General features: G+C 68.1%; 48 protein-coding genes and 2 pseudogenes. 23 read left to right on the top strand and 27 right to left on the bottom strand.

All coding sequences use genetic code 11. The features are described 5' to 3' along the window. Together BEP24_RS05345 and BEP24_RS18125 are read right to left on the bottom strand one after the other, a co-directional pair. Positions 1 to 229, bottom strand: a 229-nt coding sequence (locus tag BEP24_RS05345; RefSeq protein WP_065961096.1) for an IS3 family transposase, incomplete at its 3' end; no start/stop codon positions are given. A 140-nt stretch (positions 230 to 369) separates the two neighbouring features. Continuing rightward, positions 370 to 504, bottom strand: coding sequence for a hypothetical protein (locus tag BEP24_RS18125; protein WP_290439173.1), 135 nt, complete (start codon positions 502 to 504; stop codon positions 370 to 372). A 649-nt stretch (positions 505 to 1,153) separates the two neighbouring features. On the opposite strand from BEP24_RS18125, the gene BEP24_RS16445 reads away from it, so the two are divergent. Beyond that, positions 1,154 to 2,878 carry an ATP-dependent endonuclease gene (locus BEP24_RS16445; RefSeq protein WP_171898730.1) on the top strand — a complete coding sequence of 575 codons (1,725 nt, stop codon included), beginning with the start codon at positions 1,154 to 1,156 and terminating at the stop codon, positions 2,876 to 2,878. Positions 2,879 to 3,001: 123 nt separating this feature from the next. Here the strand turns inward: BEP24_RS16445 and BEP24_RS05350 are convergent, their stop codons facing one another. After that, positions 3,002 to 3,349 carry an Lsr2 family protein gene (locus BEP24_RS05350; protein WP_065961100.1) on the bottom strand — a complete coding sequence of 116 codons (348 nt, stop codon included), beginning with the start codon at positions 3,347 to 3,349 and terminating at the stop codon, positions 3,002 to 3,004. Positions 3,350 to 3,465: 116 nt separating this feature from the next. On the opposite strand from BEP24_RS05350, the gene BEP24_RS05355 reads away from it, so the two are divergent. From BEP24_RS05355 to BEP24_RS05370, 3 genes are all read left to right on the top strand, one after another. Further along, positions 3,466 to 4,506 carry a PDDEXK nuclease domain-containing protein gene (locus BEP24_RS05355; protein WP_065961181.1) on the top strand — a complete coding sequence of 347 codons (1,041 nt, stop codon included), beginning with the start codon at positions 3,466 to 3,468 and terminating at the stop codon, positions 4,504 to 4,506. A gap of 1,219 nt (positions 4,507 to 5,725) precedes the next feature. Then, entirely contained in the window at positions 5,726 to 7,042 is a 1,317-nt protein-coding gene (locus BEP24_RS05365) for a cation:dicarboxylase symporter family transporter (protein WP_083230107.1), read from the top strand. A gap of 603 nt (positions 7,043 to 7,645) precedes the next feature. After that, positions 7,646 to 8,698: a BLUF domain-containing protein gene (locus BEP24_RS05370; RefSeq protein WP_065961105.1), complete on the top strand. Its 1,053-nt coding sequence runs from the start codon at positions 7,646 to 7,648 to the stop codon at positions 8,696 to 8,698. A gap of 482 nt (positions 8,699 to 9,180) precedes the next feature. Here BEP24_RS05370 and BEP24_RS05375 read toward each other — a convergent pair whose 3' ends face one another. Further along, a complete protein-coding gene (locus tag BEP24_RS05375; RefSeq protein WP_065961109.1) occupies positions 9,181 to 9,483 on the bottom strand; it encodes a hypothetical protein in 303 nt (100 codons plus the stop codon). Positions 9,484 to 9,850: 367 nt separating this feature from the next. Here BEP24_RS05375 and BEP24_RS05380 point away from each other — a divergent pair, with 367 nt between their 5' ends. From BEP24_RS05380 to BEP24_RS05395, 4 genes are all read left to right on the top strand, one after another. Further along, positions 9,851 to 10,252 (top strand): GNAT family N-acetyltransferase, encoded by a 402-nt coding sequence (locus BEP24_RS05380; protein ID WP_065961110.1) that lies wholly within the window; start codon positions 9,851 to 9,853, stop codon positions 10,250 to 10,252. 194 nt (positions 10,253 to 10,446) lie between these two features. After that, the gene (locus tag BEP24_RS05385; protein ID WP_065961112.1) at positions 10,447 to 10,755 is read left to right on the top strand and encodes a hypothetical protein; all 309 of its coding nucleotides are present in this window, start codon (positions 10,447 to 10,449) and stop codon (positions 10,753 to 10,755) included. A 71-nt stretch (positions 10,756 to 10,826) separates the two neighbouring features. Then, complete coding sequence (locus BEP24_RS17425; RefSeq protein ID WP_171898729.1) at positions 10,827 to 10,997, top strand: hypothetical protein; 171 nt, start codon at positions 10,827 to 10,829, stop codon at positions 10,995 to 10,997. A 407-nt stretch (positions 10,998 to 11,404) separates the two neighbouring features. Then, complete coding sequence (locus BEP24_RS05395; protein WP_083230108.1) at positions 11,405 to 12,367, top strand: AraC family transcriptional regulator; 963 nt, start codon at positions 11,405 to 11,407, stop codon at positions 12,365 to 12,367. A gap of 261 nt (positions 12,368 to 12,628) precedes the next feature. Here the strand turns inward: BEP24_RS05395 and BEP24_RS05400 are convergent, their stop codons facing one another. The 6 genes from BEP24_RS05400 to BEP24_RS05425 all read right to left on the bottom strand — a co-directional run bounded on the left by BEP24_RS05400 (position 12,629) and on the right by BEP24_RS05425 (position 18,046). After that, complete coding sequence (locus BEP24_RS05400) at positions 12,629 to 13,336, bottom strand: hypothetical protein (protein ID WP_216093107.1); 708 nt, start codon at positions 13,334 to 13,336, stop codon at positions 12,629 to 12,631. Between the two features lie 1,028 nt (positions 13,337 to 14,364). Continuing rightward, on the bottom strand, positions 14,365 to 15,783 hold the full coding sequence (locus BEP24_RS05405; RefSeq protein ID WP_083230109.1) for an MFS transporter: 1,419 nt from the start codon (positions 15,781 to 15,783) through the stop codon (positions 14,365 to 14,367). 221 nt (positions 15,784 to 16,004) lie between these two features. Next, a complete protein-coding gene (locus tag BEP24_RS05410; RefSeq protein ID WP_065961120.1) occupies positions 16,005 to 16,502 on the bottom strand; it encodes an RES family NAD+ phosphorylase in 498 nt (165 codons plus the stop codon). A 4-nt stretch (positions 16,503 to 16,506) separates the two neighbouring features. Then, on the bottom strand, positions 16,507 to 16,917 hold the full coding sequence (locus tag BEP24_RS18170) for an SH3 domain-containing protein (RefSeq protein ID WP_083230110.1): 411 nt from the start codon (positions 16,915 to 16,917) through the stop codon (positions 16,507 to 16,509). Further along, on the bottom strand, positions 16,892 to 17,755 hold the full coding sequence (locus BEP24_RS05420) for a DUF3592 domain-containing protein (RefSeq protein ID WP_065961127.1): 864 nt from the start codon (positions 17,753 to 17,755) through the stop codon (positions 16,892 to 16,894). Before BEP24_RS05420 ends, BEP24_RS18170 begins: the two co-directional genes overlap by 26 nt. 6 nt (positions 17,756 to 17,761) lie before the next feature. Beyond that, entirely contained in the window at positions 17,762 to 18,046 is a 285-nt protein-coding gene (locus BEP24_RS05425; protein ID WP_216093108.1) for a DUF4190 domain-containing protein, read from the bottom strand. Between the two features lie 140 nt (positions 18,047 to 18,186). Between BEP24_RS05425 and BEP24_RS05430 the strand changes: the two genes are divergently transcribed. Further along, a complete protein-coding gene (locus BEP24_RS05430; RefSeq protein ID WP_065961130.1) occupies positions 18,187 to 18,735 on the top strand; it encodes a hypothetical protein in 549 nt (182 codons plus the stop codon). Positions 18,736 to 19,234: 499 nt separating this feature from the next. Here BEP24_RS05430 and BEP24_RS16920 read toward each other — a convergent pair. The 4 genes and pseudogenes from BEP24_RS16920 to BEP24_RS05455 all read right to left on the bottom strand — a co-directional run bounded on the left by BEP24_RS16920 (position 19,235) and on the right by BEP24_RS05455 (position 22,761). After that, positions 19,235 to 20,384, bottom strand: a pseudogene (locus BEP24_RS16920) (IS3 family transposase). Between the two features lie 111 nt (positions 20,385 to 20,495). Continuing rightward, positions 20,496 to 21,533, bottom strand: a complete 1,038-nt coding sequence (locus tag BEP24_RS05450) for a sporulation-delaying protein SdpB family protein (RefSeq protein WP_083230115.1) — start codon at positions 21,531 to 21,533, stop codon at positions 20,496 to 20,498. After that, a complete protein-coding gene (locus BEP24_RS16925) occupies positions 21,530 to 22,138 on the bottom strand; it encodes an SdpA family antimicrobial peptide system protein (RefSeq protein WP_139197416.1) in 609 nt (202 codons plus the stop codon). Before BEP24_RS16925 ends, BEP24_RS05450 begins: the two co-directional genes overlap by 4 nt. A gap of 8 nt (positions 22,139 to 22,146) precedes the next feature. Next, positions 22,147 to 22,761, bottom strand: a complete 615-nt coding sequence (locus BEP24_RS05455) for a hypothetical protein (protein WP_065961135.1) — start codon at positions 22,759 to 22,761, stop codon at positions 22,147 to 22,149. Positions 22,762 to 22,880: 119 nt separating this feature from the next. Here BEP24_RS05455 and BEP24_RS18175 point away from each other — a divergent pair, with 119 nt between their 5' ends. Next, positions 22,881 to 23,249, top strand: coding sequence for an SdpI family protein (locus BEP24_RS18175; protein WP_083230116.1), 369 nt, complete (start codon positions 22,881 to 22,883; stop codon positions 23,247 to 23,249). A gap of 409 nt (positions 23,250 to 23,658) precedes the next feature. Next, a complete protein-coding gene (locus BEP24_RS05460) occupies positions 23,659 to 24,576 on the top strand; it encodes a CPBP family intramembrane glutamic endopeptidase (RefSeq protein WP_253181590.1) in 918 nt (305 codons plus the stop codon). A gap of 1,639 nt (positions 24,577 to 26,215) precedes the next feature. Here BEP24_RS05460 and BEP24_RS05465 read toward each other — a convergent pair. Beyond that, positions 26,216 to 27,112, bottom strand: coding sequence for an NAD(P)-dependent oxidoreductase (locus tag BEP24_RS05465; RefSeq protein ID WP_065961140.1), 897 nt, complete (start codon positions 27,110 to 27,112; stop codon positions 26,216 to 26,218). A 3-nt stretch (positions 27,113 to 27,115) separates the two neighbouring features. On the opposite strand from BEP24_RS05465, the gene BEP24_RS05470 reads away from it, so the two are divergent. Next, positions 27,116 to 27,763: a ScbR family autoregulator-binding transcription factor gene (locus tag BEP24_RS05470; protein WP_065961144.1), complete on the top strand. Its 648-nt coding sequence runs from the start codon at positions 27,116 to 27,118 to the stop codon at positions 27,761 to 27,763. Here the strand turns inward: BEP24_RS05470 and BEP24_RS05475 are convergent. Together BEP24_RS05475 and BEP24_RS05480 are read right to left on the bottom strand one after the other, a co-directional pair. Then, positions 27,750 to 28,655: a ScbA/BarX family gamma-butyrolactone biosynthesis protein gene (locus tag BEP24_RS05475; RefSeq protein WP_083230117.1), complete on the bottom strand. Its 906-nt coding sequence runs from the start codon at positions 28,653 to 28,655 to the stop codon at positions 27,750 to 27,752. The two genes, BEP24_RS05470 and BEP24_RS05475, sit on opposite strands and share 14 nt — an antisense overlap. Before the next feature lie 113 nt (positions 28,656 to 28,768). Further along, complete coding sequence (locus BEP24_RS05480; protein ID WP_065961147.1) at positions 28,769 to 29,950, bottom strand: MFS transporter; 1,182 nt, start codon at positions 29,948 to 29,950, stop codon at positions 28,769 to 28,771. Positions 29,951 to 30,193: 243 nt separating this feature from the next. Between BEP24_RS05480 and BEP24_RS05485 the strand changes: the two genes are divergently transcribed. The 9 genes and pseudogenes from BEP24_RS05485 to BEP24_RS05525 all read left to right on the top strand — a co-directional run bounded on the left by BEP24_RS05485 (position 30,194) and on the right by BEP24_RS05525 (position 41,447). After that, positions 30,194 to 31,150, top strand: coding sequence for a hypothetical protein (locus BEP24_RS05485; RefSeq protein WP_065961148.1), 957 nt, complete (start codon positions 30,194 to 30,196; stop codon positions 31,148 to 31,150). Continuing rightward, the gene (locus BEP24_RS17430) at positions 31,105 to 32,427 is read left to right on the top strand and encodes a hypothetical protein (protein ID WP_171898731.1); all 1,323 of its coding nucleotides are present in this window, start codon (positions 31,105 to 31,107) and stop codon (positions 32,425 to 32,427) included. The genes BEP24_RS05485 and BEP24_RS17430 overlap by 46 nt, the downstream gene beginning before the upstream one ends. Before the next feature lie 14 nt (positions 32,428 to 32,441). Beyond that, positions 32,442 to 33,548, top strand: a pseudogene (locus tag BEP24_RS18020) (inositol monophosphatase family protein). A 401-nt stretch (positions 33,549 to 33,949) separates the two neighbouring features. Beyond that, the gene (locus tag BEP24_RS05500) at positions 33,950 to 34,132 is read left to right on the top strand and encodes a hypothetical protein (RefSeq protein ID WP_065961152.1); all 183 of its coding nucleotides are present in this window, start codon (positions 33,950 to 33,952) and stop codon (positions 34,130 to 34,132) included. 108 nt (positions 34,133 to 34,240) lie between these two features. After that, complete coding sequence (locus tag BEP24_RS05505) at positions 34,241 to 35,440, top strand: hypothetical protein (protein ID WP_065961153.1); 1,200 nt, start codon at positions 34,241 to 34,243, stop codon at positions 35,438 to 35,440. Further along, positions 35,437 to 36,861, top strand: coding sequence for a hypothetical protein (locus tag BEP24_RS05510; RefSeq protein WP_065961155.1), 1,425 nt, complete (start codon positions 35,437 to 35,439; stop codon positions 36,859 to 36,861). The genes BEP24_RS05505 and BEP24_RS05510 overlap by 4 nt, the downstream gene beginning before the upstream one ends. Before the next feature lie 7 nt (positions 36,862 to 36,868). Then, positions 36,869 to 38,500 carry an ABC transporter ATP-binding protein gene (locus tag BEP24_RS05515; RefSeq protein WP_083230120.1) on the top strand — a complete coding sequence of 544 codons (1,632 nt, stop codon included), beginning with the start codon at positions 36,869 to 36,871 and terminating at the stop codon, positions 38,498 to 38,500. An 86-nt stretch (positions 38,501 to 38,586) separates the two neighbouring features. Further along, positions 38,587 to 40,233: an ABC transporter ATP-binding protein gene (locus BEP24_RS05520; RefSeq protein WP_083230121.1), complete on the top strand. Its 1,647-nt coding sequence runs from the start codon at positions 38,587 to 38,589 to the stop codon at positions 40,231 to 40,233. Next, the gene (locus tag BEP24_RS05525; protein WP_065961161.1) at positions 40,230 to 41,447 is read left to right on the top strand and encodes an arginase family protein; all 1,218 of its coding nucleotides are present in this window, start codon (positions 40,230 to 40,232) and stop codon (positions 41,445 to 41,447) included. Before BEP24_RS05520 ends, BEP24_RS05525 begins: the two co-directional genes overlap by 4 nt. Here the strand turns inward: BEP24_RS05525 and BEP24_RS05530 are convergent. The 4 genes from BEP24_RS05530 to BEP24_RS05545 form a co-directional block, all read right to left on the bottom strand. Continuing rightward, on the bottom strand, positions 41,422 to 41,973 hold the full coding sequence (locus BEP24_RS05530) for a GNAT family N-acetyltransferase (RefSeq protein ID WP_065961162.1): 552 nt from the start codon (positions 41,971 to 41,973) through the stop codon (positions 41,422 to 41,424). The genes BEP24_RS05525 and BEP24_RS05530 overlap by 26 nt on opposite strands. Before the next feature lie 417 nt (positions 41,974 to 42,390). After that, positions 42,391 to 42,747, bottom strand: coding sequence for a hypothetical protein (locus BEP24_RS05535; RefSeq protein ID WP_065961163.1), 357 nt, complete (start codon positions 42,745 to 42,747; stop codon positions 42,391 to 42,393). A gap of 3 nt (positions 42,748 to 42,750) precedes the next feature. Then, positions 42,751 to 44,322 carry an FAD-dependent monooxygenase gene (locus tag BEP24_RS05540; protein WP_065961166.1) on the bottom strand — a complete coding sequence of 524 codons (1,572 nt, stop codon included), beginning with the start codon at positions 44,320 to 44,322 and terminating at the stop codon, positions 42,751 to 42,753. Positions 44,323 to 44,356: 34 nt separating this feature from the next. After that, entirely contained in the window at positions 44,357 to 45,010 is a 654-nt protein-coding gene (locus tag BEP24_RS05545) for a TetR family transcriptional regulator (RefSeq protein WP_139197414.1), read from the bottom strand. A 273-nt stretch (positions 45,011 to 45,283) separates the two neighbouring features. Here BEP24_RS05545 and BEP24_RS05550 point away from each other — a divergent pair, with 273 nt between their 5' ends. Beyond that, complete coding sequence (locus tag BEP24_RS05550; RefSeq protein WP_065961169.1) at positions 45,284 to 47,497, top strand: Ig-like domain repeat protein; 2,214 nt, start codon at positions 45,284 to 45,286, stop codon at positions 47,495 to 47,497. A gap of 197 nt (positions 47,498 to 47,694) precedes the next feature. On the opposite strand, the gene BEP24_RS05555 is transcribed toward BEP24_RS05550, so the two are convergent. Further along, entirely contained in the window at positions 47,695 to 48,246 is a 552-nt protein-coding gene (locus BEP24_RS05555; protein ID WP_065961171.1) for a GNAT family protein, read from the bottom strand. Positions 48,247 to 48,394: 148 nt separating this feature from the next. After that, a complete protein-coding gene (locus tag BEP24_RS05560; RefSeq protein WP_065961173.1) occupies positions 48,395 to 48,991 on the bottom strand; it encodes a TetR family transcriptional regulator in 597 nt (198 codons plus the stop codon). Between the two features lie 90 nt (positions 48,992 to 49,081). On the opposite strand from BEP24_RS05560, the gene BEP24_RS05565 reads away from it, so the two are divergent. After that, positions 49,082 to 49,840, top strand: a complete 759-nt coding sequence (locus BEP24_RS05565) for an SDR family NAD(P)-dependent oxidoreductase (protein ID WP_065961174.1) — start codon at positions 49,082 to 49,084, stop codon at positions 49,838 to 49,840. 51 nt (positions 49,841 to 49,891) lie between these two features. Here BEP24_RS05565 and BEP24_RS05570 read toward each other — a convergent pair whose 3' ends face one another. The 4 genes from BEP24_RS05570 to BEP24_RS05585 form a co-directional block, all read right to left on the bottom strand. Then, positions 49,892 to 50,953 (bottom strand): glycosyltransferase family 4 protein, encoded by a 1,062-nt coding sequence (locus BEP24_RS05570; RefSeq protein ID WP_065961175.1) that lies wholly within the window; start codon positions 50,951 to 50,953, stop codon positions 49,892 to 49,894. Between the two features lie 222 nt (positions 50,954 to 51,175). Further along, positions 51,176 to 51,970: a hypothetical protein gene (locus BEP24_RS05575; RefSeq protein WP_065961177.1), complete on the bottom strand. Its 795-nt coding sequence runs from the start codon at positions 51,968 to 51,970 to the stop codon at positions 51,176 to 51,178. Positions 51,971 to 51,981: 11 nt separating this feature from the next. After that, the gene (locus BEP24_RS05580) at positions 51,982 to 52,719 is read right to left on the bottom strand and encodes an alpha/beta hydrolase (protein ID WP_065961179.1); all 738 of its coding nucleotides are present in this window, start codon (positions 52,717 to 52,719) and stop codon (positions 51,982 to 51,984) included. Next, complete coding sequence (locus BEP24_RS05585) at positions 52,716 to 53,687, bottom strand: alpha/beta hydrolase (RefSeq protein WP_065961180.1); 972 nt, start codon at positions 53,685 to 53,687, stop codon at positions 52,716 to 52,718. The genes BEP24_RS05580 and BEP24_RS05585 overlap by 4 nt, the downstream gene beginning before the upstream one ends. Positions 53,688 to 53,734 lie beyond the last annotated feature (47 nt).

Raw genomic sequence — 53,734 nt, forward strand, 5'->3', positions numbered from 1 at the left:
GCAGCCGGATCCGTTTCTGCGCCTCCCGCAGCTCGGCTTGCTCCACCGCTTTCAGCGACGGCGGCTCTGCGACCCCGATGCCGTCGTCACGGTCCGCGAGGCGCAACCAGCGGGCCAGGCAGGACTCGGAGACGCCGAAGTCCTTCGCGACCTGCCGCACTGACGTCTCGCCCTTCCGGGCGACCGCGATCACGTCACGGCGGAACTCTTCCGGATACGCCTTCACCATGGCGCACATCCTTCCAGCAGGAGCCAATGCCCCTACCTCTCAGGAGTCAACCGAACCTGCAGCAGTCCCTCCCGAGTCGACGTGCCGCAGCAGCGGACGGCTCAGTCGCGGAAGCCGTCGGCGCAATCGCGCGACAGCCGTCACGATTCGACGCGCTGACGCTGCAAGAGACCTACATCGAGCTCGGTGCCGCGGACGCTGCCGTCGACGCCGCGCTCGCTAGGCTCACCGCCATCTGGACCGACGCTCAAGCGCTCGACTTTGATCTCGATCACGGAGCTACGCCTCGCAAGCGGGGGTAGCACCAGATATCCCGGGCTAGCTAGCTAGCTAGCTAGCTGGCCGGTCGTCCGCTCTATGGCGTACTCCGACTGGCATCCTCACCCAGTCCCTTTCGCCGTCATTGCCGGGGTCGGATTGACACTCTTCCAAGAGGCCACCCCCCGACCGGGACTGGCATCAGGGCTGTTCACCAACGTGCCACGTGTGGGAGGCAGTTGCCTCGGGTGGGCTCATCGCACTCACGACGGTCATCGGCGGCTACCGGAACATCTTCCTGATCTGCGCCGCCCTGACACTAATCGCACTGAGCATCATCCTCGCCGTCAGAATCACATCACGTCGACAGGCAGCAACTCGTCTGTAACGGCGGCGCCTCGGCGCCCCGGCGCCCCGGCGCGCGGCGCAGCTGCTGCCGCGGACCGCTGCCGGCCTGCGGTTGGTGCACGGCCCCTAAGTTCAAGAGTAGATGTGTTGAGGAACCCATCCGTGGAACCTAGAACCACAGCGAGTATTTACGCGGCAGCGGCAGCGGCAGCGGCAGCGGCGGCGGTGGCAACGCCCCAGAGCGGCATGACCTTCGGTAGCATATTGAGCAACAATCGGATGCGACCACCGGTTGATCGCGTCGAGGAGAGCAGATTCATGAAGCTGAAGAACGTGACTCTCACAAATGGCACACAAGTGTCAATCTCGGAATCGATTACCGCAGTCGTAGGCCCGAATAATGCTGGAAAAAGTACCTTTCTGCGCGAGATTCAGCAGGCGTTCGCTAGGGAACCGTATCAAGGCCCAATATCTGATCATCGCCTCATTCAAACCTATGACCTTATAGGGGATGAAACCCCGGACGCCTTTGTGCAATTTCGGCGAAGGCTTGATGCTAATGCTACGCACCGGAAGGCTGGGTCCTACAATGGCGGGTACTGGGATCAAGACCACTGGATGCTTTCAAATGGGCAGGTGGTGACGGAATCGCAGATTTCCCAATATTGGAACTCTCGTCTTGGCTTTGGGCCATTGGCCTCTTACGTGAGTATTTTCATGGATGCAAGCAATCGCTTGCATCTGGCTAATTCTGCATCTGCTTACGACGCGCTCCATGAGTCGCCGTCGACGGTAGTACAGCGGCTTTATGCCGATCGAGCCCTTGAAGCTACTTTGAGTGAACTGACTCTCAAGGCGTTTGGTGTCCCGCTAACTGTGAACAGGTATGCCGGGAGCCAAATTCACCTTCATGTTGGAGCACCTCGATCGGCCGAGCGCGAAGCCCCGCAGTCTAGCGAGTACCTTGAGGAGCTTGGTCGTCTTCCATTAATAGGCGAGCAAGGGGATGGTTTCAAAGCGTTTATTGGGATGGCGCTTTCGGTTATTGCGGGATCACATCCCATCGTTCTGATTGATGAACCCGAAGCTTTCCTGCATCCCCCGCAAGCCCGATTGCTGGGTCAGTTCTTGGCTGAACAGCAAGCCACCGGCACGCAGGTGATCGTCTCCACGCACAGCGAGGATGTAGTTGCGGGCATGACGAGTGGCGATGGCCAGAGGGTTGCTGTTGTCCGCCTCACGCGCGAAGCGAATATTGCGTCGGTCGCACAACTTGAGCCGGAGGACGTAAAAAATCTTTACGACGATCCTCTCATAAAATACTACGACATGTTGAATGGCCTATTTGTGCGAGGTGTCGTTATTTGCGAGTCCGATTCGGACTGCACCTACTACCGCGCAGTTCTCGATGCCGTCGATCGAAAGAAGGGTATAGATTCAGGCCTGCACTTTACGCACGCAGGCGGTAAGTCCCGGGTTCACGTCGCCCTTGAAGCTTTCCGACGTACAGAGGTTCCGGCCGCCGCGATTCTCGACATCGATCTTCTCCAGGACGACCAGGAATTCTGGCGAATCGTTCAGGCGGCAGGGGCTCAAAAAGTCGATCTTGAACGTGACCGTAATATTATTACGGCATACATCAAAGACAGGAATCAAAAGAAGTCGGTAACTGCCGCGGCGGCAGAAATCAGGGAGCTACTCGCCGTCGCATCGGGTGACGTCACATCGGGTTTGATCGGCAAGATAAACAAGTCGCTTGCTAGTCACTCGGGCTGGAAAGATTTCAAGCTTCAGGGTAGCCCGATGCTACATGGTGATGCGCTCAACGCGTTTTCGAGACTCGACACCACGTTGCGGTCTCATGGGGTTTTTCTAGTTCCAGTCGGGGAACTAGAAGGCTTTCATCCCGAGTATTCGTCTGCGAACAAGGCTCGATGGCTCCGCTCTGTTCTTGAGGTGAAGGCTTTCGCGCGCGAAGGTGAAGCGAGCGACTTCATACGCTCGGTGAGTGCGTACGCCTCTCGTCGGCAGATCAGGAATTGACATAAGAGCCCGCTATCGGCGGCACAACGAGAGCGGCCGGACCGTCAGTGTCGTGACGGTCCGGCCGGAGCTCGGGGCGAGCGGTGCTCGAGTCGAGCCTAGCCCGGGGATGTGTGCTCTGAGCTAGTGCGCGGCGTCGTATGCGTCGCGGACTGCCTGGCTGATGCGGCCGCGGCTCGAGACTTCGTGCCCGTTCGCGTTCGCCCATGCGCGGATCTTCGCGAGCTCGTCGGAGTTGCCGCGCTTCGCCGTGCTGCCGCCGGCGCTGCGTGCCTGACGGCCGCCGCTGACCTTCCGGGCAGCGGCGACGTAGTCGGAGAACGCTTCGCGGAGCGCGTCAGCGTTGTCGTCGGAGAGGTCGATCTCGTAGTGGCTGCCATCGAACGAGAAGGACACGGTGCGACCCTTGCCCTCGTCGATGGTGTCGCCGGTCAGGTCATCGACCAGGTGCGTGGTGACTTTCTGCGCCATAGGAACGCCGCCTTTCATTCAAGGGATTGCGCTCCTACTGTGGCACAAAAAGCTTCCCGAGCTCTGCACCATGACGACGGCAGCCGAATGTGGTTCCGCACGGCAGAATGGATGCGATGACCGAGTCCACGCCAATACCGTCCGGGTACGCCGCCACCCTCGCTGAACTCAAGCAGCAGGTGAGGAATGCGCGGTTCACCGCGCAACGGCGCGTCAACACCGAACTCGTGCGCTTGTACTGGGGAATCGGCGCCACCATCCTGCAGCGCCAGGAGACAGAAGGGTGGGGAAGCAACGTCATCGGCCGGCTTGCAACCGACCTGCGGGCAGAGTTCCCCGACATGAAGGGTTTCTCCCGAGCGAACCTGTTCTACATGCGGAGGCTCGCAGGAGAGTGGTCAGCGGACGCGATTGTCCAACAGGCTGTTGGACAACTGCCCTGGGGTCACATCACCGTGCTCCTGGACCGGCTCGATGACCACCACCTCCGCGACTGGTATGCCCACGAAGCGGCGGCACATGGCTGGTCGCGGAACGTGCTCGAGCACCAGATCAAGACCAGCGCCCACACCCGGCTGCAGGCGGCACCGTCGAACTTCCCGGCGACCCTGCCGGCGGGGGACTCTGACCTTGCGCAGCAGCTGACCAAGGATCCGTACGTGCTGGACTTCCTCGCCCTCGACGGCGACGCGAAGGAACGCCACCTCGAGCAGGCCCTGGTCGACCGGATCATCGACACGCTCCGCGAGCTCGGTGAAGGGTTCGCGTTTGTGGGCAGGCAGGTGCACTTCGACGTCGACGGCGACGACTTCTACGTCGACCTGCTCTTCTTCCACGTCGAGCAGCTCCGCTACGTCGTCATCGAGCTCAAGACCGGGAAGTTCAAGCCTGAGTACCTCGGGCAGCTCGGCTTCTACGTCGCCCTCGTCGACGATCGGCTCCGCCGCACCCAGCATGCCGACACGGTCGGGCTGCTCCTGGTCGCGGACAAGAACGACGCGGTCGTGCGGTACTCCCTCGCCGGGCAGCAGACCCCGATCGGCGTCGCCAGCTACGACCTCCTGCCCCCGTCGGTGCGGGCAGCACTGCCGTCCGAGGCGGACCTCACCAACCTGCTTCACGACGCCCGAAACGACAACAGCGGCACCGGTAACTGACCCGGCATGTAGGAACTAGGCGCGGCAGCCCACAGCGGACACCTTCTCTCGGGACAAGCGCTAGCCTTCCGCGCGACCTGTGCAGATGGGACCGCTCGCTCTGCACGGGCGCCGGTGTGGGGCTGTGGACGACAAGTCCGAACCGACGGGTGGCGAAGCTCCATAGAGTGATGCCGCAACCCTGGTGACTGGGCCGGTAGTGAGAACGACGGTTCTCCCCACGTTGGGGGCGTATCCGGACCGCGGGGTACATGGTTGAATCGTGAGTGGCGCCTGGCCCGGTCGAAACGATCGCGCAGCCGGAAGTCGCACCGATGTGGGTGTCTGGCCGCATTCGGGTTGTGGCCAGGCCCCTCATCGGGGTCCCGCACGAACGAGCGCGGTGGATCGCCGGGAAGGTGCGAGCGGGCCTGTGGCACGCCCGACCGGGGAGCAGCTCCTGCCGAAGCCGCTGTGGCGCTATGGCGCTATGGCGCTATGGCGGGGATCCGTGGGGACCGCGACGAGTGGTCCGATCCCTGTTCGGTATGGACCGCTTCCGCGGCGGGCTTCACTGGGACAGTGGCGTGGTGTCCCGGCTAGTGGGAGGGGCCCGGTGCCAGGACTCTTCCGGATGACCAGCTGGGAAGACCCACCATGCAGCGCTGACTGCCAGTTGGTGTCCCCTTTTTGGCCGTCTTGCGACGCCTGAGGAAGTGCAACAGGGTTGGTGACGCTTGACCAGTTCGGGTCTGATCAAGCACCTCGGGATGCCGGCTTCTAGTGCAGAGCCGGCATCCCGTGCTTACCCAAGCCAATGAGGCTCACACAACGCGAGACCCTTGCCGTTCACTCGGTGTCCCTGGGGCCGGGCCGAGGCGGAGGGGCTTTCCAATGGCCGGCGCCGCGGTTTCCGGAGAGGCGGTCGTGGAAAGCTTCGCTGGTGTTCTTCATGCCGCGGATCTCGAGCCACTTGCTGTGCTGGTAAAACGTCGTCTCGAGCGCGGCGCCTGTGGAGGCCTCCCAGGCGTGCGACTTCGTCATGTCGATGGCGACGAGCTCCGGGCCGTCGACTTCGTCGAACCGGGGTGTGAGGCCGTTCGGGGAGGCGAAGAGCAGCGCGCCTCGACCGTGTAGAGCACATCGCGGACCACGGTGTCGCGTTCCCCAGCACTCGCGCGGAACACCGCTGGTACGTCGCTGTCACTCAGCGGAAACATGCTGTCGGTGTGCTGGAGGCATGGAACTCGCTGCGTCGAACCGGATCCCCACACGCTGGTACCGCTCACTGTTCGTGCAGATCGCAGTCGCCGTCGTGGCGGGGATCGCCGTCGGTGTCTGCGCGCCTGCCGCTGCGCCAGCCTTGAACGTGGTGGGGCAGGGCTTCATCCGCCTGATCGAGATGGTGATCGCACCACTGGTCTTCATCGTGGTCATCACCGGCATTGTGCACGTCGGCAACCTTCGTGCAGTCGGTGCGGTCGCCGGTAAAGCGATGCTGTACTTCGTCCTCGCGTCCTCCGCAGCGCTGGTGTTCGGCCTCGTCGTCGGCAATCTCGTCGCCCCGGGCAGCGGGCTACGAATCGACCCGTCCACACTCGACGAATCCGCCGTCACGGCGAAGACGGGAAACGCTGCTGCACCGAGCCCGGGGGAGTTCGTTCTGGGTCTCATTCCCTCGAGCGTGATCAACGCGTTCGCGACCAACGACATCCTGCAGGTGCTGGTCGCGGCAGTGTTCGTCGGCGCGGCGATCGCTGCGATCGGCCCGGAACGCACCGCTCCGCTCATTCGCGGGCTCGACCTCTGCCTCGAGGTCGTCTACCGAATCCTCGGTTGGGTGATGCGTCTCGCGCCGCTGGGTGCGTTCGGCGCGATGGCGTACGTAGTGGGACAGTACGGGCTCGCGACGCTCAGCTCCTACGGGTGGCTCATCGCCGCCTGCTACGGCGCCGCGGCCGTGTTCATCCTCCTGCTGCTGGTCGTCGGACAGGTCCTGTCCGGCGTGCCTATCTGGCGGTTCGTCTGGCACACTCGCGCGGAGTTCGGACTCGCACTCGGGACAGCGTCAACCGAGGCGGTCCTGCCACGGATGATCACCCGGCTGACCGAGGTCGGCGTATCCCGCAGTGTCGCGGGGCTAGTGGTGCCAACGGGCTACTCCTTCAACCTCGACGGCGCCGCGATCTACCTCTCCATCTCGCTGCTGTTCCTCACGCAGGCGTTCGGGATCCCGCTGACGCTGGAACAGCAGGTCGCAGCCCTCGGGGTGCTGCTGCTGACGTCGAAGGGGATGGCCGGTGTGCCCGGCTCGTCGTTCCTGGCGCTGTCAGCGACGGCGACGACACTCGGCCTCTTCCCGGTCGCGGGCGTTGCGCTGCTGTTGGGGGCTGACCGAATCATGGACTCGATGCGGGTAAGCGTGAACCTGCTCGGCAACTGCGTCGCCGCACTCGTCGTCGCGCGGTGGCAAGGAGAACTTGACCACGTCGCGGCATCCGAAGCGCTCCACCCAGCCCAGCGTCCCCTCGCCGCAGCAGGCGCGCGGCAGCAGTAGGCAACAGGAGCAGAGGCAGGACCAGGAGCGGCGGTGTGCCGGTCTGAGTTCCGTGGGCCCCCGCATCTGCGGTGTGGCTGGGGAGCTCGAGATAGAGGAGGGGTGTCGGCCCTGATCGTTCCGGCACCCCCCGCCAGGACAAGACCCGAACAAGTCCCGACAAGTCGAGTTTCACTCCTCTTTTGGCGTTCGGCATCCCACAAGCCAGGATCCGTTGTGAGCTTGCATACTGTGCGTAGCCGCGGATGGTTACCGGGGCAGAACGCCATCGGGATCCTGATCAACGATGCTGCTCGGGTGACGTCCGGGCGCCTGAAGGGCCGGACGCCATTCTTCGTCGACTGCAGCCGTTCGCCTCCGCGAAGGGCTGCGCGCCACATGAGCGGTCAGCGCTTCAGCCGAGTCAGCGCACCGAACGTCACGACGATGCCGGACGCGACGCCAACGATGCTTCAGCGCCACGAACGAAGGAACACGGTCGGCGTGGCGGTCGGTCTAGAGCGGGCGGTGGTACTCCTGGCTCAGCTGCGTGGGGAGTTGTCGGTCAGCAGCTGAGACGATTCACCTGCAGGACATCACGCCACGGCAGGGAGAGCAACGCTGATGCGTTCGATCGTTTACACCAGCACCCAGACCCGTCCGATCACGGACATTGAGCTCGCGCAGATCCTCGCGGTCGGTCGGGAACGGAACACCAGCCTCGGCGTCACGGGAATACTGGCGCACAAGGGCGATAACTGTCTGGGGATCCTCGAGGGAGATGACGCTGTCGTCGGAGCACGGTTCGAGCAGGTCCGCGCCGACCCCCGGCACACCAATGTCCGCGTTCTGATGGATGAGCAGATCGTGGCGCGCTCGTTCCCGGATTGGTCGATGGCGTTCCAACCCATCGACCCGCTGATGGAACAGGTTTCGGGCTTCACCGACCTCTTTGTGCCCGGACGGCCGATTGAAGCAACAGCAGCCCGCAGTCGCGTGCGCGGGCTGCTGGAGTGGTTCCGGAAACACCCGCTGGCCCCGCTGACCAGCCGCACAGCAGACGAGGACGAAACGCCACGGACACGCGTGATCAACGGCGCGATCCTGGCGCTGCACGATGACGGCGTCTCGCGGTTCAGCATTGATGTCGCCGCCGCGCACGCGGCAATGTCGCCAGCGCAGGTCCGGGAGCTGTTTCCCACGGAGCAGGCCCTGCTCGCAGCGACGGTTGAACGGTGGTCGCAGGCGATCGCGGCGCCGCTTGTGCCGCTGATGGCTGAGAAGGGCACAGTCGCGTTCCTGCATGCGCTTCTGGCCGCGCAGGCTGAGGAGACCGGCCTCGTCGCGCTCCTGGCGCATAGCCTCGTGTCCGCGGCAGACCCGACAGTCGATGGGGCGGACTACTACCGTTCGATCTACCGGCGCTTCCGAGAGTCGATCCGTGATGGCCTGACAGCGGATGTTCTCGCTGGCCGGGAGCCCGAGACGATGGACCCGGTCCGTGGCGCACAGCAGCTCCTCGCGCTCTACGACGGCTTACGGTTGCAGGCGATGCTGACAGCGGACACGGACCTCGTTGACGCGTTCGATCGCGCAGCAAGCCGGATGCGACGCGGCTGGTCCGAGCAGTACGAGCAGCCGACCTACTGGGACATTCCCGTCGCTGAACCCCGCTAGCGGAAAAGGGCCACCCGTACCGCAGACCGGAGTCAGAGGAACCGTCGGTGCGTCACTGGGGCGTCGGGCGGCACGAGCGGACCTGCATCTGCTCCCCGACTGTTAGCAGATAGTCCACTTTGTGACGCATCCTCGACGTCGGGTGTGCGAATCAGTAGCGTGACCAGCGGACGGTTCTGGACCACGCCATGCGCGGTGCCAGCTCGTCCGGGAGCAAGGGTGTGCCGGCTGTACTGCGTCTGCATGGAGTGGTGTCAGGGGACGGGAAGCACTTGCGCTGAGGGACGCGGAGTGACCCGAACACTTCTCGTCCCTCAGCAAACACCGGGCCGAACCTCATGACGCCGCGCGTCCGTCTGCCCCTCCCGCGGGAAATACCAGCAGGGTAGGAAGAATCGGCACGCGGAACGTCGGCACGGAGTGTGCAGCAGCAGAGCAGCGTCGTCCATGCCGCCGGCCGCGTCGATGAGGTGGAATCGCCCTCAGTGCCGGCCGGTCAGTGCTCCCCACGCGCGGGCGAAGGGGTTCTTCCGACGCTGCCAGCCGTGGTCGGCGAGGACCTGCTTCATCGGGTCGGCAACCCATGAGGACTTGAAGGTGAAGTACCCGCCGTCGTCGGGCCAGTTCCTCGAGCTCATCGACGCCTTGTACAGACCCCCGTCGAGGAGTGTGACGTGCCAGCTCCAGGTGGCGTTGCCGAGGAGGGTGATGCCACCGTCGCCGGCGGGCTGCCCCGACAGGTTCGTCGACCAGGTGCCCGTGATGCGGTCGCCATCTGCGGTCATGGCAATCGGGTGCGCTCCCTGCCCGGTGAGGTCGAGGAGCGCTGCGATGACGTCGGTTTTCGGTGTGGGCTGCACGAAACTCAGTCTGCCCGCAGCGTGACGGAGCTGTCCCACCGTGATCGGCTACGCAACCGATCGACATCGAAGTGTCGTCACAGTCTCCGGGATCCGGGCTGGTATGCAGATACATCGCTCGACGCCCGTCCAACAGGGGGTGGCTATCGAGACGGTGATGGAAGCCGTTGGCTTGGGACCGTAGCTGGGCGACTCCCCGGTCTTCCGCGGACTCGATCAAGAGGGTCACATCACCAACAGCTTCTTCATCACAACGAGTCGCCATCAAGACCGCTAGCAGTACCGTCACAGGATGGAGTACTCGTTCTCGCCGCCGACCGCCTTGGAGTTCAAGACGCTCTACGACGAAACCGGGTGGGCGGACTGGGATCTCGGGCTGTTCGAGCGAGCGCTGGCGGGCAGCTGGGTGGTCTGCGCGGTGCGTGACGACGCCGGATCGCTCGTCGGTATCGGCCGGCTCATCAGCGACGGAGCACTGCACGCGTTCGTCACCGAGATGATCGTCACCGAGCGGGCCCGCGGGACAGGGGTCGGCGGAGCGATCCTCGCGCACCTCGTCGACGAGGCACGGCGCCGCGGTGTCGACGACGTCCAACTCTTCGCCGCCCGCGGTCGGGCGCGCTTCTATGAGCGCCACGGCTTCGAACGTCGCCCAGAGTCCGGGCCGGGCATGGACCTCTCCGACGCCCGGTAGTCGATCCCACGCGAGGCCGGACGTGGTCGGTTTCCTCCTGCTGCGATGCGGCTTGGTGACCTCCCCGCGCCCTGACAGGCGTCACACGGATGGTGCTCGGTCTGCGCTCGGCTCAGGCGCCGCCGCCTACAGTGCAGTAGAGAGTCAGCCACACCGGAACCTCCGGAGCAGCCACTGGCTGGTCAGGAGCACTCATGCGGCACCTCATCTACGGGTATACCTCCGTTTTAGTCAGTGATCCCGTCGCAGACGCAATCCTGGAGTACGCGGCTGCGCTCAGCCAGAGTCGGCTCAGCGACGTCGTGACTGTCCCCACATCGGACTACAGCGGCTTGTCCTCATCGGTCCGGATCCTGCTGGCTTCTGGCATCGCGCTCATGAGCGAACCGGCGCCCGACGATCTGCTGGAAACCGAGGATCGAGCATTCGTCGCTGAGCTACGTACCCGGATCGTCGCCGTCCTCGCAGAGGCTGTCGTCCCGCGCTCTCGGCCGCCGATGTGACGCTCCGGGATGACGATGACGATGACGATGACGATGACGAAACGATGACGGATGGGGAGCGTCGGCATCGCGTGGAGGACGAGCTGACCTTTCTGGAGGTTGCGCTGCGAGTGCAAGGGGCGGGTGTTGCAGCGGATGCCTTCACACGGGCGCGCCGAGTACTTGACGGGACACTGACGCCGGATGAGGCTCGTGCGCAGATCGCCGCGAAGTACGACCGCGACCTCCCCGACGACGACTAGCGCGGAGTCCGCCCTTCGGCGCGGTCCGCGCGAACCAAGGGGGAGCCGTAACGCTGTGCGGCTAGTGGGCCCGCCGACGGTTGAGGTGCGTCAGATCCCAACGTACTTTGGATAGGCCGGGTCGGGTTGGGATCCCGTCGTCACGATGGCCTCCGCGGTATGCGGAGCGCTGGCGCAACGGGACGGCTCGGTAGCGAGGAGGCGTTTAAAGCCTCACGGAAGGCCGGTCTTCAGGTGGCCGCCACAAGACTCTTTTACCCCTCCGTGCGCGAACTCGAGGGGACACCCCGCACCCCGTTTGCGCTGCGGTTCGGCGGCTGCCGCGCTCATGATGCCCTGCCCTCCGGCCAGGAGCAGATGTGACGCTCGAGCAGTCGGAGAGTGCACCACGTCCGACGGGAGCAGCCATGACGAACGAACGCCCGGCTGCTGGGCTGCGTCCGTTGGTGGCGGTCGCGGGTTCGGATACCGGCCGCGCGATCGATGACCTCGCCGGAATGTACGCCGGTCGCACCTGGCACGCAGCTCCCGTCGATTCGAACTACTGGTACAAGTACGTCGCGGTGGGCGATGACCAGATGAGCATCCGCCGCTCCCAAATGCACGGCACCCTCCGCGGCGATGTCGCGGTCGAGGGTGAAGTGGTCGTGCAGTGGATCGACTCGGGAAGCGCCCGCGTGGACGTTGGCCGGGACGAGATGCGCATGCAACCCGGGGTTCCCGTCCTGTTCCCCATCGAGCAGCGATTCGAGATGGAGTACGAGGACTGGGACCAGCGGATCGTGCACCTGAACCGCAACCTCGTCCTCGACGTCGCCGCCGAACGGTACCTTGTCGATGGAACGTTCGCGTTCGACCGGAAAACAGCGCCAACCGACGCCGCTGTGGCGCTGTGGCGGGAATCCGTGGCGACCGCGATGGGGGTCCTTCGCACTGAGGGGGCGCAGTCACTTGCCTGGCATGAGGCGCAACGGAGCGTGGTGCGATCCCTATTCGGCATGTACCGCTTCCACGGCGAGTACGTACCGGCCGGATACGGAGAGGCACGAAGCGCTCGGCTCCGAGCCGCAGTCGACGTGATCCATGCGGATGCCGGCAAGCCGCTCTCGGTCGGTGACATCGCCGAAGCTGCCGGCCTCAGTGCACGCGGACTCCAAGAAACCTTCCAACGAAACCTCGGTCGCACGCCCATGGCGTACCTCCGCGAAGTCCGGCTTCGCCGCGTCCAGGAAGAGCTTCTCCGATCCGAACCGGCTGCAACATCGGTCGCGGTAGTCGCGAGCCGATGGGGTTTCGCACACATGGGACGTTTCTCCGGCGAGTACCTGCGTCGCTTCGGGGAGTACCCCCGCGACACGCTCCGGCGCTAGTCCGGCCAGGCACCCGCTGGAATCGCGACACGTCGGCTCCGCCGGCGGGCTATTCATGCGCGATAGAGACGCAGTCAGGGACGAGACGTTACCCGACTGGCCGGACTCTCGCAGCAAGACTGTCTCGCGAGTGCTCACCGGTCGGACAGCGCACGACGGGGCAAAGCCGATGCTCTCGACCCACTTGCCCAATTTGGGATCGCTGCATGAGGAAACGGTCCCGGCCGTGAGGGCCGGGACCGTTCACTCAGCGATGCGTGATCATCCGTAGACGGATGCGCTGCTCCCGCTGACGCGCAGTCCGAATGCGCCGGAGGCGACGTTGCCGATCGGGCCGATGCCGGCCTTGAAGGTCAGCTCCGCCCATGCCGGGCCCGCCGATGATGCAGTTGCCCGGCGCAGCTTGGCCGAGCACGAGGCGTCGCCGACCGAGTTGTTGCAGTACGCGCCGCGGACGTCGCGGATCTTGTTGGTCGTGTAGTCGAGGTAGAAGCCGGCATTGCTGACGAAGTCGGAGATCCCGATCTTGCAGTTGTTGTACCAGCCGCCGGAGGACTTGCACCCCGTCTTCGACGGGTTGAGCCCCAGCGTTGTGACACCGCCCGGCCTTCCTGTCGACGCGGGTGCCACTGCGTCGGACTCAACCCATCGTTGCGATCCGTCGGCGAACACCTCGACCGACCGGGTGCCTCCCTCGCGGAGGCTCTCGCTCTTCGTGCTGACAGGCGTCGCATCGGTTTGCGAGTCCAGTGGCTGGCCGGCGTTGAGCTTTGCGATGAGGCGGTCCTGCACGTCAGCGCTGACGTTCGCACCGTTCATCGTCGCCCTGACGGTCGCCTCCTGTGACGCCGTCAGGAGCTTCGTCTCGGAGGCACTCGCGGGTGCGACGCCCATGAGCACGGAGCCCAGCAGTGCGCCCCCGGCTACCGCCGCGCAGACCAGACTCTTGAATTGAGCAATTTGTGGCATGAAACCCCTCCTGAGGAATAATCCGTTTCAGCCATGGACGTGTTATTCGTTCACGTGCGAATCAAGCGAGCGACGTCGACGAGCGACAAGCGCTTGCACCCCCCACGAGATGAGCGCCACGACCACGACGAGGACAACGACCGTTACAACGATGTTCAAGTTCCCAAACATGCTGCGAGCGTAGACGAACATCCACGATTTGTCGCGTCCCCTGATGACATCGAATCCGGCGATGTGGCCCCAGTCGCCGCGACTCGATGCCCCACTATTGCACGGTAGGAATGCTGTACCGCCTCCGACTATTGGCTGACTGCGTACCGTCACCTGGCCATAAAAACGCAGCCGGACGACCGCTTCTTGGCGGGCACGCTCGATTCCTGCCCAGCACCAGCGGCGCGTTTCCCCCGATGAGGAGCCCTTGCGGCCTCGTCCTGGGAGGCAGCGGGGAGACCTTGTCCTCCTTTTTGCCGTCTTGTGCAACATCGCCGGATGCGGGACAGTACTCTCCGCCTAATCAATCGGATCTGATGAACTATGTCCGGATGTGGGCTTCCCAGTACAAAGTCGGCGTCCCGCATATTTCTTTGGAGCGCAGATGGTGGGTGTTGCTGCTGCAGTGGACGTCAAGTGCTGCGTATGGGGTTGATAGCAATGCGTGTGGCTTCGCCCGCGCATGGAGGAATACCAGGGGTAGCGACTTGTCGTCGGTGAATCTGCTGACTACGTGCTGGGCCTGGATACTAGTCGCTGTCGCACTGTCATCCAGAAGGCCGGTCGGCGATGAAGATCCTCGCCAGGAGGACTGTCCACAGGTGGCCGAAGGCTGTCAGGGATCGGTGCGGTGCCGACTGATCGGACGTCGAAGACCGCAAGGCCGCAGGTAGTGATCACGACAATGACCGGGACCCAGTGGGGTCAGCTCGACGTGGGTGGGTCGAGCCGCTCCTGACGACCATCTCCGCGAGCGATGCCCAGCGCCTCCGCCGATCGAGCGTGGTGACGCCCTGGGGCGTCACGGCCGTGCACTGTCATGGGGTAGCGCGAGGCACGATACGTGGAGCGCACAACCACGCGAGCACGCAAAGTGCTCCTGCCAGGGCGAAAACCGCCGCGAACGCGCTCGTCGATGCAGCACCACCGAACGCTGCGAAGACGATAGCCATGACTGCAAGCACGATCGACGATGCGGTTGCTTCCGCGATGGTCAGCGCGGAGCTGTTGAAGCCCTGATTCGTCTTGCTTGAATACCCGAGCGTGAGCACGCCGAGCCGCGGGTAGATGAGCCCTATCCCGGCTCCGGCGAACGCCCAACCGACCACGACAACGATGGGCGTCGCGCTGGTGAGCGCCGTCACGAACAGGCATGCAACCGCGGTTCCAAGGCTTGCGGTGCCGATCCTGGCTGCGAGGACATGGCCGATCGTCGGAAACCGCCCCTGCACCCAAGATGCTGCTGACCAGCTCAGGGCAGCCGCCGTGAGCGCCACGCCCGCGAGGGCAGCTGACGTGCCGTAGTGGGAAACCAGCAGGAGCGGCACGTAGACCTCCGCTGCGAAGAAGGTGGCGGCTACTAGGGCGCGCTTGAGTACGACGCTCGGTAAGCCGCGACGGGCACGGAGTGTTCCAGCCGGTAGTAGTGGGCGAAGGGCGATCATCGCGACTACGGCTGCGAGGGACGGCACGAGCCACTGCGTCGGCCCGCGCGATTCCGCGGCAAGGGTGATCACGAGCGCGGACGACGCCGTGAGCATGGCCAGGCCGAGCCGCACGACTTCCGAGCGGCCGATAGAGGCCCGCTCGTCAGGTCCTTGCACAACGCGTGACGCGGCGACGACCAACGGCATCGCCAGCAGGACAAGCGCCACGACTCCGAAAAAGACCCACCGCCACCCAACCGTCTCGGTGAGCACGCCAGCGATGACCGGACCGACGAGCGAAGGGATAACCCAGGCGGTGGCGAAGGCAGCGAACACTTTCGCGTGCAGGGCCTGCGGGTAGATGCGGGCCACGATCACGTACAGGGCCACGGTTATCGCACCGCCAGCCAAACCGTGCACCAACCGGCCGCTGACAAAGACGACCATGCTGGGCGCCAGCGCCACCACTGTGAGTCCTGCCGCGAAGACGACCACGGAGACGATGAGCGCACTAAGCGGATTGCCCCTGTCGGACCAGATGCCAGCGAGCACCATCCCGACCACGCTCACCGCGACAGGACCGGCGAACGCGAACGCGTACAGCCCGGCACCGTCCAGCTCAGCACTGATGATTGGCATGATCGTCGAAACAGCCAGGGCGACGAAAGCGTCGAGCAGCACCAACAGGAACATGCCGATCGTGACCCATCGGAACTGCGGGTCGAACACCCCGATCTCCCGCTGGGCGCCTTCGGGACTCGGTGCGGAGAGCGCTGACGCGGTGTTTTCGTCGCCGGAGGGGGTGGTCATGCCGTCACCGTATGATCTCAACAACGGTTGAGATCAAGAACGCGTGCGACGGCATCTCGGAAGACGATGTGGTTGCCGGGGATCTCGGCGTGGGTGCGGTGTTCGCGACCTTGGGAGCACCCCGAACCGGTGGTGGATCGTCGGTTGGCCCTGATCCGAGTGTGTGCTGGAACGGCGGTTGGTCGCGTCCTCTGCGCAGGAGGCTGACCGCAGGTGGGGGGTCAGCGGTGGCGTTCTCGGAGGCGCACGGTGGGGGCGTTCGGTTCGTTCCAGCGGAAGAGAACGAGATGCCAGAGGTCCGGTCGTTTCCTCGAGGGATCGATCAGACCGGTCGCTCCGACCTCGATGAGACGATCGCGCACCGACCAGGACGCCGGCGTGCCGCCGGCGTCGGCGAGGTGTTGCCAGGGCGCCATCGCGTCGGCGAGGTCGATTCCGATCCGTTCGAGGGCGTTGGGGTCCCGCAGGTCGACGATGCCGGCTGCTTCGACGTCGAGCTCGATGATCTCGAGTGCGCTCGCCCTGGCGTCCCTGTGGGCGATCAGCGCCGCGTCGACGCCTTCGACCGAGGAACTCAGGTACAGAGTGGGTTCATCTGCTCGTGAGTAGCGGCCTGCCGTGCGTGACCCGGCGATCGCGAACTGAGTGAAGCGCGGGTCGATGGCCCGGTAGAACGTCCCACGGACGACAGGAGCGAAGATCGCATCGGCGCTGTTCATCGCATCAGCCTCGGTTCAGCTCGAGGGTCCGGTGAGGGAGCCACCCCTCGTGTCCGTCGGCCTTGCGACACCACACCCAACCGCTCTCGGGATCGTCCCGGACCAGTTGCACGACTTCCCCTTCGGAGGCCGAGATCTCCTGCGTGTCGTATGCAGTGCGCATTCTGGGCGGTGAGCTCGTCATGTCGACGTGACGGGCGGGCACCCACCCACTTCCGTGCCGAGCGGTGACGAACACGAACGCCGGCCACTCGGTGTCGCGCCTGCCGACCGCGACGGTGTCCCCCGCCTCAAACCGGTGCGGAGCTCGATCGGGGACGGTGTGATCAGCGCGCACCCTGCGGTGGGAGGGCGTCGAGAGCGGCGCATGAGGGCAGTCCTGCACGTGGTCACATCCCGGGCCGGAGGTAGTCATCAGGGCTGTCACCGCCGGTCACGGCAGCGAAGATCGACCGCTTGTCCGCCGGGTGCATCGGGTCGTAGAGGACGGTGATGGTTGCACCGATCGTTGGGGCCGAGCCGTGGGGGAATCCGTTGGTGCGCTCGACCCATCGAGCCTTACCCGTGGCGTCGGTGAAGGTGAAGGTCCAGCGGAGGAGCGTGAGCGCCGCATCCGGGGTCGTTGTGCCGCTCACCGCGGTGACGGTCCCGGGAGTCCGGTGTCCAGCCGACAGGAGCGCTGCGACGCGACCGCGCCGGTCACGACGTCCGCGGCGGCCGATGGTGCCCAGCAGGAGAGCTGCGAGTGCCAGTGCGGTGAACAGGGCGGGGAGCCACCAGGCGGATGCGTACCAGACCCACGCGCCGATTCCCCACGCCGTGTCATGGCCGAACTCCGGGTCGACGGCGGTACCGATGCGATCGGGGGCTGCCCAGAGGACGGTGGTGGTCCACCACAGTCCCGCGGCGGCGCCGATCAGCCACAGGCTTCCGGGGCCCGTGCCGGCGAAGTCTGCTGACCTGCCGGTGAAGCGGTGGTTCCATCGCGAGTACACCGCCACGGCGACCACGGATCCGAGAACGGCCGTCGGTGCTGCCCACCATGGATGCTCCGGGTCGGGGGAGTGCGAGAAGACGCTGTTGAGCTGCATCTCCCGGAGCACGCCGGCGAACGATCCGATCGCGTAGCCGGACACCGTGCCCGCACCGACGACGAGGACCGCGCCGACCAGTGTCATCGTCAGTGCGATGGCACTGCCACGCTGACGGGCCTCGCGGTTCCGCCTCGCGGCCGCCGGATCAGTTGTGCTCATGGGCGATCAGTACTGAGCCGGCGTCGAGGAACCGATCACGGCGACTGCGATGAACAGGACCACGTACAGCGCGGTGATGGCCCCACCGACGATCACTGCTCCCAGTGCAAGTCCCCGGCCGTTCTCCGAACGGGACTTCACCTGCGAGAGCGCGACGAAGCCCAAGATGAAGCCGATGAGCGGAGCAAAGAAGGCCAGCACGAGGGACAGGATCGCGAGCGTGTTGGTTCGCGGCGTAGGGGAGTGCTTGGCGGTTGACGAGTGCTGTGTGATGGGCTGCTGAGAAGTCACGGCCGGGACCGTATCGCACCGCTGTTTTTTTCGTGAACTGTCTCGAAAATTATCTTCGGGTGGCGAGAGCGCCGATTTTGTAAGCGCTTCCATCCATAATCTGGGAGCCGCTACCCTCGTCGCGACGGAGCGCGAGGAGTGTGCTCCCCGACGAGGCGAGGACAGGTTCCATGGGGCTGATGGACAAGTACAAGGCGCTCTTCACCGGGCCGGCGATCGACGTCGCGTCGGAAATCGGCAAGTTGCTCCCCGACGGTGACCGAGTACTGGTCCACTGCCAGGTGATCCCGAGCGGCTTCAAGCGCGGTGGTGGTGGTGTCGGCGTCGACGGTCGGCTGATGAACCTCGTGACGTCGGCGGTCGAGACGGCGGTGTCGCGGTCGCAACACATCGGGGGCGAGGAAGGCTCGACCGCACGGAGCTTGCCGAACGAGGCCGGTCCCTACCTCATGGTGATCAGCGAGCAGAACCTGTCGATGTGGGACCTCGGGATGACGGGGAACCAGCTGCCGGCCGAGCACCTCGTGACTGTCCCGCGGTCCCAGGTGGCCTCGATCGTTGACACGGGCAAGACGGCTCAGGGTGGTGTGCCGGTTGCGCGACTCACCTTCGCTGACGGGTCCTTCGCCGACCAGCGGCTGATCAGCAAGCCCGGACCAGATTTCTGGGCGGTCGCTTCGACGGTTTGAGGCCCAGGGGGTGTCGCCGGTCGGCCGATCAATACGACAGCACTGTCTCCCCGCCGTCCGGATGAGGATCGGCTATCGAGACGCCGAGGTTTGCTCGTACGGTGGGCGAATGAGTCCGAAATCACCAGCACCCAGCACCTACTCAAGCTTCGACGCCATCGAGATCGGTTCGAAGGTTCATCTCCGCCTCATTGGAGATGACGAGACGGTCGAACCCCGTTACATCGACGCCGAGCTCATTTCCACACCCACGCCGAATGGCCCGAATCACGAGTTCAGCGCCACGTTCCGCGTCCCCGGCAACCATGTGACGGTGTCCGAGGTCCAGTACAAGGCCTGGACTCGGTACGGCAAGAGATGGTCCTAGGCGCTCTGCGGCTGCGCCCCGTCTGCGATCGGCTATCGAGACACGTCAGATGGCCGCCCCAAACAGATGGGGCACCTGCCCTCTGATGAATCGGTCGATGGGGTCTGCTGTCGATTCAGTTGACTCGTTGATTTAGGCCGCGGGTGCGACCTGTGGGTTGATGATTGCTTCGTACTCGATGGGCGTCAACTTCCCGAGCCCGCGTTGCCGACGCTTGCGGTGGTAGGTGCCCTCGATCCAGTGCACGATCGCGAGGCGCAGCTGCTCCCGCGACGCCCACCGGCGCCGGTTGAGGACGTTCTTCTGCAGGAGCGCGAAGAAGGACTCCATCGCCGCGTTGTCCGCTCACGCGCCGACCCTGCCCATCGACCCCAGGAGCCCGGCGTCAGAGAGCGCCCGAACGAACTTCTTGGAGCGAAACTGGCTGCCTCGGTCGGAATGAATGACTGTTCCGGACGGGTTCCGGCGCGAGATCGCCATCTGCAGSGCYGCRACSGCGAGMGAGGACCGCATCCGRKCRYCGATCGAGTAGCCCACGATSCGGCGGGAGCAGGCGTCCTTGAYMGCGCAGAGRTAGAGCTTGCCCTCSSCSGTSSKGTGCTCGGTGATGTCGGTCAACCACAGCCGGTCCAGGTCCGGGGCGGTGAACGCCCGCCGGACCCGGTCATCGTGCACCGGCGGGCCCGCTTTCCGGGTCAGTCCCCGTTTCTTGGCATGCAATGACCAGAGCCGCTGCTGCGAGCACAACCGCCACACGCGTCGCTCCGAGACTCGGTGGCCGGCGGCGCCGAGGTCGTCGGCGATGAACCGGTACCCGAACGTCGGGTCGTCGCGGTGCGCATCGACGGCGGCGTTGGTCAGGTGCGCGTTCTCCCAATCACGACGGCTCACCGGGCTCTTTCGCCAGGCGTAGAACGCCTGCTTCGAAAAACCCAGGACCCGGCAGGTCACCGCGACCGGGATCTGGTCGGCGGCGAGTTCCGGACCAGCGGGTACATCATTTTGGGAGGTGCGCTTGGGAGAGATACGCGGCGGCACGGCGAAGGATCTCGTTCTCCTGCTCTAGCAGTCGGTTCCGTTTCCGAAGCTCTCGCAGCTCGACGTTCTCGGTCGTCGTGGTCCCGGACCTGACCCCGTCGTCGATGTCGGCTCGACGCAGCCAGTTCGTCACGGTCCCCTCGGAGATCCCGAAGTCCTTCGCGACCTGCGTCAACGGGATCTCACCCCTTCGCGCGACCGCGATCACGTCGCGTCGGAACTCGTCCGGATAGGGCTTGGCCATGATCGACATCCTTCCAGCGAGGACCGCGTCCCCACAGGTCAGGAGTCAACCGAACCGACAGCAGACCCTCGAGACGCCCTCGACACCGTAGTCACCGAACAGTTCTGCAGCTCAGACTCGTCCAGCCTTCGCATCGGGAACGAGGTGTTCTGTCTTGTCGGCATCAGCGGAATCCTCCGCGGTCATGGGCTCGGTCTTATCTTCGATCTCCTTGGGGAGGGGGAGATCGGATCCCGTCCCCGAGTCGCCTGCCTCAGCTTCGTGCGCCGTCTGCTCTCCAGCAGGTCGGACGAGCAGGGCTAAGGTGAGCGCTCCGGCCATCACCATCCCGAATGTCGCTAGTCCGATGACCACTGCGATCACGAGGTGAAAGAACACCCCGGCAGCCCAGCCAGCCCGACGGAATCGTCGGTCAGACGAGAAGATCGTCGCCATGACGAAGAGCTCGAGGGCAATCGTTCCCCAGGTGATGACCGCTGCACCTGCCGGCGCCGCGAGGAGATCGAGCGCAGGATCGTAGAGCCATTGCGGCGCGCCGAAGGCGGGGTGCTGCATCCAGTACCAGAGAGCCGTCCCCTCGACCCACGGTGTCGAGGAGAACTTCGCTATCGCCGAGTTGGCGTAGACGATCACGAGTTGCGCTGCGATGAGCAGCAGCGCTGTGTTTCCTACAATGTTGACAACCCTGTTCCCCGGGGACGGCGCACCACGCCAAACGAACAGGCGGGTGTCACTGACGCACACTGGGATGAGGAACAGGGTGACGATCGCGGCGAGCTGGTCTCCGCCCTCCATCGGCGTGATGGTCCAGAAGACACTCACAGACACATACCAGTGCAGAACCGCGCTGACGGGCGGGAACAGGCCGAGGATCACGGTGCAGAGAAGGCCCACGCCAATCCAACGCGCGACGTCGGGGTCGTCCGCAAGGCAGAAGAGACCGATGCTGGGGACACCTGAGCACTCCGGCGCTGCCGATGTTGCAGGGTCGGACGAGTGGAACAGAGTCGTTCCCGGGTCCAGTGCGAGGGTCAGCAGCGTCGCCAAGGCGATCAAACTCCTCGCCGGGTGCAGCCACCTGGTCACCGGACTACTAGCAGGGATAAGCCGTTCCAGGAACGTTGATGTTGAAGCTGGGTGTTCCGTCATGACTCGCACTTCACGTTCACAATCCTGATGGACTGACGGTGCTCCCGCGTGAGCTTTCCGTAGGACCACGGAATCGGCTTGACCTTGGCAACGAGGATGTCGCCGCACGTTTCCGGAATCAACGGATTCAGAACCTGCTGACCGTTCACCTCAACCTTGTTTTCTATGACGCAGCTGTCGATGGAGGTACCTGGAGCGCATGAGGTCCATGCTGCTTTCACGGACCCGCTGTCAGGCTTCGCTACCGCAATCCGAGCGATATCACCGTCGACAAGTCGCGCGCCACGATTCAGTCCGAACGCGAACCGCGGAGAACCGCCAGAAATCGGGCTCACCGCCGTCCATCCTTGAGGGCTCTTGCGGTATGCGGTGTAGGTATCTTCCCGAGCGTCACGAGTGAAAAAACCCCACCCTTGTGGCACAAAGGTTCGCACAGTCTGCAGCACCGGATTCGATCCGGCGCTGGACTCGAAGACGCTGGGCTGCATGGTGGCCACGAAGGCCATCACGCCGATTAAGACGCCGCAGCCGAGCGCGATTCGTCGAACGTTCCGTTCGGTGTTGTGCCTTGCAGATGACGACCGGTCGATGTCCTCAGTGGTCATCGCTGCTGCTACTTGACCGCGGACGCGATCTTGGCGACGTACTCGGTGTATCCGAGGTCCTCCGTGCTGTCCGGGTTGATCGACTTCGCGTTCCAGACCTTCGCCTTGGTCCAGAGGACAAAGTGCCCTGCGACGGCGGTCTCGGCGACAACCGCAACGGCGATGCCTCCCACGACGGCGATCTCGACACCCGCGACGCAGACGCAGATAACGCCGCACTGCGGTTGAACCGTGCTTGCCCTCGAAACCTGCGGATAGTCCGACTCGATCGCCTTCGCGAAGGCAGACGTGAGCTGCTTCACGCCGTCGTCGACCTTGTAGGGGTCGCCGCTGCGAATCTGGTCAGCGGCCGCGGCGAGTTCGGAAGAGTGCTCGGCCTCCACGGTGGTCAGCAGCTTGTCCTGCACGTTGGCGATGTCTGCCCGGGAGGCCGCAGAGGCCTTCGACAGTGGCTCGATGTCGGCCGCGTCGGCGAACGCACCCTCGCCGTACAGCACGCCTTCTGCAATCTCCGTGTCGGTGAATTGAGGCGACGCTGCCTCCGCGTGTGCGGCGCTCACCGCGGGGACCGCGGCCAGCGCGAGAGAAGCGATTGCGATCTGCGCAACAAGACTGATCTTCATTGTAATTCCCCCTTGGAACTTTCACAGCAGTCTGCACGAGGTGCGCCGACGGAGTCAAGGGGGCCTCAGGTTGACGGCCTGACCGGCACCTGCGTTAGGTTGTTGAGGGGGAGGCAGATATGAGCAATCCGGGTTGGTTCGCGGCAATCGCCTGCGCTGTCCTCATTTTGGCGGTCAACGCTGCCATCTGGGGAGTGGTCTCAGTGGCAGCCGACGGCTTAGGCCGCAACCATGTTGCGGGCGTGCGCCTTCCTTCTGTCATGCGAAGTGACGAGACGTGGGTCGCCGGTCATCAGGCGGCCCGTAAGGCTGTGCGACCGTTCTTGATAGCGGCAATCATCGTCATTGTCATATCAATTCCGGCCCAGCTGGCGCCCGTCCTCTACGTGGTCCTAATCGGGCTCTCGCTCGCGTGCACCTTGGGCGGTCTCGTTGCGGCCGCAGTGTCCGCCTCACGTGCTGCTCGGCGCGTAACCTCGGCTCCGTAATCCGCGCTGTCGCGACGTGACGGTCGTCAACTGGATGCTCGCGCCGATGTTGTGGTTGTAGCGGTGTGGCGGCCGGTGTTGGGTCGCCCGAATCTCATGCCCTGACGTCGCAACGCTTATCTCCTCGTCGTCATCCAGCTGCAGGGCTTCATGAGTCCGCGCGCGATGATGTCTGCTCCGTCCGCCGCCGGGCGTCCGCAGCTGCCGCCTTGCATCAGAGCAGAACCACCTGTCTACTGTTCAGCGGCACGCTCGCCAGGGGTGAGCGGATGAAGCGGGCGGCCCGAGCAGCCCCGCAGCGCGAGCTGGAGTGCTGGAACGCCAGACCTGAAGGTGAAGGGGAGACATGTCGACCGAGCGGTCAGTAGAGCATCAGCGGGGGCGCCGAGCGGTCCCCTGGCTCTCGTTGGTGGTGTTCCTCGCGATGAGCCTCGGTGGTGCGTGGGTCGTGGTCTCACCCCTTTGGGCGAGTGGCGTCGGTCTTTCGTCGCCATGGGCTGCGGCTCTTCTGCCGGCGATGATGTTCACACCAGCAGTCGCCGTCCTCGTAGTGGGCTTGATCGAACGCAAGCGTCCCGCGGCGGCCGTCCGTGAGCTCGGCATGTGGCCGCTCCGACCCGCCAAGCGGGTTGTGGGGCTGACCCTGATCGGTCTCCTCGGTGTCCCTCTGGTCATCGCAGCTGGCATCGCTATCGCTGCCGTTCTCGGCTGGGTGGATCTCGATCTTCGACACCTGTCGGGCTTCCGGGCGGAGCTACGAGCGTCCGCCGGCGATGCTGCCGACACGATCCCGGTACGGTTCGTCGTCATCATCCAGTTGGTCTCGATCCCCTTCGCGGCGCTCTTCAACGGGGTGCTCGCCTTCGGCGAGGAAGTGGGATGGCGCGGATGGCTCCTTCCGCGACTTCGAGTGCACATGGGAACCTGGCCATCGATCCTCGTTACCGGCGCCATTTGGGGTGCTTGGCACAGTCCGCTGATCCTTCTCGGGTACAACTTCGCGCAGCCAAACATCGCTGGCGTCTCGCTCATGGTGGTCGCGTGCGCAGCGATCGGGACACTGTTCGGCTGGCTTCGCCTACGCAGCGGCTCTCTGTGGCCCTCCGTCTTCGCGCACGGAGCTTTGAACGCCAGCGCTGGCTTGGTCGTACTCTTCTCGGCTGCGGGCCGCGAGCTAAACCCCATCCTTGCCGGACCACTCGGAGTGGCCACGTGGCTCGCAGTAGCCGCCATCGTCGCCGTGCTCGGTGTGTTCCACCAGTTCAAAGCCTCCCGGCTCGGCTCGGTCACGAACCCATCCGCGGAGGTGAAGGAGTGGTTGCGCTGAGATGACCGGTCGGCGGACGGTCGGGGAGTCCCGCAGCGTCACGGATAAGGCGTCTACTGACATAATCTATATTATCGGTTGATCGACGCCGCTGTGGGGAGATGGTGCCGAGCTGTCTGTCCAGGGCCACCGGCGGAGCGGTCCGTGGTTTCTTCGCAACGGAGCGGTCCGTCCATACAGTGGTCCTGCTCATTGCCAGCGAGTAATGGCGGAGCGTCGCGCAGCGAGCTCATGTGGCGTCCGATACATGCAGTGAGGGTGGGGAGCCTGACCGTCCGCGAGAGTAGTAGCGATACGCTCGCGTCGCTCTACGCTGGGCCGGTGCACGCTCGCGCTCGGCTTGTTCTCGTGTCGGTGACCCGGGAGTCTCGGTCGATCGCTCAATTTCGTGCGTTCGTGTCACTCAGCCGCAGGCGTTGCGGTAACCGAGCAGTAACGGAGGGCCGGTGGTGAGGCCTGCGAAGGTGGGAGCAACTGTGCTCATATTCCCCGTGAGTGCGCGGTTGCTTCGGCTCCGCCTAGGTTTTGGCGAGTGGGAACATGGGTTCAAATCCCACCGGTACCGCCACAGGGTTGATTGCACGTCTGGTCTCCAGCGTTTGCAGATGTGACCCGACAGAAGAGCCCCCGGCTTCGGCCGGGGGCTCTTCTGGTTCTCTGGAGCTGTTCGGTGCTCGATTCCACGGGTCGCTCACGTATTCGTGGCTGCTCGAGCGCTCGGTGCGCCGTCCGCAGCTCGCTTCCGGGCACGCTGAAGCACCCCGGATGCTCCTCGCCCGTTCTCGGGCATGACGGAGCGTCGGGCTGCTTCCGCGGCCGGGGTGAGCGGCCCGCGCCGGCTCGTCGTTCCGATTCGTGGCCGTCGTGTTCGAACTGGATGATGCGTCGCATGTTCGAGGCGACAGCGAAGAGCGCGAGGGCGAACTGTTGTGCGGCGAGCCCGTGCATGGGTCGGCCCGATACGTGTCGAACCACTCCTTGCTGCCGTAGCGCAGCTTCTGCCGCAGCGACCTTCTTGCGATCCGATACCGCTTGTACCTCGACGTAGTCGACGGAGACGGCTCCGAGAGCGAGCGCGGAGACGTACCGAGGTGCGACCACCTGCGACGCAAGCCATTGATCGTTGCAGTGACTTCGAAATCGTTCACGTACAAGGCCATCCCGTGTCTCCCCGCGTTCGATTCACCCTGGCGATGTGTCCGCTCACGGGCCAACGCGAGCGCGTGTCGCCGCGTGGCGCGTTCTTGTTCGAGCAGCGGCAGCGTGCTGCGTGCCCGTGAGGTACGCCGGCTGTACCTCACCCTCGCGGGTGCTGCTCTCCGCCAGGCGCGGGTGTCCGCGCACAGGGGTCCTGACGAGAGGAAACGAACTCATGACCACGCAGCTCCAGGGGACGCATCGAAGGACCCACTGACGTTCTGCACCTGCGCGCAGGACGTCTGCTCCGGCGTGGACGACGTAGCTGACGGCACGGCCGGATCGTGTTGTTCGTGCCCCTTCCTCGACGGCGAAGCGCCCTGTCCTGCCCGCGAGGAGATCCCTCGCTTCGTGTCGGAGGATGCGCCGGCTCGGCTGGATCCGTATGGCGATCGCGCTCGAGATACCGCTCACCGCGACCCTCCCGCAGATGGTGAGCGACCTAGTTCGTGCTGACGGACAGGTAGTCGGCGTACCACTCCAGATCGGCGACGGACGGCGAGAAGGGAAGTCCAGGGCGGACTCCGGCGAGCTCCCAGAACTGGGCGCTGTCGAACCAGTTGTCGATCTCCAGCATCGACTGCTGGTGGGGCGTGAGCGTCGTGGCGGTGAGCGGTCGGACTCGTGGAAGGAGTCGGTCGGAGATCCACTGACCGATCTCGGCTACGAGGAAGGGGCCGGGAGCGTCGGCGTGCAGCACCCTCTGAGTGCCGAGCGCCTCTGAGGAAGTGGACGCGAGTCTGCTTATGCCGCTCGCGAGATCCCGCACGTTGACCGCTGACACGCGTGCCCGCCATGACCGGGCCGTGCCCTGGCCGACAAATGAGCTCGCGAGGGTTGGTACGACCCAGCGGTCGCCTGCACCCCAGACGAGGTTCGGCCTGATGATGATCGCTCCTGCCCCGAGCAGTACCTCCTCGCCCTCCGCACGGCTGGCGCTGACGGCTGATGCGGGGTTCGTCGGAGGGGTGGCCGCACCGCGATGCGGCCCCCTCCCGGTGACCGACGCGGTCGAGACGGCGATCAGGCGTTCGACTCCGGCGGCCTGCGCTGCTCTCGCGACAGTTGCGGCGACCTCGACATTCGAACGACGGAGATCCTCCGGCGTCCCGGAGACCGCGGAGACGCAGTGGACGACGGCGGACGCGCCAGCCATCGCCCTGGTCGTCGATGCTGGGTCTCTGAGCTCCGAGCGCCCCACTGTGCGGACGGTCGCCCCGCTGGCTTCGAGCGCGGCGACCACATGGCTGCCGATGTAGCCGGAGCCGCCGGTCACGGTGATGAAGGTTCCGGTCGGCGAGATCGGGTGAGCGCAACGGCTGTCGACTACGCTGGTCATCCGATGTCCCCCAGGTCCGAGCCGGTGCAAGAGCGTGCACTCCAGACACGCGCCGCTGTCGTTCGCGGCGCCGCCGTGGTGTTCGAGCGGCGTGGGTATGCCGGGGCGTCGCTCGATCTCATCGCGGACGAGGCCGGCGTCACGCGCGGCGCGATGTACTTCCACTTCCGTTCGAAGGACGAGATCGCGAACGCCGTGATCACCGAGCAGCACCGGATCGCCCGCGTCGACGCGGAGACCGCGATGGCCAAGGCGTCGTCCGCGGTCGAGGCGATGCTGCTCATGTCCGCCGGTCTCGCCCGCCAGCTCGTCAGCGACGGTGTGGTCAGCGCAGGGATCCGGCTGACGACCGACGGGTCCGCCGCGTCGGTGTCCAACGTGACGCCGTACCGCGACTGGATGGCCACCTTCGAGAACCTCGCCGGGCTCGCCGTCGAGCAGGGCGACTTCCGGCCGGACCTCGACGCTGCCCGGTTCGCCCGGTTCGTCATCCCGGCGTACACCGGGGTGCAGCTGGTCTCGGACACGCTGCACGATCGGCAGGACCTGTTCGAACGGGTGCGGGAGATGTGGGACATCCTGCTCCCGGGCGTCGTCGTGCCCGAGCGGCTCGACGCCTGCCTCGCACTGTTGGCGGTCATCCGGCCGTGACGTGGGTCGGCGTGACCCGCCGTGACGGTTCGGACCGCCCACGGAGCACCGCGCTCGTGCTCACCGCGCCGGACTGCTCGAAGGACACCCGCCACGTGTCGCCGTCGTCCGTCACCGTCACGGTGCACGGCTCGTCGAGCTCGACGACGGCGTCGTAGACGAGCTCCATCGTCGAGAGGTCTCCGGGGCCGCCCGCCGCCGACACCGCCTGTTGCGCGGCGCTGAGGAGCAGCATGCCCGGCACGTGGTCCAGCGGGTGGTCGAACCAGGCGGGCTCCCCGGTGTCAACGACGAGGAGGGAGACGCCTGCCCGGTCGGTCGGGGCGAGGAGGTCGAGCCCGCCACGACGGGACGGGCCGTCGACGCGTGGCGTGACGGGCGTCCGACCGTTCCGGGTCCGCTGGTAGGTGCGTCGATCGATGATCCGCGCGGCGGCGACGGCCCGACCGACCGCGCCGTCCCCGTCCTCGAACGTCGCTTCCAGGGTGAAGGCACTGACGCCGCGCGCGGACCGTCGGACGTCGACGACGCGCGCGTCGATCGAGATCGCCTCGCCGGTCTGCACCGTGCGGGCAGCGGTGCTCAGGCGCATCGACGGCATCAGGAACGCAGCATCGAGCGGCACGCCGAACGCGGTGTGGGCCAGGTAGATCGCGAGCTGCCGGACGGTCTCTGCGACGAGCGCCGGATCGACCTGCCGGGTGCGCCCGAGCAGGCGGTGGTTCCGCGGCCACTGCGCGCCGGCGAGGAAGGTCTCCCGGCCGGTGGAGTAGGCCTCGGTCACGAGCACGTCGGACAGCCACCGCCGGTGTACGAGGTGACCAGGGACGAGCTGCGCGTGGGTCAGGGCGGGAGCAGGAGCAAGGGCAGGAGCTACGAGGGTGGCGGACACGTCGGGTCTCCTCCGGTCGGGTTCAGTTCGGTGAGCGGGACGAGCAACGGCGCTGCTCCGGGATGACCGGGGCAGCGCCGTTGCTGGGTGTGGTCAGCGCAGGAGCGCGGGGCTCACTGCACGACGGGCACGGGGGCGGTCGTCGCCGGCGCGGTGCTCCGGCGTCGGAGCGAGCCGCCGACGAGGACGAGCGCACCCACGCCCGCGAGCGCGGCGCCTGCCCAGAGCGGCGACGTGAAGCCGAGGCCGGCCGCGATGGTGACGCCGCCGAGCCACGCACCGATCGCGTTGCCCACGTTGAACGCCGCGATGTTCGCACCGGAGGCGACCGTCGGGGCGTCGCCCGCGTGTGCCATGGTGCGCAGCTGCAGGCCCGGTGCCGTCGAGAGCCCGACCGTGCCGAGCAGGAGCAGCAGCACGACCGTGGCGATCGGGTTCGCGGCGGTGAGCGCGAACACCACGAGGACGACCGCGAGGACGAGGAGGATCGAGATGAGTGCCGGGTTCAACGCGCGGTCGGCGAGCTTGCCGCCCACGAAGTTGCCGACGAAGGTCCCGGCGCCGAACAGGACGAGCAGCCAGGGCACGGCTCCGGTGCTGAAGCCCGTCACCTCGGTGAGGGTGAAGGCGATGTAGGTGAAGGCACCGACGACGGCGCCGAACGCGAAGACGCTGGCGATCGCTGACACCCAGACCTGGGGACGCCGGAACACCGAGAACTCGGCTCGGAGCGTCGAACCACTCGGCCCCGGGGTCACCGGGACGAGCAGCCGGATGCCGATGAGCGCGACGACGCCGATGACCGTGATCGCCCAGAAGGTCGAGCGCCAGCCCAGCTGCTGCCCGAGGAACGTCCCGAGCGGGACACCGAGCACGTTCGCGGCCGTCAGTCCGGCGAACATGAGGGAGATCGCCCCGGCCTTCTTGTCCTCGGCGACCATGTCGGCCGCGACCACCGCCCCGATGCCGAAGAAGGCCCCATGGCACAGCGCCGCGACGACACGTCCGATGAGCAGGACCGAGTAGTCGGGTGCGATGGCGGAGAGCAGGTTGCCGAGGACGAACAGGACCATGAGTCCGAGCAGGACCTTCCGGCGTTCGAGTCGGTAGACGAGGGCGGTGAGGGCGATGGCCCCCAGCGCCACGCCGAGCGCGTAGCCCGACACGAGGTAGCCGGCCACGGGCTCGGTGACGCCGGTGTCGGCAGCCACCTCGGGCAGGAGCCCGACGATGCCGAACTCCGTGAGGCCGATGCCGAACCCGCCGAGCGCGAGTGCGATCAGTCCTAGGGGCATGTTGAGGGTCCTTCCAATCAGGGTCGGATGTATTTAACAAGCCTTGCAGCCGGTTTTGTCAAGCGGACGTGTCGAGGGAAATCGCATTGCTGTCAGCCTGTTCAGGCGCAGGAAGTGCCGTGTTTCCAGCCCGTAACGAGCGAGTGAACGATGACGACCGAGTTGACAAACAATCCGATCAGCCTGTTTTGTTCAACTGCACGTGAGGCACGCTCGCCTCGCGTCGACCAGGGGAGGCAGCACATGGGCATCGAGACGACATCGGAGACCGTCACCACCACCGCCGGAGCCGGCCCGCGCGCGGAGCACACCGCTCGCATCGTGGGGTTCTTCCCGGGCCTGGGGAGCCGGTCGGCGTTCCGCGAGCACGACCCCTTCACCATGACCAGCCCCGCGGTCCGGGACGTGCTCGACGAGGCCGGGTCCGCGTTGCACGATCCACGACCGGGCGACGGTGTGCGCTCGTCAGCCGAGCCACCGCGGGACCGTCTCCGTCGACAGGGATGGGTGGGTGCGGCGTTCCTCGCGCAGTCGATCGCCCTCCACCGGCAGCTCCAGGAGTCCGCGGCCGCGCAGGACACGGACCTGGAGTTCGCCGCCGTCACAGGGGAGAGCTTCGGGATCCTCGTCGCCGCGGTGGCAGCCGGCTCGCTCGGACTGCGCGACGGGGTGCGCATCGCCGAGGCGTTCACGCCGCTCATGCTCCTGGCGTCCGAGGTCGATGCCCCGCCCGCCGAGGCCGACGACGCGTTCCTGTCCGGCCTCCGCCGACACCTCCCCCGGTTCGCGCCCGGGACCCGCCCGGTCCGGGAGCCGGCGCACGTCATCGCCCTGACCGGGGACGCCGACCAGCTCGCGGACCTGCTCGACCACCTGGCCGCAGCGGTCCCGACCACCGACGTCGAGGTGCACAAGCGCTACTCCTGGCGCCAGGTCAACGTGTACGTCCGGGAGGGTTACACCGACCGCTTCCATCGGCTGCTCGAGGAGCACCCCTTCATCGAGGCGGAGCAGCGCAAGGAACCGACGACGTTCCTCGCCCACGCGAGCCGCATGCACGTCGTCCGGGACGCGCTGTCCTCCTGGATGACGGAGCAGGACATCCGCTTCCACGCCCCCCCCGGGTCCCCGTGGTCGCGAACCACCGGGACGGGATGCTCCGCACCGCCGAGGACGTCCGCGACGCCGTGCTCGCGATGACCGACCGGGTGATGGACTCGGAGGCCACGGTCGCCCGGATCCGGACGCTCGACGCCGACATGGTGCTCGAGATCGGTCCCGGCGGGAAGTCCCTCGACCTCCTCGCGCAGAACGCCGCCGAGACCCCCGCCGCGGCCTGGACCGGTGGCCCCGCCGAGGAACTCCTGGCCGCGATCACCCTGTCCGGACAGCTGCGCGCCACGGTCCGGCGTCTCTCCGAAGCAGGTGGGCGACCCGGCGCCGCGGAGTTCGACCTCCTTCGAACCCTCTTCCGCACCGCCGCCGGCTCAGACTTGCACGACCGCTGGATCCGCCGGGTCATCGGCTCCACGATGGACAGCGTCGCCGACCGTCCGCGGAACGACGGGCTGGCGGGCCTCCGGCGCTTCCTCGAGGTCTTCCGCGCCACCCACGCGCACCGCAACGACATCGACGTCGCCGCCGGTGAACTCGTGCTCCGCGCCCGGGTCAAGAAGCGCCTGACGGGGAACGCGGATCGGCTCGGGCACGCCCGGACCGAACTCGAGGTGCTCGACGCCGCCGGTGGGTCCTCGGTCCGCCACCTCGACGGCCCGTCGCACGCGGAGTCACTCGTGTTCCACTTCGAACGCCCGCTCGACACCGGGCCCGAGGACCTCACGCGTACCCTCCGGCGGCTCGTGCGCGCGCAACCGCTCGCGGAACGCGTCCACGCCGACCTGGTACGCGCGGTGGCGACGTCCGCTACGGAGGTGGGCCGTGCCTCCCGGCCGTCCACCGGCCCCTGGAACACAGCAGCCCTCGCGCTCGTCGCGCACCGCGTCGCGCTCTTCGAACTGGTCCGCACCTTCCGTCCCGCGCTCCTCGCTCAGACCGACCACCACCTCGCGGGCAGCGACCGGCCGGGCTGGTTGATCGCGCTCGCCGTTTCGGGCGCTGTCCCGGCGGCCGACGTCGTCCCGCTCGTCGCACGCTCCCTCCGGGACCCGGAGGGCCGCGACCAGGACGCGCTCGCGGCGGACCTGGCCGTCCTCGCCGACCGACTCGTCGGCGCGACCACCCCGGTGCTCTCACCGGACGGCATCCCGCTGACGACACGGCGCGAACTCCTCGACGCGACCCGGGCCGTGATCGTCGACGGCGCGCTCGACGCACCCGAGCGTCGCATCCAGCTGAACGGCGTGTGCCTCGTCGTCTCGCTGGGGTCGACCCTCCCGTCCTGGCGGGTCCGCACCGTGCCGCACCGCGCCGACGTCGTCTCCGTGCGGAGTGCCGGTGCGGTTCCCGAGCGGCCGTGACCGCGGTCCGCTCGGTGCTGCCCGACGCCGACGTCTGGCTCGCCTGGGCGTCACTCGCCGGACCCGCGGCCGACGACCTCGACGACCTCGCGCCGTCGACGCTGAACCTGGACCTGGCGTTCCTCACCCCGGACGTCGTGACGGCGGCCCACGCACTCGGGCTCCGGGTGGCCGTGTGGACGGTCGACGAGGCGGCGCCGGCGGCCTGGGCAGCTGCCCTCGGCGTCGACTCGATCACCACGAACGACCTGCCGGCGGTGCGCGCGGCGTGCTCGGTGGGCCAGACCGCCGTCCCACCGGCCGTCGAGGACGCGGTCGAGGACGCCCGGGTCCTCGAGGGGGCCCGAGCGCTGGCCCGCTCGATCGCCGACGAGGTGGTCGTCCTCACCCGGACGCACCCCGTCGGCGAGGTCGCCGCGAAGGCGCACCCGGCAGACCTCGTCACCGACGTGGACCGACGGGTCGAGCAGTTCGTGCGCGGACGCGTCCGTTCCGCCTTCCCCCTGCACGGCTTCACGGGCGAGGAGTTCGGGACCAGCCCCGGCGATCGCCACCACTGGTACCTCGACCCCGTCGACGGCACGACGAACCTGGCGAACGGTCTGCCGTGGACGGCGCTGTCGCTGTGCCTGGTGCGCGCCGGTCAGCCGGTCGTCGGCGTGGTCGCGGACCCCTGGCGTGGGGAGGTGCTCGAAGCCCAGCGCGGCCGGGGTGCGGTGCGCGGCGACCGGCGGCTCCGGCTCGACCGGGAGCCGCGCAAGCTGGTCGGCACGGTCGTCGGGACCGAACTCGACGGGCACCGGCCGTAGCCCGGCATGGACGCCTTCCTGCACGCCCTCGCGGACCGGTCCTGCACGCTGCGGATCCAGGGGTCGGGCACGCTGACCATCGCGCAGGTGGCCGCTGGGCGCGGCGTGGGCGGATGCGTCGGGGCGTTCTCACCGGTCGACCACGGTGCCGCGGTGCTGCTCGTGCACGAGGGCGGGGGAATGGTGGTCACCCGGTCCGGCACGGTCGCGGACGGCTTCCCGCCCGTCGGCGAACCGTTCCTCGTCGCGCACCCCGGCGTCGTGGACGAACTCAGCGAGCTGTGGCGCGCGGCCCTCGACACCGCCGGGTGACGACTGCTGTCGGAGTCGCCGCGCGGGTCCTGCTGCCGGCGCGCACTCCTCAGCTCGGTGGCCGGGGGCGATGCCCGCTCCTCGTGGGTGGACCGCGTGTCGGCGACCGGGCGCGGCGTCCGCACCGTCGCGGGCCGACACCGCGCGGTACCGCGAGCACCTCACGACCTGATCGGGTACCGACCGCGCTGCCGCCGCGGCCCCCGCCGAGCGGCGACGGACCCGCGGTCCTCCTTCTTGGGGACCGTTAGCTGGCAGTTTCCAGGCAAGGGCAACGCGAGCCTTCCAGGGCTCTCAGCACCGGCACTACGTTCGCCGTAACCCGGTCCGAGGTGGACCAGGTCGGACGGCGGGGGGCCGCTCACAGGGGTTCCTCCGCGCTTACGAGAAGGAGAATCGCCATGTCACCGACCGCCGTGAACGAGCTCGAATCCGCACTGTCCGCCCTCGAGGACTTCGGCGCATGGGACGTCGTCGTCCCGGACACCGCGGAAGCAGCGATGACCGTCGAGCGTCAGGACGTCATCGAGATCACGAGTGAGTTCTCGACGCTGGGCGGTAGCCGCCCGCGCCAGATCTCCTGAGGATCGGACGTGGCGTGCCGACCATTCGGTGCGCCACGTCCTGCTCAGCCGCGTTCACTCCTTCTCACACGAAAGCCTGCCGTGGACCTCCTCACACGAAAGCCTGCCGTGGACCTCGAACCGATCGTGTCCCCACCGAGCCGGTCGATCTTCGACCTGATGCGTGCGCTCCCGACGCCCGCCCTCGTGTACGACATCGACAACCTCAAGCGCTCGCTCGCTCGGATGCTCGAGGACGTGGCGCTCCTGACCAACGCTCGGTTGAACGTCGCCCTGAAGTCTTGTCACACCCCTGCTGTGCTCCGCCACCTGGCCGAGGCAGGCCTCGGGGCTGATTGCGCCTCGCCGCGCGAAGTCGAACTCGCCGTCGAGGTCGGGTTCCCCGAGATCTCGGCAACCGGACCGAGTTTCACCGATGCGGGCGCACTCCAGGTCCTCGCCGACAACGGAGCCGTCCTCGACGCGACGTCCGTCGACCAGCTGGCGTTCGTCGGCGCCTGCCGACCGGGGTCCGACGTGGGACTGCGCCTCCGTCTGCCGATCCCGGACTCCTTGGACACACCGAACTCGTTCGGCTCGAACAGCCGTTTCGGGGTGATGGCGACGGACCCTGCCGTCCACGGCGTCCTCCGCGCGCACCGTCTCACCGTGACCCGCCTGCACCTGCACACCGGACAGCTGTCTCCGCGCCTGTTCCTCTGGGAACTCCGCTACACGCTGACCGTCGCCGATTCGATCCCGACCGTCGCGCTCATCGACTTCGGCGGCGGCTTCTACGACTTCTACGCTGACCGTGCGGCTGCTCGGCGCGCGCTCCAGGTCGCTGAGGCGATGCTCGAGGACTGGCGGGCGAGGACCGGGCGCCCGATGGCGATCCGTTTCGAGCCCGGTGCTGCGGTGCTCGGACCGCACGGCTACCTCCTGGCCACCGTGCAGTCCATCGAGACCGACCACCCCGAGTACGCCGCTGATGTGCTCCAGATCGACACGTCCGCCTGGAACTACGCGCCCTGGCACCTGCCGGTCGTCGTTCCACTCGAGGAGCCCGACCGCCGGCCCCGGAAGCGTCAGCTCGTCGCAGGCAACACGCTGTACGAGAACGACTTCTTCGGCATGACCGGGAGGAACGAGCCGCCGTTGCTCGACGTCGCCGCGATGGAGGTCGGTGAACGTCTCGTCCTGACGAACGCCGGTGCCTACACGATGACGAACCGGCGCGACTTCAACCTGCTCGGCACCTTGCAGGAACACCTCGTCGACGACGGGACGGTCGCGACGGTCGCCGGACCGGTCGGCCCCGCGCGATGACGGGCACGACGGCAGCGCTGGAACTCGAGCACGGGTTGCTCCAACGCGTGCTCGACGAGAACCTGGAGATCGAACCGTCTCGACTGCGACGGATCTCGGACGTCCTCGGCGCGGGTGCAGACCACGGCGACGATCGTGATCGAGAGCGCTTCCTGCACGAGCGGTTCCTCGAAGTCCGTCGTGTCCTCCGAGAGCAGGCGGACCAGGCTGTGGTAGACCGGTTCGCGAGCCCGCCGTCCGGCGCTGGCGCAGCCACGGACGTCCCCTACGGCTACGAGCGGAGCGCACCGAGCACGTCGCTGGATGCGAAGCTCCTCGACGGCGAGACCGCGTTCGTCGGCTGGACCGTATCCGGCGTCGTGTGCAGTAGCGGGATGGCTGCACTCGGGCTCGCGCTCCACGTGGCCACGTACGACTTCCGCGCGGAGTCCGGGAGGCTCCCGAGTGTGGCGGTCCTCGGCGACTACTTCGAGACGGCGATGCTCGTGGAGCTCCTCTCGACGTCGTTCGCCTCGTGGACGCACTGCACGTCCCTCGACGAGCTCGTCGAGGCGAAGGCGGACGTGGTGGTGATCGAGCCGGTGCGCTACAACTGGGGCCTCGATGCCGTGGACTTCGAAGCGCTGACGAGGGAATGGACCGCCGGCCGTGGTCCGCGGACCATCGTCGTGGACTCGAGTCTGACGCCGAGCGCGTGGCCGAAGCGGCAGTTCCTCGCCGCGATGGCCGAGTCGGCCGCGGCAACCGTGATCGAGGCTCGTTCGGCGCTCAAACTCGACCAGTTGGGCCTGGAACTGGCGAATGCCGGAGCGGTCGTCGTCCACCGCAACGACGCGGTCCGCCTGGCGCCGACCGACCCGCAGATGTTGGTGAACGCCCGGGCCGTCCTGGGTGCAGCACTTCCCGCACGATCTGCGATCGCCCTCGAGAACTCGTTCTTCCTCGACTCGGCATGGCGTCGGACCCACGTCGCCCTCGTCACCGAGAACAACGCGTCGTTCGCTCGGGAACTCGCGCGCGGACCCGGACTGTTCAGCGCTGTTGCCCATCCATCGACAGCGTCGACATCGGCCGGACGGAGGACCGGGGCGGTCAAGGTTGCGCCGTTCACGGTCCTCCGGCTCGAAGAAGACGACGTCGAGGACTACCGCCTGCTGCTCGGGGTCATCCGGACGGAGATCACCAGGCGTGGCATCGACCTCCAGTTCGGAGCGAGCTTCGGTTTCCGGGGCCACCGGCACGAGACGATCATCCCGGCGAAGCGCGATCTCCGCTGCCTGCTGAAGGTGGCGATGGGCGCACGCCGCGGCCCGGCGATGAACGACGTGATCGCACTGTTCCGGGAGCTGCACGAGCTCCGGACCATGGACGTCGTCCGGAGGGCCTTCCCCGGGGCTCGGCCCGTGGAGCTGGCGTTGTGAGCAGAACATGAGAACCAAGGCAACCCTCCGTGTGATCAGCAGTCTGCTGCGAGGCCACCGACGCGCTCTCGTCGTCCTCATCGTGCTGGCGCTCGCCGGCACCCTTGCGGAGGCCTGCCTCCCGATCGGACTGGGCCAGGTCGTCAACGGGATCGAACGCGGACGCTTCGACATCGTGCTCGTCGCATCCGGTGTCCTCGCACTGGTCGTGGTCGCCCGCGTCGCGTCTTCGGTGGTCGCGCACGCGGTCGGACGCAACGCCGAGATCGACGTCGCGATCACGCACAAACAGCAGGTCGGCGCGCACCTGGTGCGACACCGGTCCGTCATCGGCGAGGAGATCCAGCTCGGTGACGCGGTCGAGACGGCCGAGACCGACACGGACACCATCGCCGGCGTCGTCGGGGTCACGCGATCGTTGGTCGTCTCGACCCTCACCTTCGTGGCGATCAGTGTGTACCTGATCACGAACTCGTGGATCATCGGCGGCGCCATCGTCGTGGGCGCGTCGTGCATCGCGCTCTTCCTCCCGGCACTCGTCGGCGTGCTCGAACAGCCCCTCGAGGAGCACCGGGCCAGATCAGGTGCCGTCGCCGGGCTGGCGGCTGATGCTGCGAGCGGACTGCGCGACCTGCGGGGGATCGGTGCTGAGGACGTATTCCTGCAGCGCTTCCACGATGCCTCAGCCGCGATGCGAGCCGCCGGGCTGCGCGTCGCTCGCCGACGTGCGCTCATCTCGGGCGTGCAGGTCGCAATCCCGAGCGCATTCGTCCTCGTGATCCTCGGCATCGCTCTCTGGCAGTTCCGGACCGGGGAGCAATCGGCGGGCGATCTCGTCACCTACTACGGGCTCGGAGTGTTCCTCGTCGGGCCGGTCGGCTCCTTCGTCGCGGCCTGGAACGAGATCCCCGCCGTTGCGGTGGCAGTCCGGCGCGAGCGAGCCCTGCTGGATGCGGGAACGGCTCCCCGGTCAGGCCGAGACGGCACCCCCGAGGGCATGCTCCTCGACGAGGCCTCCGGGCTCGTCGTCCACCCGGGCGAGTTCGTCGTCGTCACCGGCGGACGACCGGCGGCGCTGCGCTCGCTCGCGGCTCGCCTCGTCGGGGACGAAGACGTGCCGTCCGTCTCGGTGGGCAAGACGACCTGGGCTGTGTGGGACGAGCGCGCGGCGAGGCGGCACGCCGTCTTGCTCGACTCCGACGCGCGACTCGTCTCGGGGAGCGTGCGGGAGATCATCGGCGCCCAGGACGACGACCACGCGCGTGCTGTGCTCCGGGCAGCGGCCGCGGACGAATTCGTGGGGTCCGATCTCGAACGGGAGATCAGCGAGGGCGGTCGAGACCTCTCCGGAGGACAGGTGCGCCGCCTCCTCCTCGCACAGGCGCTCGCCGTCGATAGCGAGATCCTCGTGTTGGTCGAGCCCACACGATCACTCGACCTCGTGACGGAGCACCGTGTGGTGGATCGTCTCGCCCGACACCGAGCCGGCCGAACGACGGTCGTGTGTACGCAGACGCCCGTTGCCTTCGGAGTCGCCGACCGTGTCGTCACGGTCAGCACGCCGTCCTCGGACAGCGACGGCTCGTGGCGCGTGGAACAGGGATCCGTGGCACTGATCGAGCAGGAGCACCGATCGTGAACAGCCCCCTGTTGGTCGCCAGCCCCTCGGACACGTGGCGGTCGGTACGCCGTGTCATCGGCAGTCACCGAGGACGCCTCGCCCGCATGATCGGCTGGCACACGCTCGCGGTGGGTGCTTCGGTCCTGGCGCCCGTGCTGTTCGGCCGGCTCATCGACGACGTCACGTCGGCGGGCTCCTGGTCGAACATCACGACGTTGTTCCTCGTGCTCTGCGGTGTCCTCGTGATCAGGACCGCGCTCGGCGTCGCCTCCCAGGGTGCCTCGTGGAGGTTCGGCGAGGACGTGTTCGCGCAACTCCGGGACGAGGTGGTCGAGGGCGTCGTCCGGCTCCCGCTCCGCGTGACGGAACGCGCAGAACGAGGAGAAGTCCTCGCGAGGACCTCGAACGACGTGGACGCAGTGTCCGAGGGCGTCCGCATCGGCCTCCCCGAGGTGCTGGTGGGACTCTTCACCGTCCTGTTCACCACGACGGCGTCGTTCTTGCTCGACTGGCGGGTCGCACTTGCTTCGCTCGTCGGGCTGCCCGTGCTCGTGCTCTCCACACGGTGGTACGTCCGCAGATCACAGTCGGCGTACGAGACCGAGTTGCGCAGTCACGCCCGGTTCAACGGGAGCGTCCTGGAGACCGCGACTGCGTCGCGGACGCTTCGGCAACTCGGCACCGGGGACCGCCTCCTCCGTCGTGTCGAAGCCCGAGCGAGCTCCGTCAGAGCAGCCGAGCGAGCCACCCTCGGCCTGCAGTCCCGGTGGTTCCCCGTCGTCCAGCTCGGCTACTACCTCCCGTTCGCTGTCGTTGCGGCATGGGGCGGATGGCTCGCGCTCGAAGGGCAGGTGACCATCGGCACCGTGGTGGCGATCGCCCTCAACGTCCAATTGATCGTGGACCCGCTGGACGACCTGTTGTACTGGTCCGACCAGCTGCAGCTCGCCTGGGCCGCCTTCCGCCGTATGGCGGGAGTCTCCCGTCCGACAGCACCTCGCCGGACCTCCCCGCCCGCTGAGCGCCCCGCGGCGCGCCGTGGATGCACGATCCGCTGCGACCGCGTCCGGTTCTCCTACGGCGACGGGGACGACCCCGCGGTTTCGGACGTCGACCTCGTGATCGGTCCCGGCGAGCACCTGACCGTCTTCGGGCACTCTGGGGCAGGAAAGACGACGTTGGGCCTGCTGCTCGCCGGAGCACTCGAACCGGACGCAGGGCATATAGAGGTGGTCGGTGACGGCGAGCGCCACCCGGTGCGGATGTTGGTGAGTCAGGATCCCCACGTCTTCACGGGCACGGTCCGCGACAACCTCCTCCTCGCAGCAGGGTCAGCGACGGACGTCATGCTGCTCTCCGCCCTCGCAGTCGCAGGAGCGTCCCTGGATGCGTCGGCCCTCGACGACGAGATCGACGCCGAATCCGTCGACCTCGTTCACCTGCAACGCATCGCCATGGCGCGCGTCGTGCTCAGGGACCCCGACCTGGTCGTCCTCGACGAATCGACGTCGCACCTCTCGGACGGTGATGCCCGGCAGCTGGAGCAGGACATGGCCGGGGTGTTGCAGGGACGGACGGTTGTGACCATCGCCCACCGGATGAGCGCTGCGCTCGACGCGGACCGAGTCATCACGGTCGAGCACGGACGGATCGTCGAGGTCGGGCCACCCGCGGAACTCCTCGCCGCGGGAGGTCAATTCGCCGAGCTGCACCAGCAGTGGACGGAACGAGTGGAGAACGAGCGCCGATGAACACCGACACCGATGACGTCCTCGCCGTCGACCAGAGCTTCGTCGCGAGGCCGGCAGAAGGCGGTGGAACGGTGACGCTCTGGTCACCCGAGGCAGGCACCGAGCTGCGACTGGGTCGGAGTGCGCAGGCGCTCCTGGCGCGGTTCGCCGTACCGACGTCGGCGAAGGCGGTGCTCAGCACGGTCCCGGACACGGCACGCGACGCTGCCGAGCGCGCGATCGAGTCCCTGGTCGCCGGAGGAATCCTCCGCTCTCACGCTGTCACGGCAGATCCGGTGGGCACGCAGCGAGGGCTCTTCGGGGCTCCGGTGACGTCACTCGCGAAGGCTCTGACCGATCCCGCACTCGACATCGTCGCGGTCGGGATCGAGTACGACGCCGGTGCATCCGCGCGGAGTGGGTCGAAGACGGGACCAGATGCCATCCGCCGGGTCGCTGCGAGCATCTACGCGCCGAACTCGGATCGCGGGATGTGGGACCCGGCCGTCGGCCGTCGGATCCTGGACGGCGTCCGCATGGCTGACATCGGGAACCTCGGGGATGTCGTCCAGATGCGCAACGGCCCGGTGCTCGATCGACTCGCGGGGGCCGTGGAAGCGATCGCGAGTGCACGGAAGGTCCCCGTCGTCCTCGGAGGGGACCACTCGATCACACACGCAGTCGTGCGCGGGCTCCTGTCCGCGGTCGACGGCGGACTCGGCCTCCTGCACTTCGATGCGCACACCGACTACTTCCGACCGGCGCACGGAGACTGGCGTTCGTCACTGCACCACGGCAACGTCATGAGTTGGGTCGCTGGAGAAGCACGCGTGGAGCGGATCGCACAGTTCGGGATCCGTCAACGAATCGACGACGACCCCCAGGCCGACTCGTCGAAGACCGTCGTCTGGGGCGGGCGTTCGGCGCTCGCCGCCGATCTCGACGAGCTCCTGGACAGCGTTCCTGCTCACCTCGCCTGGCACGTGACCATCGACGTCGACGTCCTGGATCCCGCCTTCATGCCGAGCACGGGTACCCCGGTTCCCGGGGGGTTCTCGCATCTCGAACTCACCGACCTCATCAGCGCCCTCGTGTCGCGGCGACGGATCGTCGGCGTCGACGTCGTCGAGCTGATCGGTGAGGGCGAAGGCGCCCACCGATCGGCGCTCGCGGCAGCGGACCTCCTGGTCCGGACGCTCGACGCAGCGTTCAGCTCGCGGGCGTCTCCTCGTTGAGGAAGGGCGTCACCCGCCCGGTCCGGTGGTCGTCGCGCAGGATGGCGTACGCGACCGAGTCCCGAGCCTCGCCCTCGTCCACGGGCCAGGTCCGCCGGTAGTGCGCTTCCTTCACCCACCCGTTGCGCACGAGGATGCGACGCATCGCGACGTTGTCGTCCCGGGTCTGCGCTTCGATCCGGTCGACCTCCGGGAACGACGCGAAGACGTACGTCGCCAGGGCGCTCAGGAGCGGCGCGCCGTGACCCCGCCCCCGAGCCCGTTCGGCAAGACGTACGTCGATCAGCGGTGCGTCATCGTCGAGGTCGTCGAGTACGACCACACCCTCGGCGACACCGTCGATCCCGACGCTGAGCAGCGCGTGGTCCGGGCCGGCATACGCGCCGTCGGAGATGCGCTGTTCGACCGACTCGCGGCTCGGAGCACTGGAGACGTGGAACGGGAACCGGTTCGAGGTCAGGAACGTGATCAACGACTCCCGGTCCCTCGCCTGCGTCGGGTCCAGCGGGCGGAACGTCATCTCCATGCACCGACCGTACTGCCACGTCGAACGGCACCCGTGGGTATCGACCCGTGTCGCGGGGCGGGAGGTGTGTCGCTGGGCCGAGCTCGTACGCGATCTGGCCGCTAGCGCACCCGTACGGGGCTCGCGCGCGTACGCGAATTCGTTGGCGAACCGGCGGTCGACTTCCGCGGTTGTCTGAGGATCAGATGCGGACCGCCCGACGGCTGTACGAGCAGCGCACCACCTGGCCGAGGGGTGCTGCAGGAGGTTCGAGTCGGCAGCAACATGCCCGCGGGCGCAGCGCTCGGGGGCGCCCTCGTGTCCGTGCCGGGGTCGTGGCGATGGGTTCGAATCCACCGGTACCGCCACAGAGGACCCCCGCGCCGGGGGGGGTCTTCTTCTGCCTGCGGACGGCCCTGGTCTGGCTGTGGTGCTCCGTCAGACGAGGAGTCCGACCGTGAGGACGACCAGGCCGATGAGCACGAGCCCGGCGGGCAGCGTGTTGCGCATGCGGCGCTGCGCGCCGGAGGTCGCTGCCGATGCTGCGGCGACGATCGAGGATGCTCCTCCGGCGTAGATCAGGACGAACGCTTCCGGGAAGTAGCCCAGCACGTGCGTCACGAGGCCGGCGATCACGATGACGGATCCCGTGATGGTGTGCACGCGTGCGGCGACGGCCCGTGGCTCCGTTCCGCGGAGGTCCAGGAATGCGGAGACGAGGCTCCAGATCGAGGCCGTCGAGAGGACGGCACCGCTGATCGAGACGATCGCGGCGTCGATGACGGTGGCGTCCACGTTCTAGGCTCCGCTCGTCGTGGTAGCGCTCACGGCAGCCCCGCGGGGTCCACCGAACCAGGTCCGGAGTGCTGCCCGGACGTCGGTGGGGTCGGTCTGCGACCACGCCACGAACCCGTCGGGTCGGATCAGCATCGAGGACAGTCCGCTCCCGCGGGCGAGTTCCACGTGCTCGACACGGTCTGTCCACGGGGCTGCAGCGTCGCGCAGGCTCCCGTCGGCGTCGATCAGGACGGGACGTGCGGCGTGGAGCAGCGCGGGTACGCGGCTACGGGTGCCGTCGACGAGGGTGAGCTGTGCGGACGCGGCGAACCAGCCGGTGGGGCCGTCCGGATCTGTGGGACCCATCTCGTAGCGGACGTCTGCGCCTGCGAGCAGGTCGGCGATGCGCCGCACGGTGCCCGTGTCGGTGAGCAGCTCGGCGAAGAGGGCGCGGAGGGCGGTGACGTCGGACCCGGGAGCCATGAGCGCCGTCTGCGCCTGCGTCTGCATGAAGACCCGTTGCCCGAGCGGTCGGCGTTCCGTCTCGTAGGTGTCGAGCAACCCTGCCGGAGCTGTTCCGGCGACGTCGGCGGCGATCTTCCACGCGAGGTTCGCCGCGTCCTGCAGTGCGAGGTTCAGGCCGGGGCCTCCTGCTGCTGAGTGGACGTGGGCAGCGTCGCCGAGCAGGAACACGCGTCGGTCGCGGTAGCGGTCGGCGACACGCGTGTTCCTGCCGGACAGGCGACGCAGCAAGGTGGGCTTCCCCTCCGCGGGCGGTGCGAGGGCGATGCGGACGCCGAGGACGCGTTCCAGGCTGTCCTCCATCTCGGTCAGGGTCATCGCCGCTCCGTTGCCGGGCGAGCTCTCCTCGGGCTCGTCCTCCCACTCCGCGGTGTAGACCAGCGGGTGCTCCGGGTCGTGGAGCGCGATCGTCGCGACTCCGGTCTCGGTCCGGTGGAACGCTGCTGCGATCTCGCCGAGTCCGGCGACCCGCACCCTTCCCGGGCCGGCTGCGATCAGGTCGTCCGTCGGGGCGATCAGTACCGTGCGGTCCACCACGTGGCGATCGGTGTTCCCCGGGAAGCCGATGCCGGACTGCTTGCGGACGGTGCTCCGCGCCCCGTCGCTCCCGATCAGGTACCGACCCGACAGTGTGCTCTCGACCTCGGTCGTGGTGTCGACGACGGTGATGTCGACACGGTCGTCGTGCTGTCGGAAGGGCCGCAGGTCGATGCCGCGGCAGATCTCGACGCCCAGCTCGACGGCGCGGTCGTTCAGGACGCGCTCCAGGTCGCGCTGGTTGATGTGCAGCAGGTACATCGGGTTCCGCTCGCCGAGCACGTGCAACGGCAAGGGAAGTGCGCCGAAGAAGAAGCTCGGAGCCGGACACGGCTCAGCTGCCCCTGCGCAACGCTCGAAGAGGCCTCGGTGGTCGAGCAGACGGACCACCTGGCCGGTGAGGCCGTGCGCCTTGTCCCACTGGTCGATCCCGGGGAGGCGTTCGATGACCAGCGGGTTCGCGCCCGCGAGCTTCAGTTCGCAGGCGACGAAGACGCCCACGGGGCCGCCACCGATGATGAGGGCGTCGTACATCGAGAAGAGCCTGTCCGGAGGAGTGGGTGCGGGGTCACACATGGAGGCGGTCGAAGCCGCTTCCGAGTCGTTCGAAGGCTTCGACGAGCATCGGCTCGAGCGAGCCCGTCTGGCTGCTCGCCGCCCAGGACTGCAGGGTGGACAGCAGGGTGGAGAGCGCGGCCGCCGCCACCGCCCCCGGTAGCGGGTCGTCGCGGTCGATCCCCAGTCGCGTGGCGATCGCGTGCGCGAGGACGGTGTTCGCTGTTCTCGCGCCACGATCGACCGCGGACTGCATGTCGGGTGTCGCGAGCACGGCCACGAGGCTGCTGCGGTCCTCCGGAGAGGAGTCCGGCGCCCCGTGCGTCCGGTAGGGAGCCAGCAGTGCCGCGGTGACCGCGTCCCACAGCGGCTCGTCGTGAGGGCGCTGTGCGAGGTCCGTCGCCGCGGCCCGGACCCGTTGCACGTGGCGGTCGGCGATCGCGTCTTCCTTGCTGGAGAAGTAGTTGCCGAACGTCCGCCGGGAGACGCCGACCTCCTGGACGATGTCCTCGACACGGACGTTGTCGAGGCCACGCTTGCGCGCCAGCAACACGGTCGTCACGCTCAGTTGATCGCGGAGCGCCGCCTTCTTCTGGTCGCGGAGGGAAGAGGTTCCTGCCATGTCCCCACCGTAGCTGCTTCTTGCCCATTGGGCAAGAATGCCCACTGGGCAACGTCGACGAGAGTCCACGCGGCCCGATGGCGGATCGGCCGTCGTTGCGAGGGGCGGAGGTCTACGGGCGGACTGCGCGCGGCGGTAGGAGTTCGGCGCACACCACCCCAGGACGGGGGTGCTGCACAGCTCCGGTGCTCGGCGCCGCCCGGAACCGCTCTACGGTGTGAGGACCCGAGTCGACGAGCCGGGCTGGTGCTCCTCGTCGTCACCCCTCCTGACCCGAACAGGCCTCCCTTGCGTCAACGCCCTCAGAGGCGCGCCGTCGTGCGCGTCCGCACCATCCTCGCCGGCTTCGCCGTGGCGGGTCTCGCCGGACTCGCGATCGTCGGCGCCGACGTCACCGCGGCCGGTGCCGCCGCCCCGGCCCAGACGACCTTCACCGACCAGACCTTCCGAGGTACCGATGCCGGGACCGGCTGGGTCCTCCCGTCGACGCCGGCAGCGGCGAACGGCAACAGCGCGTGCCTGACCGCCGCGCCGCGGGCCTCGTCGCCCATCCCCGGCTGCGGCGCGGTCCAGGCGGCCGGCGCCGGCGCGCTCCGGCTCACCTCGACGGCACAGGCGCAGATCGGCGCGGTCGGCGCGAAGCAGGCGGTCCCGACGGACAAGGGCCTCGACGCGTCGTTCACGACCTACCAGTACAACGGCAGCGGCGCGGACGGCATGGTCTTCTACCTGGCGGCGACCGACCCGTACAACCCCGCCGTCCCCACGCGGACCGGGTACACCGGCGGTTCGCTCGGTTACGCCGCGTACCCGGCAGGCGGGGCCGAGGGGCTGCAGCACGCCTACCTCGGTGTCGGGTTCGACACCTACGGCGGCTTCGCGGGCAACTACACCGGCTGCGTCGGTGACCAGAGCCGCGGCGGCGCGAGCAACTCCGTGACCGTCCGCGGCGCGGGCAACGGGTACTCCGGCTACTGCGTGGCCTCCGTCACGCCCGCTGCCGGCTCGCTCCGCGGCTCCGTCTCCACCGACCGCAGCGTGGTCGCCGTGCCGGTCGAGGTCGTCGTCAACCCGACGACGTCGGCGCTGTCGGCGCGGAAGAACCCGAGCGTGTCGGTGCCGGCCGGGCAGTACGCCGTCATCTTCACGAGCCGTGGCGCCGGGCAGCAGGTCGTCACGGGCGCCCTGCCGAAGCTGGACCCGAACGGCAACGTCGCCGGTGTCGACCCGTCGTGGGTCGACCCGGCCACCGGCTACCCCTACAAGCTCACCTACGGCTTCACGGCCGGCACCGGTGGTGCGACCGACGTGCACGAGGTCACCGACCTGGTGGCGACGACCGCCGCCGGCGCGGTCCCCGTCCTCACGGCGCGGACGGGAGGCGCGACCAGCGTCGCCCACGCCGGTTCCGGCACCGTGACGGTCACCCCGACGGTCTCCGCCGACGGCGGTTCCGAGACGCGCGCCGTCCGCACCACGACCACCTTCCCGGCCGGCGTCACGCCGTCGGCCGACGGCGCGTCCGGTGACGGCTGGACCTGCTCCGTCTCCGGCCAGGTCGCCTCGTGCGAGCAGGCCGCGGCCGCCCGCACGGCGGGCACCGACCTGCCGACGCTGACGATCCCGTTCACGGTGACGGGCACCGCCCGCACCGCCACGGTCTCGACGATCGTCTCGTCCATCGACGCCGAGGCGGTCACGGTCACCGGCAGCGTCACGGTCGCCCCGCAGGCCGCGACGGTCGCGGTCGACGACACATCCGTCTCCGTCGGCGACGACGCGACGCTCCGTGCGACGGTCGCCTCGTCCGAGACCACCGGGGCCACCGTGCCGACCGGCACCGTCCGGTTCACCGCGACGACGACCGGGGCAGCACTCTGCGACGCGACGCTCACCGCCGGTGTGGCGTCGTGCACGCTGACCGCACCGGACGCTGGCACCACCGCGATCACCGCGACGTACCTCGGCGACGCCGACCACGCGACCGCCCAGGGCACGGGCACGCTCCTCGTGTCGAAGCTCCCGACCGCCGTCACCGCGACGTCCCCGGACGCCGCGCAGCCCGTGGCCGCCGGTGCCCCGGTGACCCTCCGGGTCGGCGGGATCGTCCCGCGGAGCAGCGGCCCCGCTCCGACCGGCACGGTCGAGTTCCGTGAGGCCGGCCGGGTGCTCTGCACCGTCACGCTCCCGGACTCCAGCTGCGAGGTCGCGTCGCTCGCGTCCGGACGCCACCGCATCGTTGCCGTGTACTCCGGTGATTCCGCGTACGCCGCGTCGACCTCGGACGAGCTCGTCGTGACCGTGCAGGACGCGGTCGTCGTGACCGTCCCGGGCACGCCTGCCCCGACGACCGCCGCGCCCGGCGCGACACCGTCGTCCTCGGCGGCTGCGCACGCTGCGGCTGATGTCCACGGTCTGGCCTTCACGGGCTCGACCATCGCGCTCTGGACCGGCACCGCACTCGCGGTCGCACTGCTCCTCGCCGGCGCGGTGCTCCTCGTGGTCCGGCGGACCCGGCTCGGGCGGAACTGACCCCGAGGGCGACAGGGAAGGACCCGCCGAGCGACGCTCGGCGGGTCCTTCTGCTGTTCGTGGGCAGTGGGTCTCGTCCGAGCACGACGGTGTCGACGTCGACGTCGACGTCGTCGAGTCGATCGGTGGAAGCGAGGGCGCTCACCGATCGGCGCTCACGGCAGCGGACCTCCTGGTCCGGGCGCTCGACGCAGCGCTCAGCGCTCGGGGGTCTCCTCGTTGCGGAAGGGCGTCACCCGCCCGGTCCGGTGATCGTCGCGCAGGAGGGCGTACGCGACCGAGTCCCGAGCCTCGCCCTCGTCCACGGGCCAGGTCCGCCGGTAGTGCGCTTCCTTCACCCACCCGTTCCGCACGAGGACGCGACGCATCGCGACGTTGTCGTCCCGGGTCTGCGCTTCGATCCGGTCGACCTCCGGGAACGACGCGAAGACGTACGTCGCCAGCGCGCGCAGGAGCGGCGCGCCGTGACCCCGCCCCCGGGCGCGTTCCGCGAGGCGGACGTCGATCAGCGGTGCGTCGTCGTCGAGGTCGTCGAGCACCACCAGGCCCTCGCTGACCCCGTCGATCACGACCCTGAGGAGCGCGTGGTCCGGGCCGGCGTAGGCACCGTCGGCGATCCGCCGTTCGACCCACTCGCGGGTCGGCGTGGTCCTGACGTGGAACGGGAACCGGTTCGACGTCAGGAACGTGGTCAACCACTCCCGGTCCGTCTCCTGTGTGAGGTCCGTCGCGCGGAACGTCAACTCCATGCACCGACCGTACCGACGCCTCCGACGCCCCGGGGAGCAGGGCAGGCGATCCACGACGAGCGGCCCGTCCTCGACGCCTGACGGGCCGAGCGTCGCCCCGCGCCGCCCGGTGGCGCAGGTCCCCCGGCGACCCGGCCCCGCTCCGCGATCAGCCGTGGTCCGGTGACGCGATCCGCCGCGCGGCGTCGACCACGAAGCGTCGGCGGGCGGCGCGTTCCTCCTGGTCGTCCGCCCCGGCACCGGTGATCATCGCCGCGAGCTGCGGAACGGTCTGCCACCAGGCGGCCAGCGCGATCAGCGCGAACACGAGGTGTCCCGGGTCGACGGACGGGTCGAGCACGCCGCGACGCTGGGCATCGGCGAAGCGCGCGACCTTCTCCTGGTAGTGCTGCGTGCGGACCTCGGCACCGGCGGGCGGGCCGCTCTGCAGGCCCTCCCACTGCAGCAGCCGGCCGAGTTCCGGGTGCTCCGCGTGGTAGTCGAACGTCGCGCCCGCGAACTCGCCGATGTCGTCCAGTCCGGCGCCGGACAGTCCCACCGCGGCGGCGAGTCGCTCGAGTTCGCCGGTGAGCACGAGGTCCCAGAGTGCTCGCTTGTCGCCGTAGTAGCTGTAGAGCCGCTCCTTGTTCACGCCGGCCCGAGCGGCGACGGCGGCGACGGTCGTCCCCTCGAACCCGTGCGCGGCGAACTCCGTGCGTGCGGCCTCGCGCAGCCGACGCTGTGTCCCCTCGACGTCCCATGCCACCGGACCAGGGTACCGACGCGGCGGTTGGCGATCGGCACGAGGAGGCGTATTCTCCAACCACACCGTTGGAGTTGGAGAAGGGGAACACCCATGCACGGACCAGACCACCTGCCGGAGGCACTCCAGCTGCCCGGACCCGGGACGATCGCCGTCGTCACCGGTGCGAACAGCGGCATCGGGCTCGAGACCGCGCGCGAGCTGCTCGAGCACGGGGTGACCGTGTGGATGGGCGCGCGCGACGCGGAGCGGGGGCGACGCGCCGCTGCCGAGCTCGGCGCCGGAGCGCGCGTGGTCCAGCTCGACGTGACGGACCCCGCGTCGGTGGCAGCCGCCGCGGCACACGTCGGAGCGGTGGACGTCCTGGTGAACAACGCCGGGGTCAACCCCGGTGGTGAGGACGTCACGGGGACGTCGCTCGACCAACTGCGGACGGCCTACGAGACGAACGTCTTCGGCCTCGTCGCCGTGACCCAGGCGTTCCTCCCTGCACTGCGCGAGTCCGCGCACCCGCGCATCGTGAACGTGTCGAGCGGTACCGGGTCCCTGGCGTGGACCGGTGGCCCGAACCCGCAGTTCGACTGGGAGCGCACGCGGGGCGGCGGCCTGGCCTACCGGAGCTCGAAGACCGCCGTCAACGCCATCACCGTGCTCACCGCCCAGGCGGTCGGCGACGGCGTCAAGGTGAACGCGCTCGCGCCCGGCCTGCGTCGGACGAACCTCGTCGCGGACATGGACGTGGGTGGTGCGCCGGCCGAGGCCGCCGCGGGCGCGCTCCGGCTCGCGTTCCTGCCGGACGACGGTCCGACGGGTGCGCTCTGGTCGTGGGACGGGAGTCGCGTGCCCTGGTGACCTGCCGCGCGAACCCGAGGCACGTGGCCGACAGCGAGGGGGCTCGGACTTTCAGGCGTCGACGGAACGGGGATCGCGGGCGCGCGGCGCACTCGCTCGTGGTGCGGTGTCGTCGCGGACCAGGCGTTCGTAGAGCTCGATGTGCCGCTCGACCATCCGGTCGACGGAGAGGCGTTCCCGGACGACGTCCGCGTTCCGTGCCCAGGCCTCCTCGCACTCCTCGTAGCGCTCGATGCGTTCGAGGGCGAGCCGGAGGAAGCGCTCGACGTCGTCGGGCTCCGGGCGCTCCCAGCCGGGCGGTACCTGGACCTCCGAGCCACTGACGTCGAAGAGCAGGGTCGGCAGGCCGCAGATCGCTGCTTCGCTCGTGACGGTCGACAGGGCCTCTCGGTAAGAAGGGAGGACCAGGAAGTGCGACGTCGCCATCTCGGGCCCGATCTCGTCACGCGTCCTGGTCCCGAGGTAGTCGACGTGGTCGCTCACCCCGAGGGCCTCGGCCAGTTCCTCGAGCTCGGGGCGCAGCGTCTCGCGGTGGGAGACGATGCTCAGGCGAGCTGGTCGGCCGGCGGCGATCACGCGGTGCAGGAGGTGCAGTGCGAGGTGGACACGCTTGCACTCGATGAGCTGACCGATGTACAGCAGGCGGATGGGCTCGCCGGGGGCGGGGCGGGAACGACGGCTCGCCGTGAACCGGTCGACGGCGAGGCCGGACCGGATGATCTCGACCTTGCGGTCGGGGACGCGCCCGTCGAGGCGCTCGCGCTGGTCCTCCGTGAAGACCACGACGCGGTCAGCCCGCCGCTCGATGAGGTTCCGAGCGACGCGGAACCGCCAGGGCTGCCATCCGCTGGTGTGCGGCGTGAACACGACCTTCGTGCGCCCGCGTGTGCCGTGGTTCGGCAGGGACGCGCGGAGGCAGGCGTTCGTCAGGTGGTTCAGGTGCACGACGTCGTACTCGCTCCAGTCGCCCCGGAACGACGGTCCAGCGGCGGTGACGTCCACGCCCGCAGCCCGGAGGCCGTCGACGAGCAGGCTGTCCGGGGTCTCCGCAAGGTGGGTCGCTCGCCATTCCGGTGAACGAGCGAAGATGCCGGACAGGACGAGGACCTTCATGACGGGGCCTTTCGGTTGACGCCGAGGGTGCGCGGTGCAGGCGACCGCAGGTACCCAGCGTAATCTGAAATACCAAAAGGTGCAATGTGAATGCGACGATGACCCGATCGGCAGGCTGGGGTGGGCGGACGGCGGACGGGAGGCGCGGTGCCGGGCCGACCCGCGCCTCCCGTCCGGTGCGTGCGCACCCGGCGGTGGCCGACCAGCCCGGACCGTGCCTGCTCAGTCCGTGACCGGCGGCTCCGCCGCTGCCCGCGCCGCCCGCACGATCCGCGGCAGCGCCGCGTACCGGCGCTCCTGGTACAGCCCGTGCAGGACGAACAGCACGAGCACGGCCGCGATCCCGGCGCCGACCGCCACCGGGACCGGTGCGAACCGGACCACGAGCGCCACGACCCCGGCACCGGCGACCATCGAGTTCACCGCGCCGATCGCCGACGACAGCGTCGAGAACACCCGCCGCCACGACGCCGTCCCGCCGATGTCGAGCATCTCGTTCGGGGCGTGCCCGCGCACCGGCATCGGGAAGTACCGCTCGGCGCCGGGCAGGAGCCGCCGGTGGTACCGACGGATCTGCTGCAGGGCGGCGAGGGCGGCGACGTCCTCGAGCGAGGTCTCGACGAGGCGGACGTACGTGAACACCCCGAGCAGGAACACGATCGGCAGCACCGCGGCGAGGAACACCACGGCGAAGGGCGTGTCGGCGAGGAACCCGAACGCGACGAGGCTGCTCGAGAGCGTCGTCAGGTAGATCGACGCCCTCGTGCCCGACTCCGACACGGTCGCGTTCCTCGCCGACTCGAGAACGAACTGCTCGTTGAGGAGCGCCGAGAAGAACGCGCTCGTGCGGTCCGGCAGGTGCGCGGCGGAGTGCCGGGCCTCCGGGTGCCCGGTGGTGTGCCGGGTCTCGGGGTGCTCGCCGGGTTTCCCGGTGGTGTGCCGTGTCTCGGTGTGCTCGCCGGGGCGCTCGCCGGTGTACCCGGTGTCCGGGTGCTCGGCGTCCTGCGGCTCGTCCATCGGTCTCCCGGTCAGGCGCCGTGGCGGACCGCGGCGAGCACCGCGGCGGCGACGGCGTCCGGCTGTGACACCGCGATCGCGTGCGATGCGCCCGCGAGCTCGGTGACGCCGACGAACCCGGCGCGCTCGGCCATCCAGCGGTGCGACGCGACCGGGATGTTCCGGTCGTCGTCGCCGAACACCGACCAGGACGGCAGGGTCGACCACGCGGCGCTCGCGGCACCGAGGGGTTCGCCGAGCGCGCCCTCGGTGACGGGGCGCTGCGCGACGGCCATCGCGGCCGCCTGTGCCGGCTCGACGTCGTGGGCGAACTGCTGGTGGAACCGCGCCGGGTCGATGCGGAACTCGGTGCCGCCGTCGGTGAGCGGCGTCGGCACGAGGGTGTCGCCGAGCGTGCTGCCCGGGAAGCGTCCGGCCAGGTCGCCCGCGCTCTCGCCGGGGGCGGGGACGAACGCGCCGACGAACACCAGGGCGGTGACGCCGTCGAGGTCGGCCGCGGCCTGCGTCGCGACCATGCCGCCGTAGGAGTGGCCGACGAGGACGACCGGCCGGTCCAGGGAGCGGACGAGGTCGACGAGGGCTCCGGCGTCGGCGCGGACGCTGCGCAGCGGGTTCGCGAACGCGACGACGTCGACGGCGGCCGCCGCGAGCTGCGCGGCGACGGCGTTCCAGCTCGACGAGTCGGCGAAGGCGCCGTGCACGAGGACGACGGTGGGCGTGGTCGGCGCGGTCGGCGCGGCGGGCGTCATGCTCGGCTCGCGAGGGCTGCGGAGAGGTGGGCGACGGCCTGTGCGACCGCGGCCTTGGCCTGCGGGGTGTCGTGCATGCTGTTCACCATCACGAAGTCGTGGATGATCCCGCCGTAGCGGACGGCGGTCACCTCGACGCCCGCGCGGCGCAGCTTGGCCGCGAACGCCTCGCCCTCGTCGCGGAGGACGTCGGCCTCGCCGGTGACGACGAGCGTCGGCGGGAAGGTCGCGAGCTGCTCCTCGGTGGCGCGGAGCGGGGACGCGGTGACCTCGGCGCGCTCGGACTCGCTCGTCGTGTACTGGTCCCAGAACCACTGCATGCCCTCGCGGGCGAGGAAGTAGCCCTCGGCGAACTCCTCGTACGACGGGGTGTCGAACGACGCGTCGGTGACCGGGTAGAACAGCACCGCGCCGGTGAAGGACACGTCGCCGCGCTCGGCCGCCATGAGGTTCAGGGCGATGGCCATGTTGCCGCCGACCGAGTCCCCCGCGACCGCCATGGTGCTGCCGTCGAGGCCCTGCTCGGCACCGTGCTGGACGACCCACTGCGCGACGGCGTAGGACTGCTCGTTCTGCACCGGGTAGCGGTGCTCGGGCGCACGGTCGTACTCGGGGAACACGACGGCCGCGCCGGTGCCCACCGCGAGGTCGCGGACCAGGCGGTCGTGGGTGTGGGCGTCGCCGAACACCCAGCCGGCACCGTGCGTGTAGAGCACGACCGGCAGCACGCCCGTCGACCCCTCCGGCTTGACGATCCGCACGCGGACCGAGCCGGTGGGCCCGCCCTCGACGGTGGTCCAGGTCTCGTCGACCTCGGGCTTCCAGACGGGGGAGTCCTGCACGCCGTCGACGGCCGCGCGACCGTCCTCGGGGGCGAGCTGGTACAGGAACGGCGGCTCGGCGGTCGCCTCGACGAAGGCCTGCGCGGCGGGTTCGAGGGCGATGCCTCGGGGGTTCGCGGTGGTCATGGTGCTTCCTCTCCAGGTGGGTGGGGCGGGGACGGTCGGGCGAGCGC

Origin of the sequence: Curtobacterium sp. UCD-KPL2560 (assembly GCF_001705035.1) — a bacterium.
GTDB lineage: Bacteria > Actinomycetota > Actinomycetes > Actinomycetales > Microbacteriaceae > Curtobacterium.

Coding starts and splice junctions, on each gene's coding strand:
- BEP24_RS05485 (WP_065961148.1), top strand. CDS start 30,194: ATGGGCATCGAGACGACATCGGAGACCGTCACCACCACCGCCGGAGCC.
- BEP24_RS16445 (WP_171898730.1), top strand. CDS start 1,154: ATGAAGCTGAAGAACGTGACTCTCACAAATGGCACACAAGTGTCAATC.
- BEP24_RS05540 (WP_065961166.1), bottom strand. CDS start 44,322: ATGTACGACGCCCTCATCATCGGTGGCGGCCCCGTGGGCGTCTTCGTC.
- BEP24_RS05525 (WP_065961161.1), top strand. CDS start 40,230: ATGAACACCGACACCGATGACGTCCTCGCCGTCGACCAGAGCTTCGTC.
- BEP24_RS05500 (WP_065961152.1), top strand. CDS start 33,950: ATGTCACCGACCGCCGTGAACGAGCTCGAATCCGCACTGTCCGCCCTC.
- BEP24_RS05570 (WP_065961175.1), bottom strand. CDS start 50,953: ATGAAGGTCCTCGTCCTGTCCGGCATCTTCGCTCGTTCACCGGAATGG.
- BEP24_RS05515 (WP_083230120.1), top strand. CDS start 36,869: ATGAGAACCAAGGCAACCCTCCGTGTGATCAGCAGTCTGCTGCGAGGC.
- BEP24_RS05400 (WP_216093107.1), bottom strand. CDS start 13,336: ATGCCACAAATTGCTCAATTCAAGAGTCTGGTCTGCGCGGCGGTAGCC.
- BEP24_RS05375 (WP_065961109.1), bottom strand. CDS start 9,483: ATGACCGCAGATGGCGACCGCATCACGGGCACCTGGTCGACGAACCTG.
- BEP24_RS17430 (WP_171898731.1), top strand. CDS start 31,105: ATGCTCCGCACCGCCGAGGACGTCCGCGACGCCGTGCTCGCGATGACC.
- BEP24_RS05520 (WP_083230121.1), top strand. CDS start 38,587: ATGATCGGCTGGCACACGCTCGCGGTGGGTGCTTCGGTCCTGGCGCCC.
- BEP24_RS05555 (WP_065961171.1), bottom strand. CDS start 48,246: ATGGAGTTGACGTTCCGCGCGACGGACCTCACACAGGAGACGGACCGG.
- BEP24_RS05465 (WP_065961140.1), bottom strand. CDS start 27,112: ATGACCAGCGTAGTCGACAGCCGTTGCGCTCACCCGATCTCGCCGACC.
- BEP24_RS05355 (WP_065961181.1), top strand. CDS start 3,466: ATGACCGAGTCCACGCCAATACCGTCCGGGTACGCCGCCACCCTCGCT.
- BEP24_RS18170 (WP_083230110.1), bottom strand. CDS start 16,917: ATGACTACCTCCGGCCCGGGATGTGACCACGTGCAGGACTGCCCTCAT.
- BEP24_RS05565 (WP_065961174.1), top strand. CDS start 49,082: ATGCACGGACCAGACCACCTGCCGGAGGCACTCCAGCTGCCCGGACCC.
- BEP24_RS05480 (WP_065961147.1), bottom strand. CDS start 29,950: ATGCCCCTAGGACTGATCGCACTCGCGCTCGGCGGGTTCGGCATCGGC.
- BEP24_RS05420 (WP_065961127.1), bottom strand. CDS start 17,755: ATGAGCACAACTGATCCGGCGGCCGCGAGGCGGAACCGCGAGGCCCGT.
- BEP24_RS05350 (WP_065961100.1), bottom strand. CDS start 3,349: ATGGCGCAGAAAGTCACCACGCACCTGGTCGATGACCTGACCGGCGAC.
- BEP24_RS05450 (WP_083230115.1), bottom strand. CDS start 21,533: ATGACGGAACACCCAGCTTCAACATCAACGTTCCTGGAACGGCTTATC.
- BEP24_RS05455 (WP_065961135.1), bottom strand. CDS start 22,761: ATGAAGATCAGTCTTGTTGCGCAGATCGCAATCGCTTCTCTCGCGCTG.
- BEP24_RS05370 (WP_065961105.1), top strand. CDS start 7,646: ATGCGTTCGATCGTTTACACCAGCACCCAGACCCGTCCGATCACGGAC.
- BEP24_RS05410 (WP_065961120.1), bottom strand. CDS start 16,502: ATGAACAGCGCCGATGCGATCTTCGCTCCTGTCGTCCGTGGGACGTTC.
- BEP24_RS05385 (WP_065961112.1), top strand. CDS start 10,447: ATGCGGCACCTCATCTACGGGTATACCTCCGTTTTAGTCAGTGATCCC.
- BEP24_RS05585 (WP_065961180.1), bottom strand. CDS start 53,687: ATGACCACCGCGAACCCCCGAGGCATCGCCCTCGAACCCGCCGCGCAG.
- BEP24_RS05470 (WP_065961144.1), top strand. CDS start 27,116: ATGTCCCCCAGGTCCGAGCCGGTGCAAGAGCGTGCACTCCAGACACGC.
- BEP24_RS05380 (WP_065961110.1), top strand. CDS start 9,851: ATGGAGTACTCGTTCTCGCCGCCGACCGCCTTGGAGTTCAAGACGCTC.
- BEP24_RS05530 (WP_065961162.1), bottom strand. CDS start 41,973: ATGGAGATGACGTTCCGCCCGCTGGACCCGACGCAGGCGAGGGACCGG.
- BEP24_RS05510 (WP_065961155.1), top strand. CDS start 35,437: ATGACGGGCACGACGGCAGCGCTGGAACTCGAGCACGGGTTGCTCCAA.
- BEP24_RS05405 (WP_083230109.1), bottom strand. CDS start 15,783: ATGACCACCCCCTCCGGCGACGAAAACACCGCGTCAGCGCTCTCCGCA.
- BEP24_RS05580 (WP_065961179.1), bottom strand. CDS start 52,719: ATGACGCCCGCCGCGCCGACCGCGCCGACCACGCCCACCGTCGTCCTC.
- BEP24_RS05575 (WP_065961177.1), bottom strand. CDS start 51,970: ATGGACGAGCCGCAGGACGCCGAGCACCCGGACACCGGGTACACCGGC.
- BEP24_RS05365 (WP_083230107.1), top strand. CDS start 5,726: ATGGAACTCGCTGCGTCGAACCGGATCCCCACACGCTGGTACCGCTCA.
- BEP24_RS05395 (WP_083230108.1), top strand. CDS start 11,405: ATGACGAACGAACGCCCGGCTGCTGGGCTGCGTCCGTTGGTGGCGGTC.
- BEP24_RS18175 (WP_083230116.1), top strand. CDS start 22,881: ATGAGCAATCCGGGTTGGTTCGCGGCAATCGCCTGCGCTGTCCTCATT.
- BEP24_RS16925 (WP_139197416.1), bottom strand. CDS start 22,138: ATGACCACTGAGGACATCGACCGGTCGTCATCTGCAAGGCACAACACC.